52 protein-coding genes, 1 tRNA gene and 1 rRNA gene are annotated in these 56,299 nt (G+C 65.2%); 26 read left to right on the top strand and 28 right to left on the bottom strand.

Going from position 1 to position 56,299, the window contains the following annotated elements:
• Positions 1-361: 361 nt before the first annotated feature.
• From glpQ to CGX12_RS03010, 9 genes are all read right to left on the bottom strand, one after another.
• Positions 362-1,432: a glycerophosphodiester phosphodiesterase gene (gene glpQ, locus CGX12_RS03050; protein ID WP_094038426.1), complete on the bottom strand. Its 1,071-nt coding sequence runs from the start codon at positions 1,430-1,432 to the stop codon at positions 362-364.
• A 171-nt stretch (positions 1,433-1,603) separates the two neighbouring features.
• The gene (locus CGX12_RS03045) at positions 1,604-2,941 is read right to left on the bottom strand and encodes a sigma-54-dependent transcriptional regulator (protein WP_094038425.1); all 1,338 of its coding nucleotides are present in this window, start codon (positions 2,939-2,941) and stop codon (positions 1,604-1,606) included.
• Between the two features lies 1 nt (position 2,942).
• Positions 2,943-4,802 (bottom strand): ATP-binding protein, encoded by a 1,860-nt coding sequence (locus CGX12_RS03040; RefSeq protein ID WP_094038424.1) that lies wholly within the window; start codon positions 4,800-4,802, stop codon positions 2,943-2,945.
• Positions 4,803-4,970: 168 nt separating this feature from the next.
• Positions 4,971-5,972: a TAXI family TRAP transporter solute-binding subunit gene (locus tag CGX12_RS03035; RefSeq protein WP_232513342.1), complete on the bottom strand. Its 1,002-nt coding sequence runs from the start codon at positions 5,970-5,972 to the stop codon at positions 4,971-4,973.
• A gap of 60 nt (positions 5,973-6,032) precedes the next feature.
• On the bottom strand, positions 6,033-6,482 hold the full coding sequence (locus CGX12_RS03030; protein ID WP_094038423.1) for a universal stress protein: 450 nt from the start codon (positions 6,480-6,482) through the stop codon (positions 6,033-6,035).
• 10 nt (positions 6,483-6,492) lie between these two features.
• Positions 6,493-8,700 (bottom strand): TRAP transporter permease, encoded by a 2,208-nt coding sequence (locus tag CGX12_RS03025; RefSeq protein ID WP_094038422.1) that lies wholly within the window; start codon positions 8,698-8,700, stop codon positions 6,493-6,495.
• Between the two features lie 495 nt (positions 8,701-9,195).
• Positions 9,196-9,621, bottom strand: coding sequence for an OsmC family protein (locus CGX12_RS03020; protein WP_094038421.1), 426 nt, complete (start codon positions 9,619-9,621; stop codon positions 9,196-9,198).
• Positions 9,622-9,686: 65 nt separating this feature from the next.
• Positions 9,687-11,054, bottom strand: coding sequence for a sigma-54-dependent transcriptional regulator (locus CGX12_RS03015; protein ID WP_094038420.1), 1,368 nt, complete (start codon positions 11,052-11,054; stop codon positions 9,687-9,689).
• Positions 11,051-13,018 (bottom strand): sensor histidine kinase, encoded by a 1,968-nt coding sequence (locus tag CGX12_RS03010; protein WP_254918191.1) that lies wholly within the window; start codon positions 13,016-13,018, stop codon positions 11,051-11,053. The genes CGX12_RS03015 and CGX12_RS03010 overlap by 4 nt, the downstream gene beginning before the upstream one ends.
• A 110-nt stretch (positions 13,019-13,128) precedes the next feature.
• Here CGX12_RS03010 and CGX12_RS03005 point away from each other — a divergent pair, with 110 nt between their 5' ends.
• The 6 genes from CGX12_RS03005 (at position 13,129) to CGX12_RS02980 (ending at position 19,504) form a co-directional block, all read left to right on the top strand.
• Entirely contained in the window at positions 13,129-13,374 is a 246-nt protein-coding gene (locus CGX12_RS03005; protein WP_094038419.1) for a DUF2960 domain-containing protein, read from the top strand.
• Positions 13,375-13,529: 155 nt separating this feature from the next.
• Entirely contained in the window at positions 13,530-15,365 is a 1,836-nt protein-coding gene (locus tag CGX12_RS03000) for a sensor domain-containing phosphodiesterase (RefSeq protein WP_094038418.1), read from the top strand.
• Positions 15,366-15,643: 278 nt separating this feature from the next.
• Positions 15,644-17,326, top strand: coding sequence for a carbon starvation CstA family protein (locus tag CGX12_RS02995; protein WP_094038417.1), 1,683 nt, complete (start codon positions 15,644-15,646; stop codon positions 17,324-17,326).
• The gene (locus tag CGX12_RS02990) at positions 17,323-17,595 is read left to right on the top strand and encodes a cory-CC-star protein (RefSeq protein ID WP_094038416.1); all 273 of its coding nucleotides are present in this window, start codon (positions 17,323-17,325) and stop codon (positions 17,593-17,595) included. Before CGX12_RS02995 ends, CGX12_RS02990 begins: the two co-directional genes overlap by 4 nt.
• A gap of 211 nt (positions 17,596-17,806) precedes the next feature.
• A complete protein-coding gene (locus CGX12_RS02985; RefSeq protein ID WP_094038415.1) occupies positions 17,807-18,811 on the top strand; it encodes an ArsA family ATPase in 1,005 nt (334 codons plus the stop codon).
• A 114-nt stretch (positions 18,812-18,925) separates the two neighbouring features.
• Positions 18,926-19,504, top strand: coding sequence for a cupin domain-containing protein (locus CGX12_RS02980; RefSeq protein WP_094038414.1), 579 nt, complete (start codon positions 18,926-18,928; stop codon positions 19,502-19,504).
• 16 nt (positions 19,505-19,520) lie between these two features.
• Here CGX12_RS02980 and CGX12_RS02975 read toward each other — a convergent pair whose 3' ends face one another.
• Positions 19,521-20,420, bottom strand: coding sequence for an EamA family transporter (locus CGX12_RS02975; protein ID WP_094038413.1), 900 nt, complete (start codon positions 20,418-20,420; stop codon positions 19,521-19,523).
• Positions 20,421-20,505: 85 nt separating this feature from the next.
• On the opposite strand from CGX12_RS02975, the gene CGX12_RS02970 reads away from it, so the two are divergent.
• A complete protein-coding gene (locus CGX12_RS02970; protein WP_217898106.1) occupies positions 20,506-21,906 on the top strand; it encodes an aminotransferase-like domain-containing protein in 1,401 nt (466 codons plus the stop codon).
• 292 nt (positions 21,907-22,198) lie between these two features.
• Here CGX12_RS02970 and CGX12_RS02965 read toward each other — a convergent pair whose 3' ends face one another.
• From CGX12_RS02965 to CGX12_RS02955, 3 genes are all read right to left on the bottom strand, one after another.
• Positions 22,199-23,701, bottom strand: coding sequence for an aldehyde dehydrogenase (locus CGX12_RS02965; protein ID WP_094038411.1), 1,503 nt, complete (start codon positions 23,699-23,701; stop codon positions 22,199-22,201).
• Between the two features lie 9 nt (positions 23,702-23,710).
• A complete protein-coding gene (locus tag CGX12_RS02960; protein ID WP_094038410.1) occupies positions 23,711-25,072 on the bottom strand; it encodes an aspartate aminotransferase family protein in 1,362 nt (453 codons plus the stop codon).
• 104 nt (positions 25,073-25,176) lie between these two features.
• On the bottom strand, positions 25,177-25,926 hold the full coding sequence (locus CGX12_RS02955; RefSeq protein WP_094038409.1) for a gamma-glutamyl-gamma-aminobutyrate hydrolase family protein: 750 nt from the start codon (positions 25,924-25,926) through the stop codon (positions 25,177-25,179).
• Between the two features lie 275 nt (positions 25,927-26,201).
• Here CGX12_RS02955 and CGX12_RS02950 point away from each other — a divergent pair, with 275 nt between their 5' ends.
• Positions 26,202-27,575: a glutamine synthetase family protein gene (locus CGX12_RS02950; protein WP_094038408.1), complete on the top strand. Its 1,374-nt coding sequence runs from the start codon at positions 26,202-26,204 to the stop codon at positions 27,573-27,575.
• A 238-nt stretch (positions 27,576-27,813) separates the two neighbouring features.
• Complete coding sequence (locus CGX12_RS02945; RefSeq protein ID WP_094038407.1) at positions 27,814-29,781, top strand: Na+/H+ antiporter NhaC family protein; 1,968 nt, start codon at positions 27,814-27,816, stop codon at positions 29,779-29,781.
• Between the two features lie 150 nt (positions 29,782-29,931).
• On the opposite strand, the gene CGX12_RS02940 is transcribed toward CGX12_RS02945, so the two are convergent.
• The 6 genes from CGX12_RS02940 to CGX12_RS02915 form a co-directional block, all read right to left on the bottom strand.
• Positions 29,932-30,348, bottom strand: coding sequence for a CoA-binding protein (locus tag CGX12_RS02940; protein ID WP_094038406.1), 417 nt, complete (start codon positions 30,346-30,348; stop codon positions 29,932-29,934).
• Between the two features lie 159 nt (positions 30,349-30,507).
• On the bottom strand, positions 30,508-31,506 hold the full coding sequence (locus CGX12_RS02935; RefSeq protein WP_094038405.1) for a glutathione S-transferase family protein: 999 nt from the start codon (positions 31,504-31,506) through the stop codon (positions 30,508-30,510).
• A gap of 152 nt (positions 31,507-31,658) precedes the next feature.
• Positions 31,659-32,090: a thioredoxin TrxC gene (gene trxC / locus CGX12_RS02930; protein WP_094038404.1), complete on the bottom strand. Its 432-nt coding sequence runs from the start codon at positions 32,088-32,090 to the stop codon at positions 31,659-31,661.
• Between the two features lie 4 nt (positions 32,091-32,094).
• Positions 32,095-32,511 (bottom strand): META domain-containing protein, encoded by a 417-nt coding sequence (locus CGX12_RS02925; protein WP_094038403.1) that lies wholly within the window; start codon positions 32,509-32,511, stop codon positions 32,095-32,097.
• Positions 32,512-32,521: 10 nt separating this feature from the next.
• Entirely contained in the window at positions 32,522-33,511 is a 990-nt protein-coding gene (locus tag CGX12_RS02920; RefSeq protein ID WP_094038402.1) for a 2-hydroxyacid dehydrogenase, read from the bottom strand.
• A 59-nt stretch (positions 33,512-33,570) separates the two neighbouring features.
• The gene (locus CGX12_RS02915) at positions 33,571-34,428 is read right to left on the bottom strand and encodes a type 2 periplasmic-binding domain-containing protein (protein WP_142995566.1); all 858 of its coding nucleotides are present in this window, start codon (positions 34,426-34,428) and stop codon (positions 33,571-33,573) included.
• Between the two features lie 113 nt (positions 34,429-34,541).
• Between CGX12_RS02915 and CGX12_RS02910 the strand changes: the two genes are divergently transcribed.
• Positions 34,542-35,231 carry an MOSC domain-containing protein gene (locus CGX12_RS02910; protein WP_094038400.1) on the top strand — a complete coding sequence of 230 codons (690 nt, stop codon included), beginning with the start codon at positions 34,542-34,544 and terminating at the stop codon, positions 35,229-35,231.
• A gap of 62 nt (positions 35,232-35,293) precedes the next feature.
• Positions 35,294-35,370, top strand: a tRNA-Pro gene (locus CGX12_RS02905).
• Positions 35,371-35,407: 37 nt separating this feature from the next.
• Here CGX12_RS02905 and CGX12_RS02900 read toward each other — a convergent pair.
• The gene (locus tag CGX12_RS02900; RefSeq protein ID WP_094038399.1) at positions 35,408-35,623 is read right to left on the bottom strand and encodes an RNA-binding S4 domain-containing protein; all 216 of its coding nucleotides are present in this window, start codon (positions 35,621-35,623) and stop codon (positions 35,408-35,410) included.
• A gap of 224 nt (positions 35,624-35,847) precedes the next feature.
• On the opposite strand from CGX12_RS02900, the gene CGX12_RS02895 reads away from it, so the two are divergent.
• Positions 35,848-36,981: an aminotransferase class V-fold PLP-dependent enzyme gene (locus CGX12_RS02895; protein ID WP_094038398.1), complete on the top strand. Its 1,134-nt coding sequence runs from the start codon at positions 35,848-35,850 to the stop codon at positions 36,979-36,981.
• A gap of 45 nt (positions 36,982-37,026) precedes the next feature.
• Here CGX12_RS02895 and CGX12_RS02890 read toward each other — a convergent pair whose 3' ends face one another.
• Positions 37,027-38,715, bottom strand: a complete 1,689-nt coding sequence (locus CGX12_RS02890) for a methyl-accepting chemotaxis protein (protein ID WP_094038397.1) — start codon at positions 38,713-38,715, stop codon at positions 37,027-37,029.
• 374 nt (positions 38,716-39,089) lie between these two features.
• On the opposite strand from CGX12_RS02890, the gene efpL reads away from it, so the two are divergent.
• The 5 genes from efpL (at position 39,090) to rmuC (ending at position 42,680) form a co-directional block, all read left to right on the top strand.
• Positions 39,090-39,659, top strand: coding sequence for an elongation factor P-like protein EfpL (efpL, locus tag CGX12_RS02885; RefSeq protein ID WP_094038396.1), 570 nt, complete (start codon positions 39,090-39,092; stop codon positions 39,657-39,659).
• Positions 39,660-39,713: 54 nt separating this feature from the next.
• The gene (locus tag CGX12_RS02880) at positions 39,714-40,130 is read left to right on the top strand and encodes a DUF4399 domain-containing protein (RefSeq protein WP_094038395.1); all 417 of its coding nucleotides are present in this window, start codon (positions 39,714-39,716) and stop codon (positions 40,128-40,130) included.
• Between the two features lie 66 nt (positions 40,131-40,196).
• Positions 40,197-41,036, top strand: coding sequence for a PfkB family carbohydrate kinase (locus CGX12_RS02875; protein WP_094038394.1), 840 nt, complete (start codon positions 40,197-40,199; stop codon positions 41,034-41,036).
• Positions 41,037-41,094: 58 nt separating this feature from the next.
• On the top strand, positions 41,095-41,331 hold the full coding sequence (locus CGX12_RS02870; RefSeq protein ID WP_094038393.1) for a hypothetical protein: 237 nt from the start codon (positions 41,095-41,097) through the stop codon (positions 41,329-41,331).
• A complete protein-coding gene (gene rmuC / locus CGX12_RS02865) occupies positions 41,331-42,680 on the top strand; it encodes a DNA recombination protein RmuC (protein WP_094038392.1) in 1,350 nt (449 codons plus the stop codon). The genes CGX12_RS02870 and rmuC overlap by 1 nt, the downstream gene beginning before the upstream one ends.
• Here rmuC and CGX12_RS02860 read toward each other — a convergent pair.
• The 5 genes from CGX12_RS02860 to def are packed head-to-tail and all read right to left on the bottom strand — an operon-like array spanning position 42,661 to position 48,283.
• Complete coding sequence (locus tag CGX12_RS02860; RefSeq protein ID WP_094038391.1) at positions 42,661-44,106, bottom strand: TrkH family potassium uptake protein; 1,446 nt, start codon at positions 44,104-44,106, stop codon at positions 42,661-42,663. The genes rmuC and CGX12_RS02860 overlap by 20 nt on opposite strands.
• 9 nt (positions 44,107-44,115) lie before the next feature.
• Positions 44,116-45,492, bottom strand: a complete 1,377-nt coding sequence (gene trkA, locus CGX12_RS02855; protein WP_094038390.1) for a Trk system potassium transporter TrkA — start codon at positions 45,490-45,492, stop codon at positions 44,116-44,118.
• Entirely contained in the window at positions 45,489-46,784 is a 1,296-nt protein-coding gene (gene rsmB, locus CGX12_RS02850; RefSeq protein WP_094038389.1) for a 16S rRNA (cytosine(967)-C(5))-methyltransferase RsmB, read from the bottom strand. The genes trkA and rsmB overlap by 4 nt, the downstream gene beginning before the upstream one ends.
• Before the next feature lie 25 nt (positions 46,785-46,809).
• On the bottom strand, positions 46,810-47,754 hold the full coding sequence (gene fmt / locus CGX12_RS02845) for a methionyl-tRNA formyltransferase (protein WP_094038388.1): 945 nt from the start codon (positions 47,752-47,754) through the stop codon (positions 46,810-46,812).
• Between the two features lie 19 nt (positions 47,755-47,773).
• Positions 47,774-48,283 (bottom strand): peptide deformylase, encoded by a 510-nt coding sequence (gene def / locus CGX12_RS02840; RefSeq protein WP_094038442.1) that lies wholly within the window; start codon positions 48,281-48,283, stop codon positions 47,774-47,776.
• A 124-nt stretch (positions 48,284-48,407) separates the two neighbouring features.
• On the opposite strand from def, the gene CGX12_RS02835 reads away from it, so the two are divergent.
• The 6 genes from CGX12_RS02835 to hemF are packed head-to-tail and all read left to right on the top strand — an operon-like array spanning position 48,408 to position 53,148.
• Positions 48,408-49,475, top strand: a complete 1,068-nt coding sequence (locus CGX12_RS02835) for a LysM peptidoglycan-binding domain-containing protein (RefSeq protein WP_176441986.1) — start codon at positions 48,408-48,410, stop codon at positions 49,473-49,475.
• The gene (gene dprA / locus CGX12_RS02830; protein ID WP_094038386.1) at positions 49,456-50,553 is read left to right on the top strand and encodes a DNA-processing protein DprA; all 1,098 of its coding nucleotides are present in this window, start codon (positions 49,456-49,458) and stop codon (positions 50,551-50,553) included. Before CGX12_RS02835 ends, dprA begins: the two co-directional genes overlap by 20 nt.
• Positions 50,554-50,555: 2 nt before the next feature.
• The gene (locus CGX12_RS02825) at positions 50,556-51,029 is read left to right on the top strand and encodes a DUF494 family protein (RefSeq protein WP_094038385.1); all 474 of its coding nucleotides are present in this window, start codon (positions 50,556-50,558) and stop codon (positions 51,027-51,029) included.
• Between the two features lie 47 nt (positions 51,030-51,076).
• The gene (locus CGX12_RS02820; RefSeq protein WP_094038384.1) at positions 51,077-51,625 is read left to right on the top strand and encodes a DNA topoisomerase family protein; all 549 of its coding nucleotides are present in this window, start codon (positions 51,077-51,079) and stop codon (positions 51,623-51,625) included.
• A gap of 26 nt (positions 51,626-51,651) precedes the next feature.
• Positions 51,652-52,215: an L-threonylcarbamoyladenylate synthase type 1 TsaC gene (tsaC, locus tag CGX12_RS02815; RefSeq protein ID WP_094038383.1), complete on the top strand. Its 564-nt coding sequence runs from the start codon at positions 51,652-51,654 to the stop codon at positions 52,213-52,215.
• Positions 52,216-52,239: 24 nt separating this feature from the next.
• Positions 52,240-53,148 carry an oxygen-dependent coproporphyrinogen oxidase gene (gene hemF, locus CGX12_RS02810; RefSeq protein WP_094038382.1) on the top strand — a complete coding sequence of 303 codons (909 nt, stop codon included), beginning with the start codon at positions 52,240-52,242 and terminating at the stop codon, positions 53,146-53,148.
• Here hemF and hdfR read toward each other — a convergent pair.
• Entirely contained in the window at positions 53,145-54,002 is an 858-nt protein-coding gene (gene hdfR, locus CGX12_RS02805; RefSeq protein ID WP_094038441.1) for an HTH-type transcriptional regulator HdfR, read from the bottom strand. The two genes, hemF and hdfR, sit on opposite strands and share 4 nt — an antisense overlap.
• A 167-nt stretch (positions 54,003-54,169) precedes the next feature.
• Here hdfR and aroE point away from each other — a divergent pair, with 167 nt between their 5' ends.
• Positions 54,170-54,994, top strand: coding sequence for a shikimate dehydrogenase (gene aroE / locus CGX12_RS02800; RefSeq protein WP_094038381.1), 825 nt, complete (start codon positions 54,170-54,172; stop codon positions 54,992-54,994).
• The gene (locus CGX12_RS02795) at positions 54,991-55,251 is read left to right on the top strand and encodes a DUF1488 family protein (protein ID WP_094038380.1); all 261 of its coding nucleotides are present in this window, start codon (positions 54,991-54,993) and stop codon (positions 55,249-55,251) included. The genes aroE and CGX12_RS02795 overlap by 4 nt, the downstream gene beginning before the upstream one ends.
• Before the next feature lie 9 nt (positions 55,252-55,260).
• On the opposite strand, the gene CGX12_RS02790 is transcribed toward CGX12_RS02795, so the two are convergent.
• On the bottom strand, positions 55,261-55,800 hold the full coding sequence (locus tag CGX12_RS02790; RefSeq protein ID WP_094038379.1) for a gamma carbonic anhydrase family protein: 540 nt from the start codon (positions 55,798-55,800) through the stop codon (positions 55,261-55,263).
• A 436-nt stretch (positions 55,801-56,236) separates the two neighbouring features.
• Here CGX12_RS02790 and CGX12_RS02785 point away from each other — a divergent pair.
• Positions 56,237-56,299 (top strand): 16S ribosomal RNA (locus tag CGX12_RS02785); the annotation flags it as partial.

Genomic DNA, 56,299 nt, shown 5'->3' with positions numbered 1-56,299 from the left:
TCGTCTGGTTTGATAACCGGCTTTGGGACAGTCCTGTCCCGCCGGTTTTGTTAAAAAGGGACAGGGTTGTCCCTTGTGGACTGCCCGCTTATCCCTGCGACTCTCGTCGGTGGCAAACGACGTTTGCAGATTGGCACCTGACTGGTGGAGCGCAGGCGGCCCGCCTGCTTTCCCGCGCAGCGGGAACCCCCGGGCTGGCCCGCCACACCACAGGTTCAAAGAGGCTCGAGGCAGAACAGGCATTGCGGGCTGGGCTGTGCCTTCGCCCACCTCGGCGCCATCTTCATGCGGGCGGGCCGCCCGCGCCCCAAGAATCATCCCTGCCTGATTTTTAAACTACATGGCGCTCTGGGTTGGTGTCTTACTCCGCCTGCCGTTCCAAAAAGGCGACGGCCCTGTCGGGGAAGTCGGTAAAGACCCCGTCCACCCTGGCCTGGTTGTAGAAGACGTCGAGCAACTGCTCGAAGTTTTCGGCGTAGGCGGGCAGCCGGCCTTCGTCCAGGCGCAGGGTGTAGGGGTGCACCTCCAGGCCGGCGGCCTGGGCCCGGGCCGCCAGGCCGGTCAGCTCGATGTTGCCGGGGGTGGAGCCGTCGGCCACCACCATCGGCATCCAGGGGCCGACGCCGTCCGCGTGCCGGGCCAGGGTGGCCATGGCGTCGGGCTCGAACATCCAGTCGTAGTCATAGGGGATCCACTGGCCCTGGGCATCCTGCTCGAAGGTTTCGCCCCAGTCGGTATGGGCCAGCAGCATCACCAGCTTGATGTCCATGCCGTATTCCGGCAGCAACTGCTCCTTGATGCGCTTGAGCTCGTTGTAGTCGAAGGTCTGCAGGTAGACCTTGCTGTCCCGCCCGGTGTAGCCGTAGCGCTTGAGCACCTCCAGGGTGGCGCGGGCAATGTCCTTGCCGTGCTGGTGGTGCAGCCAGGGCGCCTTGATCTCCGGGTAGATGCCGATGTCGTAGCCCAGGCTCTTGTTCAGGCCCTGGATCAGCTCGATTTCCTCCTCGAAGGTGGGAATGCGAAAGCTGGACTGCCACAGGGGGAAACGCCCGGGATAGACGGCGCTCTGTTTGCCGGCTTCGTCCTGGTTGAACACTTCGGTGGCCCGCAACTGGCGGATCTCGTCCAGGGTGAAGTCGATGGCGTAGTAGCGGCCGTCTTCCCGGGCGCGGCCGGGGAAGCGTTCGGCCACGTCGCTGACCCGGTCCAGGTAGTGATCGTGCAGTACCACCAGGCGATCATCCTTGGTCATCACCAGGTCCTGCTCCAGGTAATGGGGCTTCATGGCGTAGGCCAGGGCCTTGGCCGCCAGGGTGTGTTCCGGCAGGTAGCCGGAGGCACCCCGGTGGGCCACGACTATCTGTTCGGCCTGCAGCCAGGGGGAGCACAGCAGGGTGGTGGCCAGCAGGCCGCTCAGCAGGGGTTTGGTCATGATGTCAGTCCTTCATCGTTGAAAAGTCCATAGGGTGAATGCCCGTTTGGGCCAACTCCCTATGGCAAAATCGATGCCACGATTTTTTCTTTTTATATTTCATGTTGTTATGAAATCGTGATGACAGGCGAAGAGGACTTTGGGACAGGGTTGTCCCAAAGCCCGGGGGGCTCAGCCGCGGTAGTCCCATTTGTCCAGCTGGTACTTCTTCATTTTGCGGTAGAGGGTCTTGCGGGTCAGGTTGAGGTGCTCGGCGGCCTTGTTGATCTGGCCCTGGTGGCGGCGCAGGCTGTCCATGATAAGCCTCCGTTCGTAGCCTTCGAGCTGCTGTTCGAAGTCGGCGTCGCCGTCGCCGTCGGCGGTCGGTTCGGGCTGGTCCAGGTTCAGCCCTTCGCCGGCCACCCCCAGCACGAAGCGCTCGGCCACGTTGCGCAGCTCGCGCACGTTGCCGGGCCAATCGTGTTGCTCCAGGCGGGCGAGCTGGCTGGGCCTGAGGCCGGGCAGGGGGCGCTGGTATTTGTCCGCCGCCTGCCGGGCGTGGAAGCGGAACAGCTCGGCCAGATCCTCCTTGCGTTCGCGCAGCGGCGGCAGGTGCAGGCAGGCCACGTTGAGCCGGTAGTAGAGGTCGGCGCGAAAGCGGCCCTGCTCGCTGAGTTCGGCCAGATCCGCCTTGCTGGCGGCGATCACCGTGATCCGCACCGGTATGGGGTCGGTGCCGCCGACCCGCTCTATGGTCCGTTCCTGCAGCACCCGCAGCAGGCGGATCTGCGCCGCCAGGGGCATGCTCTCGATCTCGTCCAGGAACAGGGTGCCGCCGTGGGCCACCTCAATTTTGCCGATGTGGCGGCGCTGGGCGCCGGTGAAGGCGCCGGCCTCATGGCCGAACAGCTCGCTCTCCAGCAGGTGTTCGGGCATGGCGCCGCAGTTGATGGCCACGAAGCGCTTGTCCCGCCGCGGGCCGGCGTCGTGCAGGGCACGGGCCGACACGTCCTTGCCGGTACCGGTCTCGCCGTAGATCAGGGTGTCCACCTGGGCGGCGGCCAGCACCCGGAGCTGCTCCCGCAGCCGCTGCATGGGGGCCGACTGGCCGAGCAGGGTGCGGGCCAGGGGATCCTCGCCTTCGGGCTGCGACTGCGGCTGCAGGCTCAGGCGGCGCTGTGCCATGGCGCTGTGCAACCGTTCCAGCAGCGCCTCGGGCTGCAGGGGTTTTTCCAGGAAGTCGTAGGCGCCCTCCTTCATCGCCTGGATCGCCATGGGAATGTCGCCGTGGCCGCTCATCAGGATCACCGGCAGTTCCCTGTCCCTGGCCTGCACCCGTTGCAGCAGCTCGAGGCCGTCCAGCCCCGGCATGCGCACGTCGGTGAGCAGCACCGCCTCGCGCCCCGGGCTCAGCTCGGCCAGGGCCCGGCGGGGATCGGCGAAGGCCCGCACCCGGAAGCCCTCGAGTTCCAGCATTTCGGTCAGGCTGTCCCTGACCATGGCTTCGTCGTCGATCAGCAGTATTTCCATGTTATGCCCTGTTGAAACGCAGGTTGAAGGTGGTGCCCCGGCCGGGGGTGGAGCTCAGGCGGATCTGGCCGCCCAGGTCCTGCATGATGTTGTAGCTGATGGCCAGGCCCAGCCCCAGGCCCTTGCCCGGGGCCTTGGTGGTGTAGTAGGGGTCGAAGATCTGCTCCAGCCGTTCGGGAGGAATGCCGCAGCCGTTGTCCTCCAGGCAGAGCTGCACCTGATCCCGGTACTGCCGCCAGTGGATGCGCACCTCGGGAGACGGCCGCTCCTCCAGCGCGTCGAGGGCGTTGCCGAGCAGGTTGACCAGCACCTGCTCCAGGCGGATGGCCTCGGCCTGCACCAGGGTGTCGGCATCCCCCGCGATGCTCAGGGTCACCCCGCGCCATCTGGGCTGCAGCAGTTCGACCGCCGCTTCCACCACCGCCCCCAGGGCCACCGGCGACAGCCGGCTGTCGGCCTTGCGGGCGAAGCTGCGCAGGTGGCGGGTAATGGTGCCGGCCTTGTCCAGCAACTGGCGCAGCTTGCCGAGGCCCTGCTCGGCCTTGTCCGCTTCATTGCGGGCCAGGTAGCGGCCCACCGAATGCAACTGGGTGCTCATGGCGTTGAGCGGCTGGTTGATCTCGTGGGTGATGGCCACGCTGAGCTGGCCCAGGGCGGCGAGCTTGCCGGCCTGGATCAGCTCTTCCTGGGTCAGGCGCAGCTGGCGCTCGGCATGGAGCCGGTCCTCGATTTCCCGGGCCAGGCGGTGGCGGGCCCGCTCCGCCCGCAGGGCGGTCTGCTGGAAGTGGCGCAGATCCCTGGCCATGTCGGCCACTTCATCCCGGCCCCGGATGCTGACGGGCGTGTCCAGCCGGCCGCTGGCAATGGCCCTCATGTCGCGCTGCAACCGGACGATGCGCGCCAGCACGTTGCGGCTGACATAGAGCCAGGAGATGCCGGCCACCAGCAGCAGGCTGAGCAGGGACAGCAGCAGGGTGGCATGGCTGGTGCGGGCCAGGGTATGGGCCGACTGGGCGATGTCGGCATCGACCTGATGGTTGGCGGCCTCGCTGTAGTGGGCTATCTGGGTGGCGAGCTGGCGCACGTGGCGCTGGCTGTTGGCCACCAGGAACTGCTCCTGGTAGCGCAGATCCAGCTCTTCGTTTTTCAGCCGGAACAGCGGTCCATCCCGGGACACCAGGGTCAGCAGCAGGGCCAGGGACCGGCGTTCGTCGTCGGGCAGAGCCCGATCCAGGCCGTCGAGTTCGCCGGCCATCTGCTCCAGCCGCAGGAAGGTATAGTCCAGCTCGTTGAAGCTGGTGTCGTTGGCGACCTTTTCCGCCAGGGCGGCGAGATAGTTGATGATCTGTAGCATGGTGGCCCGCTCCGGCGAGGGCGAGGCCGCCTGGCGGGCGAGCAGGCTGTCGTTGAGCCGGCGATAGAGCGGATGGATCAGCTGGCGTTGTTGCTGGCTTTCCCAAGCGAGCTGTTCACGGCGGACGACCGTGGTGTCGAGCAGTTCGACGCTGTTGCGGATCTGATCGGTGATCTCGATAAAGTAGCGGTTGTAGTCCGGCAGGTGGCGCATCCAGTCCTCCATGCCGTTCAGCGCCTGATCCAGCCCCTGGCGGGCCCGCTCCCGTTCGGCGCGGGACTCGGCGCTGACCAGTTGCGGCACCATGGCCACCACCTGCCGGCTCTGATCGTTGAGGCGGGAGGCGGCATAGAGCACCCCTATGCTGGTTTCCCGCAGCTGTTGCAGCCGGGTCTCCAGCTCACCGCTGCTGCGCCAGGAGAGCCCCGCCGCCAGCAGGGTGATGGCCGCCAGCAGCAGAAACGCCAGCAGCAGTCGTCCGCCGATGCCAAGCCTGAATGAGTGCACAGCCCACCTTTCCCTGGAAAAATGATTGTTCGATGTTGAATGATTGTTATAGCGTCTGGGCGATGGTCGGACCAATAGCGGGGAGGGCAAAGCGGGAGCTTGCTCACGTCACCATAAAAAACCCCGCCTTGCGGCGGGGCGGAAAAGGCTAACGGAGCCTGAAAAGGATTATTGCTGGGTGCTGCTCAGGGTCTTGCCCTGCTCGGTCCAGAACTTCTTGGCGCCCTCGTGCAGCGGGGTCACGATGCCCAGGATACCGTCTTCCACCGTCATGGCCTCGGCGGCCTGGGTCACGGAGTGCATGAACTTGAGGCCATCTTCGGAGTAGATCTCCTTCAGGCTGTCGTACACCTTGTCTTCGGACAGGTGACGGCCGGCCACCCAGAGGGCGGAGTCCTGGATGGTGACCACGTCGTAGTCCACGCCCGGGTAGGTACCGGCGGGAATGGTCACGGTGGCGTAGTAGGGGTGATCGTTGAACAGGGTGCCCTTCTCGGCGGCCTCGTTCACCTGCAGCAGCCGTACCTTGTTGCTGGAGGCGGCCTGGATCACCGAGGCGTTGGGGAAGCCGGCGAATACCCAGAGGGCGTCGATCTGGCGATCCCCCAGGGCGGAGGCGCCCTGGTTGTAACCGATGTACTGGGGCGTGATCTTGTCCCACAGGCCCACGCCCTCGAAGAAGCGCTGGGCGGAGGCGGCGGCGCCGGAGCCGGCCGGGCCTACGGCCACGTTCTTGCCGGCCAGTTGGGCCACGTCGGTGATGCCGGAGCCGTCCAGCACGATCAGGTGGGCCGGGGCGCCGTACAGGTAGGAGATGGCCTGGGCGTTGCGGTACTGGCGGGTGTCGTTGGTCAGCTTGCCCTGCAGGCCCAGGTACATGTCGCCGGAATAGACGATGCCGAAGTCGGCGTCACGGGAGTTGACCCGACGCAGGTTTTCCACCGAACCGGCGGACGCCATGTTGGACACCTCCACCCCTTCCATGGTGCGCGACAGCCGGGTGGCGATGCCGTTGGAAAAGTACTGGAAGGTGCCGCCGTCGGGGCCGCCGGAGAACGCCAGGCGTTCGGTCTGGGCCTGGGCGGTGGCGCTCAGGCCGAAGGCCGCCACGGCGGCGATGGTCAGGGAGGCCAGCGCCTTGGAGGGTTTGAACAGTTGCTTCAACATCATGGTTGTTTCCTCTTTGTTATGGTTTCTCGGGGTCTTCCTTCGAGAAGGGGGGCGGGCCTCTCAGCCGCGCTCGGGTACGGTTAATACAGGGATCATGGACTTGCGGATCAGCCGCTCGGTGGTGGAACCGACCAGCAGCTGCTCCACCCCGCTGCGGCCATGGGTGCCCATCACGATAAGGTCGGCACCGAGGGCCGAAGCCTGGACCAGGATCTCCTCGGCGGCCGGGCCCATCACCACGTCCGTGGTCAGTTCGCCCTCGAAATCGCCGAAGAAGCGCTGGGCAAAGTCATGCATGTCGGCCACCGCCTGGGTCTTGACCTCCCGGGCAAACTCCTCCATCAGGCCGACGGGAATGCCGCGCCAGTGCCGGTCGTGCAGCTCGGTGATCACGTGCAGCAGGTGCAGGCGGGCACCGTGCAGTCCGGTCAGTTGCCTGGCCAGCTCGGCGGCGTGGGCCGAGCCTGCGGAGAAGTCGGTGGCATATACGATCAGGTTAATCTGGGCCATGCTGGTCTCCTCAACTGGCATTGGAGTGGTTGATCTTGACCGCCGGGGCGGTGCTGCCTTCCCGCTGCAGCCACCACACCAGGGCGATAACGGCCAGGCCGACGGCGTCGGACCACAGGGTGGGCCAGTACAGCAGCAGGGTGCCCACGCCCAGCAGCAGCCATTCATGCAGCCTGGTCCTGCGGCGCAGGTAGCCCATGGAGAAGGCGCCGAAGGCGATGGTGCCCAGGGTGGCGGAGACGAAGGCCACGATGATCTCCATGATGGTGCCGTCGAGCAGTATGGCCGGCACGTAGGCGAACAGCAGCGGCATCACGTACAGCATCTTGGCGAACTTGAACGAGGTCCAGCCGGTCTTCCAGGGATCCGAACCGGCGATGGCGGCGCCCGCGTAGGCGGCCACGCATACCGGCGGGGTGATGTTGGAGTCCTGGGACAGCCAGTAGACGATCATGTGGGCGGCGATGGCGGCCACGCCGAACTCGCCCAGGGCGGGAACCGCCAGCACGGCCACGATCAGGTAGGCGGCGGTCACCGGCACGCCCATGCCCAGCACCAGGGAGGCGATGGCCACCAGCACCAGGGCCAGGAACAGGCTGTCGCCGGCCATGGAGATGATGAGGTCGGAGAACTTGAGGCCCATGCCGGTGAGCGAGATGGTGCCGACGATGACGCCGATCACGCCGATGGTGGCGCCCACAATCAGGGTGTTGCGCGCGCCCACCTGGATGGCTTCCCAGATCTCCCTCGGCCCCATGCGGGTTTCCTTGTTGACCCAGCTTACCGCGATGCAGGACAGGGTGGCCCAGAAGGCGGAGTTGCCGGCGGAGCGGCCGCTCAGCAGCAGCACCGTGATGATCACCAGGGGCAGGGCGTAGTACCAGCCGGCCTTGAACACCGTTTTCCAGTGCGGGATCTCCTCGCCCTGGATGCCCACCAGGCCGTGTTTCTTGGCCTCGAAGTGCACCATGCAGTACACCGCCAGGAAGTAGAGGATGGCGGGCCCGATGGACAGGATCATGATGGTGGAGTAGGGGGTGCCGGTGAGTTCGGCCATCAGGAAGCCGCCCGCGCCCATGATGGGGGGCAGGAACATGCCGCCGATGGAGGCGGCGGGCTCGATGGCGCCGGCCACGTGGGGCTTGAAGCCGGCCCGCTTCATCATGGGGATGGTGAAGGCGCCGGAGGACACGGTGTTGGCGATGGCGGAGCCGGACACCGAGCCGAACAGGGCGGAGGAGATCACCGCCACCTTGGCCGGGCCGCCGGTGGAGCGGCCGGCCAGGGCCAGGGGCAGGTCGATAAAGAACTTGCCGGCGCCGGACTTCTGCAGGAAGGAGCCGAAGAAGATGAACAGGATCACGTAGGTGGCCAGTACGCTGGCCATGACCCCGAACACCCCGTTGGTGGTGAGGAACAGGGCGGTGGCCAGGCGCTCGAAGCGGAAGCCCCGGTGGGCGAACAGCTCCGGCAGGTAGGGCCCGAACAGGGCGAAGGCGATCATGCCCACCCCGATCAGGGTGATGGACCAGCCCAGCACCCGACGGCAGATCTCGAGCGACAGCAGCAGGCCGACGATGCTGATCAGCATGTCCACCTCGTTCTCGGCGCCGGCCCGGTAGTTGAGCGCCTCGAACTGGCTGATCCAGTAGATGACGGTGCCGGCCACCATCAGCGCCAGTATCACATCGCTGGCGGTGGGGCTGTTGTGGTTACGCTTGTTCAGCCACTGATCCAGCGGCAGCAGCACGGCGGCGAAGGGCAGCACCAGCCACAGGCTGTAGTGCAGCTTGTCCAGATCCTGGGAGATGGCCATGGCGAGGCCGTCGTACTCCCAGGTTTCCCGGAACAGGGTGATCTGCTGGTAGAAGGCGGTGGGCGAGTCGTAGATAAAGAAGCAACTGACCAGCACCGACAGCAGCGCCGCGCTGATCAGCGACAGGCCACCGTGGGCGGTGCGGCTGCCGGCGGGGTAGAGCAGGAACACCAGGACGAAGGTGATCAACACATACACGCCCAGGTGGTACTGGGTGCTGAGGGCGGCCACCCCGGCACCGTAGAAATAGATGGCGACCATGGCCGCGGCCAGGCCGGCCACCAGCCAGGCCCAGGGCCCGGTCAGCTTGCGCTCGGTCTTGGCGTCTTTTTCCATCAGCTCCTTGAGCTTCTTGCGCTCTTCGGGGCTGAGGCTGTCGAGCTGTTGTTCGGCGTTTGACATCGTTTACCTCTGTTTTTGCTCCGGCCCTGGCGGACCGGTCGGCTTTCCCTGCCACTGTTCACCTTCTGTAACCGGAAGGTGATCAGGCTGGCGTTGCTGTTAACATGTGGTTTGCAAAAAAGAGACCAACTTTATGTAATTGCCCCGGAATGGTGCTGTGGCGTTACATTTTCACTACAAGAGAGGAGGGAGTGATTAACTTTTGTTCTTTTTTAGAATGAAAATGGGTGGGAATCCGCCATTTATCAAATGGCAGTGGATGGTTTTCCCCCCATGGGGTCGCTCCGGGCAAACTCAGGCCTGGAAAATATTGCCCGGCTCACCAGCAGCGAAAGCCATCAGGTCGAAACATCACGCCTTGGCGTACAGGGAGAGGGCAGGCGCAAGCCGGCCTGGGATTGTTTCGGGGGGATATATCCTGGCGGCTGGCATTGTTGTTCCCGCCGGAAGAAAGGGGGGACATCCATGGGTGGAAATCCACCCATGGGGTCGGTATCAGCCGAGGCGGTGCTCGATCAGGCAGGGATGACAGAGGTTATGGTGCACCGGGCAGCGCCGGCAGACCAGCTCGAGGAAAGCAAGCTTTTGCTCGTCGTCCAGGTCGGCGTCGATGTCGGCCCGGATGTCGATGCGCTTGAAGCCCACCGGATCCTCGCTGGGCTTGCCGGCCAGGGCCGCCGGGTTGAGCACCCCTTCCACCGCTACCTTGATGCCCCTGAAGGCGATGCCCTGCTCCCGGGCCACCATCTTGGCGATGGTGGACACGCAGCCGGCCAGGGAAAACAGGAAGGTATCGAGGGGGTTGGGGCCGGTGTCGCCGGCGGTGGCCTGGTCTATCACCATCTGGTGGTTGCCCACCTGGGCGCTGACCCTCCAGCCGGCGGTCATTTCGGTTTGTACCCGGTAGATTTTGTCCGTCATGGTCACCTCTTTTTATTTTAGTGATTGCTTATATTTAACGGTTCCATGGGTAAAAGCAAGGCCGATCAGCCCAGCTCGGCCTTGTAGTCGTTCTTGTCCAGACCGTGCTTCTTCATCTTGTCGTACAGGGTCTTGCGCGGCAGCTGCAGGCTCTCCAGGGTGTCCTTGATGGAGCCACCATGGCGGGCCAGTTCGGCCTGGATCAGGGTTTTTTCGAAATGGTCGACCCGGGCCGCCAGCCCCAGGGCGGTGGGCTCCTGGTCGAGGATGGGCCTGTCGTCGAAGTCGAAGGTGCAGGCCTCGCCCAGCAGCACGTAGCGCTCCGCCAGGTTACGCAGCTCGCGTACGTTGCCCGGCCAGTCGTGGCTCATCAGGCGGTGGATCCGCTCCGCCGACAGGGGCGGTATCTCCCGTTCGTACAGGGCGGAGGCGAGCAGGGCGAAGTGCTGGAACAGCATGGGGATGTCCTGGGCCCGGGCGCGCAGGGGCGGGATGTCGATGCGCACCACATTCAGCCGGTAATAAAGATCCTCCCGGAATTCCCCGGCCTCCGCCTGGGCCTTGAGATCCGCCTTGGTGGCGGCGATGATGCGCAGATCCAAGGGGATCAGCTTGTTGGAGCCGAGCCGCTCTATGGCCCGTTCTTCCAGTACCCGCAGCAGCTTGACCTGCAGGCTCATGGGCATGCTTTCGATCTCGTCGAGGAAGAGGGTGCCGCCATGGGCGTGCTCGAACTTGCCGATACGCCTTTCCTTGGCGTCGGTAAAGGCGCCCTTCTCATGGCCGAACAGCTCGGACTCGATCAGGGTCTCGGGCATGCCGCCGCAGTTGATGGCCACAAAGTTGCGCTCCCGGCGCGGGCTGTGTTCATGGATATAGCGGGCCAGCAAATCCTTGCCGGTGCCGGTTTCGCCCATCAGCAGCACGTCGGCCGGGGTTTCCGCCACCGCCTGCACCAGCCGGCGCAGTTGCTGGACCGCGGGAGTGTTGCCGATGATGCGCGGGCCGGGCGCGCTCTGGGCCTGCAGCTCCTGGCGCAGCTGGCGGTTCTCCAGGGTCAGGGCGCGCTTTTCCAGGGCCCGGTGCACCACGTCCAGCAGCAGGTCGGCGGAGAAGGGCTTTTCGATAAAGTCGTAGGCGCCGTTGCGGATGGCGCCCACCGCCATGGAGATGTCGCCGAAGCCGGTGATCAGGATCACCGGAATGTCCGCATCCACCGCCTTGACCTGCTGCAGCAGCTCGAGCCCGGTCATGCCCGGCATGTTGATGTCGGTGACCAGCACCCCGGTAAAATCCTGGTCGATCAGGGCCAGCGCCCGTTCGGCACTGGCCAGGGGGACGACCTGGTAGTCTTCCAGCTCCAGGGTCTGGCCGGCGGACAGCCGGACATGGGGATCGTCGTCCACCAGGATGACGGTGTGATCGCTGTTCATCGGGGCTCCTGTTCGTGCGCTCGGGTCCGTTTCAGGGTCAGGGTGAAGAGGGCGCCGCCACCGGGGTGGTTGCGCGCCTCCAGCCGGCCGTCCAGGCTCTGGACGATGCGGTGGGAGATGGACAGCCCCAGCCCCAGGCCGGCGGACTTGGTGGTATAGAAAGGCTCGAAGATGTGCTCCAGGGCGTGCTCCGCCAGGCCGGGGCCATGATCCCGCAGGGTCAGCTGCACCTCCTCGTCGGTGGTGCAGAGGCCCACCTCGATGCGGGGTTCCGCCTGCCCGGCCATGGCCTGCAGGGCGTTGCTGATCAGGTTCACCAGCACCTGCTCCAGCCGGCCGATGTCGCCGCGCACCCAGACTTCGCCGAGATCGTCGGGCCAGTCGATGCGGGCGCCCTGCTGCTCCAGCTGGCTACCCATGATCACCATGACCCCCTGGCGCAGGTGCTGCAGGTTGACGCTCTGCCCGAGATCGCCGTTCTGGCGGGCGAATTCCCGCAGCGGCTGCAGTATGGTGGCCATACGCCCGGCCAGGCCGGCGATTTCCTCCAGGTTGGTGGCCACCGACCCGGCCTTGCCCCGCTCCAGCAGCTTGCGGCCGTTGTCCGCATAGTGGCGGATGGCGGTGAGCGGCTGGCTCAGCTCGTGGTTGATGCCGGCGGAAAGCTGGCCCAGCACCGCCAGCTTGGCGGTCTGGATCAGCTGGTTCTGGGTCTGGTGGTGTTGCTCCATCTCCTGCTGCAGCCGCCGGTTGGCTTCGGTCAGCTCGCGGGTGCGCTGCTCGACCCGCAGTTCCAGGGCCTCGTGGGCCCGTTGCAGTTCGGCCTCGTAGCGTTTCTTCAAGCGGTGCCGGGCCACCAGGAACAGCGCCAGGGCGGCGACCACCAGGTAGAAGGTAAGCCCGACCGCCAGGGTACGGAAAACGCTGGTCTCCAGCGGGCGCAGGCTGGCCAGCACCGCCACCCTCATGCCCGCCTCGGGCAGCAGCCGGCTGACCAGCAGGTAGTGGCCGGTCGGCTGTGGATCCAGGCCATCGGAGCTGGGCGGTTGGTCGATCAGGGTAAGCAGCAGGTCACCCTGGGCGGTGGCCTCCCGCCGTACTATGTCGAGGGGCAGCAACGGCGCGCTGCCGTAGCGCTGGCTGGCGCGGATGCGGGCGACGTCCGCCTCGGACAGCAGGCCGGCCAGCGCCGGTGGCCGGCCTGCCGCCAGCGCCTGCAACTGGCGCAATTCGTGGTTGCCATACTGGCGGCTGGCCAGGATATGCTCGTATCCCGGCAACTGGCCCAGGGTGCGGAAACGCCAGTGGGCGCGGGTGGAGATAAAGATGACCCCGTCCTCGTCCATGACCAGTATGTCCTGCAGCGGGTCGCTCCAGTCTTCTTCCACGTCTTCCAGGTCCACCTTGACCACGGTGACCCCGATGATCTCTTCGCCCTGCATCACCGGGTGGGAGAAGAAGTAGCCCCGCACCCGGGAGGTATTGCCCAGGGCGAAATAGCGGCCGGGGCCCCCTTCCATCGCCTGCTGGAAATAGGGCCGGAAGCTGTAGTCGTTGCCGGTGAAGGGGCGGGGCTGATCCCAGTTGCTGGCGGCCAGGGTGATGCCGTTGGTGGCGATCAGGTAACTGTCGGTGGCGCCCATGGTGTCGTTGACCCAGGCCAGGTAACGGTTGGCCTGGTCGGTTTTGTGCGGGTTGTCCGGATCCTGCAGCAGGGCGATCAACTGCTGCTGGTTGGCCAGCAGCCGGGGCAGGTCCTTGTGGCGGTCGAGCTGGTGCTGCAGGCTCAGGATATAGCGGTTGAGGTTGGCGTCGGCCTGCTCGCGGATCTGGGCCATGGCCTGCAGGCGGGCGGTGCCGTACAGCAGGTAGGCGAGCAGAGCCATGCCCAGCAAGAGCAGCAGTAGCAACAGGTTTCGCCTGCCGGTGCCGGCAGCGGAAAGGGCGGCATAGGTTCGTTTCATTCCCGCCCATTATGCGCCCATGGCGGGCGGATGGGAATCCGTCCCCTGTCCGGGCTTGAGTCGGGGCCGCCATTGAGGCGACAATGGCCTTTTCCCCGGGAACCGCATCCATGGCATTTCGCATCCGTTACCACTACCGCAAGCAACAGAAAGAAATCGGCTACGCCAACGACAAGCACCACAGCCTCTACGACGCCATCGCCGCGGCCGAAGGGGTGGATCTGGCCGAGTTTCGTCGCATGGAAACCCAGTTGGCCAACGTCAGCCGCAACGACAGAAAAACATTGAAGGAATTCCGCGAGGAATACTTCCGCAAGCTCGGCTTCAGCCAGATCACCATTTTCCGCGAAGAATAGGGCCCGCGGGCTTCGGGGGCACAACATCAAACAAAACAAGCTGTTATTAAATAGCCGGAGGGAGTCCTGTTTTTGTGCCGGGACGGAATGCGCGTGGACAGTGCCGAATGGCTTTGCCATTATAGGCGGGGATAAAAACAGTTAACGGACTATCTGTGGATCAAATTCAGACCTTTTTCGGCTATCACCAGGCGCTGATGCAGCTGCAGCATAGCCGGGATTTCAGCGGGCGGGACAAGCGTGGCAAGCTGGAGGCCCTGAGCGCCCTCTGCGGCGAGCTGCTCGGCGTGGACAAGGTCAGCGTCTGGACCACCTGCATCAGCGGCAACAGCCTGAACCGGGTTTTGTCCTACCGCCGGGAAAGCGGGCTCGACAACAGCCCCCGCAACCTGGGCCGGGAGCAACTGGGCGACTATTTCTCCGCCCTGTCCGCCGCCGAAATCATCAGTGTCGAGGACGTCTCCTCGGATCCGCGCACCCTCACCCTGAGCCACTGTGACGGCGATGACGGTGGCGTCGCCTCCCTGCTGGATGCACCCATTTTCGACGGTTGCCGGCTCGGGGGCGTGATCTCCCTGGCCGCCGGGCAGCGGCGCCGCTGGACCCTGGCCGACATCGCCTTCGTGACCGCCATCGCCGGCTGCGTCAGCCTGATCAATTCCCACGAAGCCTGGCTGAACAGTCGCAAAGAGCTCGACTACGTGACCCACCACGATGATTTTACCGGCCTGTTCAACCAGCGCGCCCTGCGCAACCATATCAAGCGGCTGATCGAGCAGAGCAGCAGGGCCCTGCCCGAGCCTTTCGCCCTGCTGTGGATCGACATCGACCGGCTCAATGCCATCAACAACGGCATGGGGCTGCACGTGGGCAACGAAGTGGTCAGCGAGGTGGCGGCCCGGCTGCGGGGCATGCTGCTGCCGGGCAAGGAACTGGTGGCGCGGGTGGGCGGCGACGAGTTCGCCATGATCTACCGCTTTCCCAAGGAAGTGGGCACCATGCACGGGGCGGTGGACGCCATTCTGGAAGCCATCGGCCATCCCATCATGGTGGGCGAACAGAAAGTGCAGGTGAGTGTGAGCATCGGCATCTCCTTCTTCCCCTACGACGGCGACGACATCTCCACCCTGATCCGCCACAGCGAATCCGCCATGTACCACGCCAAGGCCAGCGGCCGGCGCCAGGCCCAGTATTTCAACCAGGACATTTCCGCCTCGGCCAAGGCCCGTTTCCTGCTGGAAAGCCAGTTGGCGGACGCCATCGCCAACAACGGGCTGAGCGTGCTCTATCAGCCGATAGTGGCCAACGACGGCCAGCGCCTGGTGGGGGCCGAAGCCCTGGTCCGCTGGCATCACGAGACCCTGGGCTTTATGTCGCCGGCGGAGTTCCTGCCCCTGGCCTACGAGGCGGGCCTGATCGCCGCCCTGGATCAGTGGGTGCTGGAGCGGGTATGCCGGGATATCCGGGAGTCCTGCCGGCTGGAGGTGGCGTTGCCGCCGGTGGCGGTCAACCTGTCGGCCGATGCCATCATGGATCCCCAACTGTCCGACAAGGTCTGGGGGATGCTCCATCGCTACCAGGTGAAGGGGGAACAGCTGGAGCTGGAAGTGATCGAAGACGCCATCAAGGGGGATTCCAGGGCCTTGCGCCAGACCCTGGAGGAGCTGGTGCGCATGGGCATCAAGCTGTCCATCGACGACTTCGGCACCGGCTATTCCTCGCTGCTGCGGCTCAAGAACCTGCCTTTCACCAAGCTCAAAATCGACCGTTCCTTCACCCGGGATCTGCCTCAGGACGTGGACGACTGCGCCATTACCCTCTCGATCCTCGGCCTGGCCAGGGGCCTGGGGCTGGAAGTGGTGGCCGAGGGGGTGGAAAACCAGGAGCAGGAAGCCTGGCTGCAGGAGCAGGGCTGCGATTACCTGCAGGGGTTCAAGTATCACCAACCGATGAGTATCGAACGGCTCCGTGAGCTGCTGATTCCGGCCTGATAATTTGGTGTGATATCGGCTTGCCTGGGGCTCTTGTGATGCTTTCGCCTGGGCTGTTTGTTTTTTGTGGTTGGTTTTTCTTTTGTTTAACCATTGCGCAGCATTCAATGCGGCCTCTCTCGTCGGGAGGCGGCGTTCACTTTCCCGTCTTTTTGATATTACTCCTTGATTTTGGCCGGCTTTTTGCCTTTGCTAAGGGCTCTGGCCGGCATTCCTGCCCGGCCTGGAGCAACCATAACAACAATAACATTGCATTATTCTGACGGGAGAATGGTGATATGAATGCAATATTCCTGATGCTGGCCGGGCTCGGCGCCATGGCGCTCGGCTACTTCGTCTATTCCAAGTTTATTGCCGAAAAAATCTTCAGGCTGGATCCGGCTTTCCGCACCCCGGCCCACGAGTTCGAGGACGGGGTGGACTATGTGCCTACCAACAAGTTCGTGCTCTGGGGCCACCACTTCACCTCGGTGGCCGGGGCCGCGCCCATTGTCGGCCCGGCCATCGCGGTGATCTGGGGCTGGGTGCCGGCCTTCTTGTGGGTGACGCTCGGCACCATCTTCTTCGCCGGGGTGCACGACGCCGGCGCCATCTGGGCCAGTAACCGCAACAAGGCCAGGTCGGTGGGGGCCCTCACCGGCGACGTGGTGGGCGCCCGCGCCCGCAGCATCTTTATGATCGTCATCTTTCTGGTGTTGCTGATGGTGAACGCCGTGTTCGCGGTGGTCATCGCCGGCCTGCTGACCCAGTTCCAGACCGCGGTGATCCCGGTGTGGGGCGCCATCGTGGTGGCGCTGATCATCGGCCAGTTGATCTACCGTCGCATCATCGGCCTGCTCACGGTGTCGGTGGTGGGGGTGATCGCCCTCTACGCCCTGATCTGGGTCGGGCCTGCCATGCCCCTGGCGCTGCCGGAGCTGTTCCTCGGCCTGACCGACAGGGCCCAGTGGATCATCCTGCTGTTCGTCTATGCCGCCATCGCCTCGTTGCTGCCGGTATGGATGCTGCTGCAGCCCCGGGACTACATCAACGGCCTGCAGCTGTTCGTGGGCCTGGCCCTGCTCTACGGCGCCGTCATCATCTCCGCCCCCGAGGTGGTGGCCCCGGCCTTCAACACCGATGTGCCGGAAGGCACGCCGTCGCTGATCCCGCTGTTGTTCGTCACCATCGCCTGCGGCGCCATCTCCGGTTTTCACGGTCTGGTGTCGTCCGGTACCACCTCCAAGCAGCTCAACAAGGAGCCGGATCTGCGCTTCGTGGGTTACTTCGGCGCCATCGGCGAGGGCTCCCTGGCGCTGGCCGCCATCATCGCCGCCACCGCCGGCTTCGCCACCCTGGCCGACTGGCAGGGCGTGTACGACGCCTTCGGCAAGGGCGGGGTGGCCGCCTTCGTGCAGGGCGGTGCCAATATCCTGAGCAACGGCCTCGGCTTCAATATCGAGCTGTCCCAGACCATCCTCACCGTGATGGCGGTGCTGTTCGCCGGCACCACCATGGACACCGGCCTGCGGCTGCAGCGCTACATCTTCCAGGAGTGGGGCAGCATCTATAACCTCGGCTGGATGCAGAAGGCGGCGCCGGCCACCCTGCTGGCGGTGGGCTCCTGCCTGCTGCTGGCCTTCGGCGCCGGCGGTGACGGCTCCGGCGGCCTGCTGATCTGGCCCCTGTTCGGTACCACCAACCAGTTGCTGGCCGGCCTGACCCTGCTGGTGATCACCGTGATGCTGGCGCGGCTCAAGCGGCCGGTGTACTACACCCTGCTGCCGCTGGTGTTCGTGCTGGTGATGACGGTGCTGGCGCTGCTGATCCAGCTCAAGGGCTTCTACGATCAGGGCAACTGGTTCCTGTTCGGCCTGGATCTGGTGGTGCTGGTGGCGGCCATACTGGTGGCGCTGGAGTGCGGCTCGACCCTGGCCAGGCTGCGCCAGGGTGCGACCGAACGGGTCGAGGACGAGGGGTGAAGGTAAAGCGCATACTGGCCTGGGTCGCCCAGGCCAGCCGGTTTGCGGAAGAGGTCTACAACGCCCCCTACCGGGCGGCTATCGCCCGGGCCAAGCGGGAGGAGGATGATCTCTTCATGCTGCTGGTGTTTTCGGAAATGATGGGAGTACCGAACCCGGCCTCCTATTACACCCTGGAGCTTCAGCCCCTGCTGCTGGAGCGTTTTCACGACTGGCACCAGCGGATGGGGATGGAGCATTCCCCGCTCGATCATTTTCGCTGTTGCTGAGGGAGCAAGCTGCCGACGTCGAGGTCGTCGGCCAAGGGGAGCCGTTCCGCCGACACGCCATAAACCCATCCCTGGGGGCTCGGACATGCCATCCCTGGCATGTCACGGTCGGCGGAGCGGCTCCCATTGTCCTCCCTTATACCATGGGCGTTGCCTGCTTGGACATAACAGCCAAGTCGCGTGCAACAGCCTGGAGTTCCCGGAGAACACTATGCCATTAACCGATAAAAGAGTGCTGCTGGTGGGCGGCAAAGGCGGTGTGGGCAAGACCACGGTGTCGTCCGCCCTGGCGCTGCTGGCCGCCAGCAGGGGCAAGCGCTGCCTGCTGGTGTCCACCGATCCGGCCCACAGCCTGGCCGACGCCTTCGGCCGGGAGATAGGCGACAATATCACCCGGCTGGCGCCCAACCTGGACGGCCTGGAGCTGGATCCGGACCGGGAGGTGGAGCAGCACCTGCAAAAGGTGCTGACCCAGCTCAAGCGTTTTACCCGGCCCGAGATGTACGGCGAGGTGGAGCGCCAGATCCGGCTGACCCGCCAGTCCCCCGGCGCCCAGGAGGCGGCGCTGCTGGAGCGCATCGCCCGGGTGATCGAAGAGGGCATGCAGAGCCACGATCTCATCGTGTTCGATACCGCCCCCACCGGCCATACCCTGCGCCTGCTCAGCCTGCCCGAGGCCATGGCCGCCTGGACCCAGGGGCTGCTGCGCAGCAACAAGCGCTCGGAAAAGCTGGGGGAGGTGCTGGGGCACCTGACACCGAAGGCGGGCCGGGATATCGACAATCCCTTCGAGGATCCGCGCGAGCACGAAACCGCCGGCCTGGACGACAGGAGCAAGGCCATCACCGAGACCCTGCTGGCGCGCCAGCGGCTGTTCCAGCGTACCCGCCGGGTGCTGACGGATGCGGAGCAGAGCGCACTGCTGTTCGTGCTGACCCCGGAGAAGCTGCCGATACTGGAAACCGGGCGGGCGGTGGCGGCGCTCAAGGCGGAAAAGCTGCCCCTGGCCGGGCTGGTGGTCAACCGCATATTGCCGGACGATGCCGACGGCGACTTCCTGGCCCGGCGGCGCGAGCTGGAACAGACCCACCTGGCGGAGATCGCGCGCCTGTTCGCCGATCTGCCCCGCTATCCGCTTTATCTGCAGCCCACCGATATCCAGGGGCTGGCAGGGCTGGGCGAGATGGCGGCACGCCTGGAGCAGGCGGGGCTGTAAGGATCCCGCCGCGAAATTTATTCGGCGGGACGGGCAGTTGGAATCGTTTTACAGCCTCTTCCGGCTTCCTGTAGAATCCGGCTCGCACAATTTTTCCTCTTCTTGCGTGGTGATATGACGACAGCGGATCAAGGTTCAGACGACGCCAACGATGTGGGTGCCCGGCTCAAGGCGGTGCGCCTGCTGCGCAACATCTCCCAGCGGGAGCTGGCCAAACGCACCGGCGTGACCCATTCCAGCCTGTCGTTGATCGAGCAGGGCAAGGTCAGCCCCTCGGTCAGTTCGCTGAAGAAGATCCTCGACGGCATTCCCATCACGGTGGGCGAGTTCTTCACCCTGGACTTGCAGAACACCGATCAGATCTTCTATACCGCCGACGAGCTGCAGGACGTGGGCACCGGCAGCCTGTCGCTCAAGCTGGTGGGCTACAACCGCAAGAACAGGGCCATGTCCTTTATCATCGAAACCTATCCGCCCGGGGTGGATACCGGCCACGACATGATGGCCTACCGGGGCGAGGAAGCCGGGGTGGTGATCGAGGGAGAAATCGAGCTGATCGTCGGCGCCCAGTGCCGGGTGCTGAAGGAAGGGGACAGCTACTATTTCTCCACCACCCAGCCCCACCGCTTCCGCAATGTCAGCGACCAGCCCTGCCGGATCGTCAGCTGCTCCACCCCCGCCAAGCATTTCTGACTGCCGATGAGGGCGCTTAAGACACCGCTTTCTGCTCCTTTACCGTCCTGGCCGCAACGGGCAAGGGCCCCCGGTAGAGCACCAGGCCGACGCCGAGCAGGAAGGCGCTGCACGACAGCCACTGGGCGGCGGACAGCCGCTCGCCGTAGATGAGGTAGCCGCTGGCCAGGGCGAACACCGACACCAGCAGGGTAAGCGGCGCCATCTGGCTCATGGGGTATTTGAGCAGCATCTTGTTCCACACCCAGTAGCCGAACAGGGTGGTGGGGTAGGCCTGGAACAGCACCGAGAGCCAGGCCTCGGCGTTCCACTGCCGGTAGGTGATCTCAAGCACCTCCACCCCGTTGAACAGCACACTCAGGCCGATCAGCGGCAGCGGCGCGAACAGCATGCCCCAGATGTTGAAGGCGAAGGGCGAGCGGGTGCCCGACTGGCGCACCATGACCCCGGCCAGCGGCCAGCAAATCGCGGAGATCAGGATAAAGGCCACGCCCGCCGGGGTCACGTTGCCGTTGGTGTAGAGGATGGACACCACCAGGCCCACCAGCGCCATCCCCATGCCGAACCACATGCGCGGGGAGATGATCTCCTTGTAGAGCAGCACCCCCACCAGCACCGTGGTCAGCACGTCGAGCTGCAGCAGCACCGACGCCATGCCCGACGACAGGCCGAAGGTGATGGCGCACGAGGCCATGCCCCAGATGCCGGTGCCGAACAGCAGGCCGTAGCCCATCAGGTAGCGCCAGGGCACCTTGGGCCGGCGAATAAAGAAAATGATGGGAAAGGTGGCGCAGGCGAAGCGCGCCGCCGCGATCAACAGCGGATCCATCCCGGTGACCCCGAGCTTGATCATCGAAAAGTTGAATCCCCAAATCGCCATCACCGATACGATAAGCAATAAATCCCGACCCTGCATAGCTCCCGTTCCCCCTGTTGATATGTGACGGAGCCAGTGTCGCTTGCGGGCAAAAATCGGTACAGATACAATTTTTGGAAATTTAATGGGTACAGATGAGGTGGGCATGGCGAAATACCGGGAGCTGGCGCAGAAATTCATCGGCGACATCCGGGCGGGCAGGCTCGCCGCCGGCGATCGCCTGCTGTCGCTGCGGCAGTTCGCCCGGCAGCAGGGGGTCAGCCTGTCCACCGCCGTCAGCTGTTACGCCGAGCTGGAGTCCCTCGGCTGGCTGGAGGCAAGGCCCAAGGCGGGCTTTTTCGTCGCGCCGCGCCGCGCCACTACCCAAGGGCCCGAATGGGCGCCGTTCGAAAGCCGGCTCGCCACCCCCGTGGTGCCCTATCGCCACCCCGCCACCCTGAGCGGCCCCCTGGGCACCTCGCGCCTGTCTCTGGAAGAGGCCAGCCGGGCCGCCCTGGAGCGCAGCTTCCGCCGGGCCATGAGGGCGGCCGGCGAACGCCTCGACCGCTATCCGGCGCCGCAGGGGGAGGCGGCGCTGCGCGAGGCCCTGGCCGGCCACTTCGGCCAGTGCGGCTTCGCGATGGATGCGGGCGAGCTGGTGATCGGCCATGGCTGCATGGACGCGGTGAAGACCGCGCTCGAGGTCTGTACCCGGCCCGGCGACGCCGTCGCCATCAGCTCGCCCTGTTACAACGGCCTGCTGGAGGTGCTGGCGCAGCTGTCACTGCGCATCGTGGAAATTCCGTCGCTGGACGACGGCATCGACCTGGCGCAGCTGGAGCACCACCTGCGGCTCGGCACCGTGCAGGCGGGGCTGTTCTGTACCACCCACATGAACCCCCAGGGCATCACCATGTCGGTGGCGCAGAAGCGGCGGCTGGCGCAGCTGGCCAACCGCTACCGGGTGCCGGTGATCGAGGACGATGTCTACCTCGAGCTGGCGCATCACCCGCATGTACCGCTGCCGGCCGCCTACCATGACGAGGGCGGCTTCGTGATCTGGTGCGGCTCCCTGTCCAAGACATTGTCGCCCAGCTATCGCCTGGGCTGGTGCCGGCCGGGCCGCTACTTCCGGCCCTATGTGCAGCGGGCGCTGGGGGTGCCGACCCTGATGCAGCTGGCGCTGGCCGATTTTATCGACAGCGGCGCCTACGCCCGCCATCTCAGGCGCACTCGTGACCGGCTGGCCCGGCACAAGCCGCTGTATCTCGACTACCTGGTCCGCCACCTGCCCGAAGGGTGCCGCATCAGCCAGCCCGACGGCGGCCTGGTGCTGTGGATCCAGGTGCCGGGGCTGGACGGCGACGGCCTCGGCCGGGCGGCGGAACGGGCGGGGCTGGATATCCGCACCGGCTCGCTGTTCACCGCCTCCGACCGCTATCGGGACTGCCTGCGCATCAATATCGGCTTTCCCTTCGAGGAGCCGGTGCAGCGGGAGCTGCAGGCGCTCTGCGGGTTAATCGGCAAGATGAGCGCTCCCGCATAGTGCCTCCGGAGCTTGGCCATTAATCACATCGGGCCGTCTGTTGTGAGCGTAGATAAGAGGCAACAGGGCCACCTCCGCCACCATGGGGCGCGGGCGGCCCGCCCGCTTTCCCGCGCAGCGGGACCCTTCGGATTGGCCCGCCACACCACAGGTTTAAAAAGACTCGAGGCGGAACAGGCAGCGCGGGTTGGACAGTGTCTTCGCCCAACTTCGGTGCCGCCCTCATGCGGGCGAGTCGCCCGCGCCCCAATAAGCATCATGCCGGTCAACGTTTGCACGACCCGGGCCCTGGCTAACCTGCGCTCAGGGCTATCCAGGTGGTCTTCAGTTGGCTGTATTCCGCCAGGGAATGCAGCGACTTGTCCCGGCCGTTGCCCGACTGCTTATAGCCGCCGAAGGGCACCGTCATGTCGCCGCCGGCGTAGTTGTTGACGAACACCTGGCCCGACTCCAGCCGCCGCGCCGTGGTCAGCGCCAGGTCCAGGTTCTGGGTCCACACCGCCGCCGCCAGGCCGTAGGGGGAGTCGTTGGCGATGGCCACCGCCTCGTCCGCGCCGTCGAAGCCGATCACCGCCAGCACCGGGCCGAACACTTCCTCCCGTGCCAGGGCCATGCCGTTGTGCACCTGGTCGAACACAGTGGGCGGAAAATAACAGCCGCCGCCGTCGGTAAGCACCGGCTCGCCGCCCAGGCGCAGCCGGGCGCCCTGGGCCAGGGCCTTGTGCACATGGCCGCAGATGCCGTCGAGCTGGGCGGCATCCACGATGGCGCCCATGGGGCTTTGGGGATCCAGCGGGTGGCCTGGTTGCCAGGCCCGGGCGTGGTGCAGGATGCGTTCGACCAGCTCCTCCTTGATGGTGTTTTCCACCAGCAGCCGGGAGCCGGCGATGCACACCTCGCCCTGGTTGTAGAAGATGGCCTGGGCCGCCTCCCGCGCCACCCGGTCCAGATCGCCGGCGTCGGCGAAGACGATATTGGCGCTCTTGCCGCCGCATTCCATAAAGGTGCGCTTGAGGTTGGACTCGCCTGCATACCGGGTGAGCAGCTTGCCCACCCGGGTGGAACCGGTAAAGGCCAGGGCGTCCACCTCCGGGTGCAGGGCCAGGGCCTTGCCCACGGTGTGGCCGTAGCCCGGCAGCACCTGCAGGATGCCGTCGGGCAGGCCCGCCTCCCGGGCCAGGGCCGCCAGCCGGATGGCACTGAGCGGCGACTTCTCCGAGGGCTTGAGGATCACCGCGTTGCCGGCGGCCAGCGCCGGGGCGATTTTCCAGCAGGCCATCATCAGCGGAAAGTTCCAGGGCACCAGGGCCGCCACCACCCCGAGCGGCTCCCGGGTGACCAGCCCCAGGCTGTCGGGGCCGGTGGGGGCCACCTCGCCGTAGACCTTGTCGATGGCCTCGGCGTTCCAGCGCAGGCAGCGCACGGCGGCGGGCAGATCCACGTTAAGGCTGTTCGAGATGGGTTTGCCCATATCCAGGCTGTCGAGCAGGGCCAGCTCCTCGGCGTGCCGCTCCATCAGCCCGGCCAGCCGCAGCAGCACGGCCTTGCGCCCGGCCGGAGCCAGGGCGGACCAGTCGCCCCGGCGGAAGGCGGCGCGGGCATGGCCCACCGCCAGCTCCGCGTCCTGCTCGTCGCAGCTGGCCACCAGGGCCAGGGGCAGGCCGTTGGCCGGGTTGAGGGTGGCGAAGCGATCGCCGCTTGCCGCCTCGCAGTAGCGGCCGCGGATAAAGGCCCGGCCCTCGGGTTGCAGGCCCTCGCTCAGGGCGCGCCAGTCGGCAAAGGTGTGTGCGCTCATGGGATCACCTCAGTCCATCAGGCCCAGCTGGCGGGCGGTCAGATCCAGGCTCTGGCGGGCCAGGCGCACCAGCTCGTCTATCTGGGCCTCGGTGATCACCAGGGGCGGGGACACCACCATGGTCTCGCCCACCGAGCGCATGACGATGCCGGTCGCGAAGCAGTTGTCCCGGCACTGGGCGCCGATGCCCGGCGCGAAGCGGGCCAGGGTGGTTTTGTCGGCCACCAGCTCCAGGGCGCCGAGCAATCCCAGGCTGCGCACCTCGCCCACCAGGGGGTGATCGGCCAGGGTGGCCCACTGTTTGGCAAAGTAGGGGCCGGTGAGCTCGCGCACCCGCTCGAGGATGCCTTCTTCTTCCATCAGCTCCAGGTTGCGCAGGGCCACGGCGGCGCAGGCCGGATGGCCGGAGTAGGTGAAGCCGTGGTAGAACTCGCCGCCCTGCTCGATCAGCACCTCGGCCACCCGGTCGCCCACCAGTACGCCGCCGATGGGCAGGTAGCCGGAGGACAGCCCCTTGGCGATGGGCATGAGATCGGGCTTGATGTTGAAGTGCTGGCTGCCGAACCACTGGCCCAGCCGGCCGAAGCCGCAGATCACCTCGTCGGCCACCAGCAGGATGCCGTAGTGGTCGCAGATGCGCTGGATCTCGGGCCAGTAGCTGTCGGGGGGGATGATGACGCCGCCCGCGCCCTGCACCGGCTCGGCGATAAAGGCGGCCACCCGCTCCACTCCCAGCTCCTTGATTTTCTGCTCAAGAGACTGAGCCGCCAGCAGGCCGAATTCCTGCGGGCTCATTTCCCGGCCCTCGCCGAACCAGTAGGGCTGGGCGATGTGCGCCACGTCCGGCAGCATGGGGCCGCCCTGCTCGTGCATGGGCGCCATGCCGCCCAGGCTGGCGCCGGCCAGGGTGGAGCCGTGGTAGCCGTTGCGCCGGCCGATGATCACGGTTTTTTGCGGCTGGCCCTTGAGCTGCCAGTAGCGGCGCACCATGCGCACCACGGTGTCGTTGGACTCGGAGCCGGAGCCGGTGAAGAACACGTGGTTGATGTGCCCGGGGGCCAGCTCGGTCAGTTTTTTGGCAAGTTTGATCGCCGGCGGGTGGGCGGTCTTGAAGAAGTTGTTGTAGTAGGGCAGCTCGGTCATCTGGGCGGCGGCGGCCTCCACCAGCTCGCGGCGGCCGTAGCCCAGGTTGACGCACCAGAGCCCGGCCATGGCGTCGAGGATGCGGTTGCCTTCGGAGTCGTGGATGTAGATGCCGTCGGCGCCGGTGATGATGCGGCTGCCGCTGCCCAGCGCCTTGGTGTCGGTGAAGGGGTGCAGGTGGTGGCGGCTGTCGTCCTGGCGCAGGGTATGGGTGTCGTGTTGTTGCATGATGATGTCCTTGTCGTCCGGGCCTGTTCAGGCGTGTTCTGGGTTGTTCGAGTGCTAGCGGGGCGGGCAGTAGCCTGTCCCTCTTGCGGAATAAGACGCCTTTTTCAGGCGAGGATACGTTGCCGGTACCGGGCGCAGGCAGCGCCGAAGGCGGTAAAGATGGCCCGATAGAGCGGATGCTCGTCGCTGCGCCATTCCGGGTGCCACTGCACGCCCAGGGCGAAGGGATGGGCCGGATCGCTGATGGCCTCGATCAGGCCGTCCGGGGCCAGGGCCTCGGCGATCAGGCCCTCGCCCAGCCGGTCGATGCCCTGCTGGTGCAGGGAATTGACCTCGAATTCCGGCGCGCCGCCGAGCCGGGTGAGCAGGCCGTCCGGATTGAGGCGGATGCCGTGGGCGGGCTGGTAGTGCTCGTCCATGTGGTCGGCCGCCGGCTCCCGGTGATCGAGCAGGCCGGGCAGCTCCTGCAACGGCTGGCGCAGGCTGCCGCCGTAGGCCACGTTCATTTCCTGCAGCCCCCGGCAGATGCCGAGCAGGGGCAGTTGCAGGCGGCGGGCGGCGCGGACGAGCGACAGGGCCGAGCCGTCCCGGGCCGGATCGTAGCGGCAGTCGCCGGGCCAGGGGGCCTGGCCGAAATGGCGGGGCTCCACATTGCTGTAGCTGCCGGTGAGGCAGAGGCCGTCGAGCCGGGCCAGGATGGCCGGATCCAGGCCCTCGTCCAGGGCCGGCAGCAGTACCACCTCCACCCCGGCCGAGCGGCGCAGGGCCTCGACGTACTTGTTGACCACCATATGGCAGCCATGCCCCTCAATCTGGCGTTGGCAGGCGCTGACGCCCACCACAGGTTTGTTCATTTTTGTTTCCATCATTTCACCTGATAAAACCTGTTGGTTTATATATTCAACGTATCGCGATGTCTTGCATAAGTGAAATAAGAGCATGACTCCATCGTTTGATCCAGATCTGAGAGCATGCTTTAAGCGGCTTTTCTGCATTTTTTGTGATGTGCTTAACTATTTTTCACAAAATATTAACCTTTGGTCAGGCGGCCGCCTTGTCCTGTTGTGTTCATTATTCTATAACGAGTTATCTTCTGGTGTGGTTATTAAAAAGTAACATGGAGTTCACTATGGGTGACAGGGGCATGCAAGAGGCCCGGGCGTTTCTGGAGCAGAACCCGGATATCAATTCCATCGACCTGATGATCGGCGACATCAACGGGGTGGTGCGCGGCAAACGCATCCCCCGGGACAGCCTGCTCAAGGCCTACGAAGAGGGGGTCTGCCTGCCGGCGTCCCTGTTCGCGCTGGACATCAACGGCAACACCATCGAAGAAACCGGGCTGGGCCTGGATCAGGGGGAGGGGGATCGGCTGTGCTTTCCGGTGCCGGGCACCCTGAGCCGGGTGCCCTGGCAGGACAGGCCCTGCGCCCAGGTGCTGATGAGCATGTTTGAAAACGATGGCCGTCCCTTCGTTTACGATCCCCGCCATGTGCTGCGGCGGGTGCTGGACCGCTTCGCCGAGCTGGGGCTGACCCCGGTGGTGGCGGTGGAAACCGAGTTTTACGTGGTGGACCGGGAGCGGGACGGCCAGCACCAGTTGCAGCCGCCCTTGTCGCCGGTCACCGGCAAGCGGGACAAGCAGTGCCAGGTGTATTCCCTGTCGGATCTGGACGACTACTGCGACTTTATCGAAAGCATCCACCAGTCGGCCCTGACCCAGCAACTGCCGGTGGACACCGCCATCGCCGAGTGCGCCCCGGGCCAGTTCGAGATCAACCTCAAGCACAGGGCCGACGCCATGCAGGCCTGCGACGAGGCGGTGCTGCTCAAGCGCTTGATCAAGGGGGTGGCGGCCCGCCACGGCATGGAGGCCACCTTTATGGCCAAGCCCTACAACCAGGAGGCGGGCAGCGGCACTCATATTCATGTGAGCCTGCTTGACGAGCAGGGCCGCAACCGCTTCGCCAGCGAGAATGACCAGGGCCTGGGCAGCGCGCTGCTGCGCCAGGCGGTGGCCGGGGTACTGGCGCTGATGCCCGAGTCCATGGTGGTGTTCGCCCCCAACGCCAACAGCTACCGCCGTTTCCAGCCAGGCTTCTACGTGCCCATGAGCCAGACCTGGGGCGCCGACAACCGCACCGTGGCGGTGCGCATTCCAGGCGGAAGCGCCGAGGCGCGCCGGCTGGAGCACCGGGTGGCCGGTGCCGACGCCAACCCCTACCTGCTGGTGGCCAGCATACTGGCGGGCATCCACCTCGGCATCAGCCAGCGGCTGAGCCCGCCGGCGCCGGTGACCGGCAACGCCTACGCCAGCCATCCGCCCAGCCTGCCCAACAGCTGGATCCAGGCGCTGGATCAGTGGCAGCGCAACGAGGTGCTGCCGTCCTACCTGGGGGCGGAGTTCTGCCGGGTCTACCACGCCAACCGCTACGGCGAGCGGCAGCTGTTTATGCGCCATGTCAGCTCCCAGGAGTACGACTGGTATCTGCGTTCGGTGTAAGCACCTGTGTACGCGCTTTGCGACGCTCGTCGGTAACGACTCCGCGAAGAGTCAACAGGGCCACCTCCGCCGACACGCCGCAATAGATGACACTCGCCTTTTCCGTCTGCTGCGAACATTCAGTGAATGTTTGCAGCAGGCCGAAATGGCGAGTATCAGGTCCCATGGAGTGTCGGAGGAGTAGTGCCCTTTGGCCGAGTGCAACAGATTTCAAACTGGTTCTAAACGAGGAACAACCATGGAAGGATATCAAAAGTCATTCGGGCCGCTGCTGACCGCTCTGCTGGCCCTGGTGTTGTTGTGGCCGGGCAGCCTTAGGGCCGGGGAGACGGAACCGGAACTGGCGCTGAGCCCGCCGGCCCTGGTGCTGAAGGGGATCCCCTTCGAGGTGACGGTGAGCGGCACCCCGGCGCAGCCCCTGTGGCTGGTGCTGGACGGCCGGCGCCACGCCCTGGTGTTCGACGGCGGCGAGGCGCTGGTGGAGGGCCTGGTCACCGGCGCCGACCACGCCGCCCTGACCCTGGTGGACGCCACCGGCCGGGTGCTGGCCGAGGCACAAAGTCCGGCCATCGCCGCCTGGCTGTCGGTGCTGCCGGCCCTGCTCGCCATTGTGCTGGCGCTGGTGTTCCGCCAGGTGATACTGGCGCTGTTCGTCGCCATCTGCGTCGGCGGCTGGCTGGGTTACGGCCTGGCCGGGGAACGGCTGCTGACCAGCGTGCTCGACTCGGTCAATGTGCATGTGCTGACCGCCGCCAGCGACTCGGAGCACATGTCGGTGGTGCTGTTCTGCCTGCTGATCGGCGGCATGGTGGGCATCATCTCCCGCAACGGCGGCACCGTCGGCATCGCCCGCCACATCACCCGCTTCGTGCGCGGCCGGCGCAGCGCCCAGACCACCACCGGCCTGCTGGGCACCGCCATTTTCTTCGACGACTACGCCAACGCCCTGATCGTCGGCAACACCATGCGCAACATCACCGACAAGCTGCGCATCTCCCGGGAAAAGCTGGCCTATATCGTCGACTCCACCGCCGCGCCGGTGTCGGCCATCCTGCTGGTGACCACCTGGATAGGCTTTCAGGTGGGGCTGATCGACGAGGCGCTGCGTCCCCTGGCCGGGTTCGAGGGCTCCGCCTACGGCGTCTTCCTGGCTGCCATCGGCTACAGCTTCTATCCGATACTGGCGCTGCTGTTTGTGTTTATGATAAGCCTCAGCGGCCGCGACTTCGGGCCCATGCTGAAGGCGGAAATCCGGGCGGTGCAGCGGTGCGGCGGACAGGACGAGGCGCTGACCGACCGGGAAGCCATCGCCGAGGAAGCCAGCATCGACGCCAAGCCGGGCATTCCCCACCGGGCCCTGAACGCCATCATCCCGATGACGGTGCTGGTGCTGACCACCCTGGGCGGCATCTGGTATACCGGCATGAGCGAGCTGGGCTTTCCCGCCGGGGCCAGCCTGCGCGATGTGTTCGGCAACGGCGACTCCTTCACCGCCATGATGTGGGGCTCGTTGCTCAGCACCCTGGTGGCGCTGGTGATGACCCGGGCCCAGGGCCTGCTCAGCATGGACGAGACCGCCCATTACTGGTTCGAGGGAGTCAAGTCCATGCTGCTGCCCATCACCATACTGATGATGGCCTGGGCGCTGTCGTCGGTGAACGAGGCGCTCAGTACCAGCGACTACCTGGTGAGTGTGCTGAGCGACAGCCTGAGTCCGGAGCTGATCCCGGTGAGCGTCTTCCTGCTGTCGGCCTTCACCGCCTTCGCCACCGGCTCCTCCTGGGGGGTGATGGGCATCATGATGCCGCTGGTGGTGCCCCTGGCCTGGGCGGTGCTGCAGCACCACGGCCTGGCGGGGGATCCGGCGGCCATGCACCTGTTCTACGCCGCGGTGGCGGCGGTGCTGGCCGGCGCGGTGTGGGGGGATCATTGCTCGCCCCTGGCCGAGACCACCCTGCTGGCGGCCATGGCGTCGGGCTGTGGCCTGGTGGAGCATGTGCGCACCCAGTTGCCCTACGCCCTGTTCGTGGGGGTGATCAGCACCCTCTGTGCCGTACTGCCGGTGGCCTACGGCCTGCCCTGGTGGCTGGGGCTGGCGATCAGCGCCGGCATCATGGCCCTGGGTCTGCGGCTGCTGGGCCGGCGGGCGGAAGCGCCGGAGCAGGAAACGGACGTGCCCGCCAGGGCGGAGGCGGACGCCCGATAAAAGAAAAAGCAGACTGCTGGCAAACCTTCAGGCTTACCTGGACAGGCAACGTCTATGTCAGAACAGGCGGACAAAGGGAACGGCTTATGCGGTCATGACAACGACGTTGCCATCAAGCTGAAAGGGGCCTATGGCCCCTTTTGACTCAGATTATCCCAGCAACTGCTGGTGTACCTGCTTGATACAGAGATCTTCCACGTATTCCAGCTCGGCCTCGGCGGCGGCTTCGGCGGCCTGCAGGCTGGTGATGCCCTGTTGCAGCCAGAGGCAGAGTGCCTCGTGCTCGATGGCGTCGAGGGCGATGTCGGAGGCGAACTCGCCGCGGCGGAACACGTTGACCAGCTGCACCGGCTGATCCAGATCCTCCAGGCCGGCCACGCAGGTCTGGCCGAGGATGATGGCGCCCGCCAGCTGGTCATTGACCGGATAGACCTGATAGCCCTGTTGCAGCAGATACTCCATCACCTGATAGCTGGCGCGATCCGGGCGGTTCGAGGCACCGACCAGGGCGATGCTGCGGGTGTTGGAAAGAATACGTTTTAAGCGATCTTGCTCAAGCGCGTCCATGGGGCATACCTAGTGGAATAAAAACCTCTTTATACCAGCTTGCCCGCCCGATAATCCATGGCTGCCTGCGCAATTTCGGCAATGGAATGGCTGGCCGGGCGTCGGCCGGTACCTGCCCCCGGCCGGCCTCCCTGCGATGTGCCATCCGGCAACGGCCGGCTACGCCTGCCCGGCCCCGTCAGCCGGCCCGCGTCCGTGGGGCGTCGTCCAGTCCTGTAACGGCCCCACCGACACCACGCCATGGGGGTTGATGGTTGGATGGCTGCGGAAATAGTGGTGGCGGATGTGCGCCATGTCGGTGGTGCCTGCGATATTCGCGGTCTGGTAGAGGTCGCGCAGGTAGCCGTAGAGCGCCGGGTATTCCGCTATCTTGCGCCGGTCGCACTTGAAGTGGGTGTGATAGACGGCGTCGAAGCGGACCAGGGTGGTCCACAGCCGGATATCCGCCTCGGTCAGGCGCTCGCCCAGCAGGTAGCGCCGGCCGGACAGCCGTTGCTCGAGCCGCTCCAGCCCCTCGAACAGGGTGGTCACCGCCTCGTCGTAGGCGGCCTGGCGGGTGGCGAAGCCGGCCTTGTAGACGCCGTTGTTGATCTGGTCGTAGACCCAGGCGTTGAGCTCGTCGATGTCCTTGCGCAGATCCTGCGGATAGTAGTCGCCCGGGATGGCGCCGAGGCCGTCGAAGGCGCTGTTCAGCATGCGGATGATGTCGGCGGACTCGTTGCTGACGATGGTCTGCCGCTGCTTGTCCCACAGCACCGGCACCGTGACCCGGCCGGAGTATCGGGCGTCGGCCTTGAGGTAGAGCTGGTACAGATAGTCGAGGCCGTAGAGGCTGTCGCCGGTGGCGCCCTCGAAGTCGGTGGCGAAGGTCCAGCCGTGCGCCAGCATCACCGGATGCACCACGGACACCGAGATCATCTTCTCCAGCCCTTTCAGGCTGCGCATGATCAGGGTGCGGTGGGCCCAGGGGCAGGCCAGGGACACATAGAGGTGGTAGCGGCCCGCCTCGGCCTGGAAGCCCGCCTGGCCGCCGGGACCCGCCTCGCCGGTGGGCGTGATCCAGTGGCGGAACTGACTCTGGCTGCGTTCGAAGCGCCCTTCGGTGGCCTTGGTGTCGTACCAGACGTCGTGCCATACCCCCTCTACCAGCTTGCCCATTATCCTGCTCCTCTTTGAATGGTGACAGTCCTATTGTGGCCGAGCGGGCGAGGATAACCAGCGGGGATATTAGAGTCTTTTATTCAAAAAAATTGATGCTTTTTGAGGAGCTGGCAACCGGATTCCCTTCCCGATGCCATCTTCGGCTTTACTCAATAAAACTGAGCCAGCCATTGGCGCAACTGACCGGCGGGCAGGGCGCCGGACTGGCGCGCCAGTTCCTTGCCGCCGGAGAAGACAATCAGGGTGGGGATGGAACGGATACCGAAGCGCGCCGCCGCCTGCGGGTGGGCTTCGGTATCCAGCTTGGCCAGGCGCAGCCTGCCCTGCAGCTCGCCGGCGGCGGCCTCGAACACCGGCGCCATCATCTTGCAGGGGCCGCACCAGGGCGCCCAGAAGTCCACCACCAGGGGCAGGGTCTCGTGGGCCAGCAGGCGCTCCAGCCGGGGGCCGTCGAGGGTAAGCGGGCCGGCGGGCAGCAGGGCGGTTTTGCATTTGCCGCACTGGGGCTCCTGTTGCAGCCGGGTTGCCGGCACCCGGTTCTTGGCCCCGCAGGCCGGACAGATCAGGAAGTGCTCGCTCATGGCTTCAGTCCTCGTCGGCCAGGCGATAGCCCAGGACGTAGTCGCCGCCGGTCAGGGTGAGTTGCCGACCCTCGTGGCGGACTGCGGCGCCCTGGGTGAGGGTGGCCAGCACCGCGGTTTCAACCTGCTGGATACTGTCGGACAGGCAGGCCATCTTGGTGCTGGCCAGGGGATCGGCCCTGAGCCGGCCCTGCTCCAGCTTGGCGCTGCCGAAGAAGCGGTTGCAGCCGGCCAGGCCGCTGATGGCCATGTGCTCGCCGATGGCCAGCTCGGAGCCGATGCCGGCCTCGACCGGCTCGCCGTTGACGCTGGCCAGGGCCCAGCGATGATGCTGCAGGCTGGACTCGGTGGTGGCCAGGCCGCCGCCGGCGCAGGCGGCGAGCAGCAGGCTGGCGGTGGTGGCGACGAGAAGGTGTTTCATGCGGTGCTCCTTAGTTGATTTTATTGTCGCAGGGCTCCCCGCGGGAGAGCCGCCGCAGGTTGTCGAGGGTGGTACCGGCGATGGCGGCCAGGGCCTCCCGGGTGAGGAAGGCCTGGTGCCCGGTCATGATGACGTTGGGGTAGGCGGAGAGCAGGTGGAAGGTGTCGTCCCGGATGATCTCGCCGGACTTGTCGGTGAAGAACAGGTTCTCCTCTTCCTCGTACACGTCCAGACCCAGGCTGCCTATCTTGCCGTTGTTGATGGCCTCGATGGCGTCGTTTGCGTCGAGCAGGCCGCCCCGGCTGGTGTTGATGATCATCACCCCGTCCTTCATGCGGGCGAAGCTGTCCCGGTTGAGCAGGTGGTGGTTTTCCTGGAACAGGGGGCAGTGCAGGCTGATGACGTCGGACTCGGCGAACAGCCGTTCCAGGGGCACGTAGCGCACTCCCAGGGCCAGGGCCTCCGGGCTCTCGGTCGGATCGTGCGCCAGCAGCGCCATGCCCAGGCCCTTGAGGATGCGCAGGGTGGCGACCCCTATCTTGCCGGTGCCGATGATGCCGGCGGTTTTGCCGTGCATGTTGAAGCCGACCAGGCCGTTGAGGGAGAAGTTGGCGTCCCGGGTGCGCTGGTAGGCCTTGTGGATATGGCGGTTGAGGGTCAGCATCAGCCCCACCGTGTGCTCGGCCACCGCCTCCGGCGAATAGGCGGGCACCCGCACCACCGTTATGCCCGCTGCCCGGGCCGCGTCCAGGTCCACGTTGTTGTAGCCGGCACAGCGCAGGGCGATATGGCGTACCCCGGCGGCGGCCAGCACCTGGATGACATCGGCGTCGACCTTGTCGTTGACGAAGACACAGACGGCGTCGAAGCCCTGGCCGAGGGCGGCGGTGCTGGCCTCGAGCCTGGCCTCGAACCAGGTGATGTCGAAGCCGTAGCCGGCGTTCTGCTCGGCGAAGGGGTGCTGCATATAGGGCTGGCTGCTGAAAAAGGCGATCTTCACCGGATCGTGCTCCTCGCTGCGGGTTGATATAGGGATACTGTGCGGTCGCCGCCGTTTTTTCAAGGCCGGGCGCCGGGGTGCCAGTAATGGTCCGGCAGCCGGCGGGTCGCTTCGGTCAGATCCGGGTTGGCCAGCTCCAGGCGCAGGCGCTGCTCCGCCTGCAGTTGCCGCAGGCTGTCGCGGATCAGCGGATGGCGTTCGAACAGGGCCATAAAGCTGCCGTCGCTGTAGGCCCGCTCCAGCCCCCGCGTGAGCGCCTCGGCCAGCCGGGGCGCTTCGGGGCTGACGAAGAAATAGACCGCGAAGGGGTAGTGCAGCAGCAACCGGGGCTCCACCATCAGCTGCGGGTAGTCCTGTCCCTGGGCGGCCAGCTCGCCGAAGGCCTCCACCGGGCTGCGCGGATAGTAGTCCACGTGCTGATCCCGGTTGAGCATGTCGAGGATGGTGGTGCGGCGGGCGGCGCTGATATTGAGGCCGGCGCCCTTGAGCACCTCGATGTCGCTCCAGCCGATGCCCTGCACCCCGGTGAAGGCGGCCAGGTCCGCCAGGCTCTGTACCTGGCTGAACTCGGGCTGGCGCGAGCGGTTGATGATCAGCACCCGGAAGCCGGACAGGCCGCGCATCAGAGGCACCCGCACCGGCAGCAGCTTTTGCTCGTATTCGGAGGAGGTGCCCATCCAGGCCAGGTTGACCGGGTTGCCCCGGAACAGCATCTGGGCGATGCGAAACTGGGATTCGTTCAAGGGCACCGGGTTGAGGGTGAAGGGCTCGCCGCTCTTCTCCAGGGCCAGTTCCAGCACCTGGCGGTAGTAGTGGTGGTGGGGCGGTGCCGGGTCCGCTTGCGGAAAGTTGACCACCAGTTTAGCCTGAGTGGGCAGGCCGACGAGGGCCAGCAGCAAGAGCAGCAGTTTGTACATGATGCCCGGTTCCTTGATAAGCATGACGGGGATTAAGGCTATAGACTCAATGTACCCTGATTGCCGGGCTTTGTCTTACCGGCAATGCCTTTTTCGACGCCAGGGAGGCTTTGATGCAAGTGACTATTCTGGCCGGCCGGCCGAAGATGCTGAACGCGCGGATCGAAAGCGCCATCGACAAGCAGCCGGTCGAGCGCCCCCAGCACTGCGGTTTTTCCGGCCTGAGCGACGATGCCCAGGTCTCCACCCGCTATCACGGCGGGCCCGAACGGGCGCTGCACTACTACCCCCGGGAGCACTACGACTTCTGGCGAAGCTGGTTCCAGGGCATGGGCCTGACCCAGGCCCTGCCCCTGCTGGGGCCGGGCGCCTTCGGCGAGAATCTGTCCGGCGTGGGCCTGCTGGAGAGCGAAGCCTGCATCGGCGACATCTGCCGGTTGGGAGGCGCCCTGGTGCAGATCAGCCAGCCCCGCTCGCCCTGCTACAAGCTCAATGCCCGCTTCGGCTACGATTTCTTCTCGGTGCTGGTGCAGGCCAACGGCCGGGCCGGCTGGTTGCTGCGGGTACTGGAGGAAGGGGAGGTGATGCCCCAGTCGGCATTGACCTTGCTGGAGCGTCCCTGCCCGCGGATGCCGGTGAAGCGGGCCGGTGACATAGTGTTCAATCATGCCTTCGACGAGGCCGGTTTACGGGAGTTGGCAGAATTGGATTATTTATCAGCCAGTTGGCGCAAAAAAGCAGCGGATTACCTGGCCGCCGGGCGGGTGGATGACTGGACCGGGCGATTGTTGGGCCCCAAATAAGGTTTTTGCACAAAAAGAGCTTGCAAGGCCTTCGCCGTTTATGTACATTCACGCCCCGTTGACGGCATGTAGCGCAGCCTGGTAGCGCACTTCGTTCGGGACGAAGGGGTCGGAGGTTCGAATCCTCTCATGCCGACCAGATTCCGAAAAAGCCCCGCAGTGATGCGGGGCTTTTTCTATTCCGTCACCACCACTTCCTGGCCGTTGAAGCTGACGCTCTGCCCGGCCGTGACCTTGCAGCGCTTGCGCACTTCCACCTCACCGTTCACCCGTACCAGGCCGTCGTCGATCACGGCTTTCGCCATGGCGCCGGTATCGCACCAGCCCAGCACCTTGAGCAGGTTGTGCAAGGGAATGAAGGGATGACCTTCCAGGCTGAATTGTTCGCTCATTGCTCGGCTTACCTCGTTGAAAACAGGGCGTCTATGGTAGCACCGGCGGCGGCCGTGCGGGCAATGGGCGGATAAACGGATTTTTGTGTACCAGAGCTTTGTTATTTGTGAACAGATTGGGCAGTATTGAGAGGCTTGCTGCGAATAGCTGTTTACCGGCGGCCGTGATCGCCGTGTTTTATCTCGCCGTCTTTCCATTCGTTATCTGAATCATAGAGGTGCCTATGTCCGGACTGTTGCCCCATGTCGACCCCGATGGCCTGCTGGAGTATTCGGTGGTGTACACCGACCGCTCCCTCAACCACATGTCCCAGCGCTTCCAGCAGGTGATGCGTGACATCTCCGCTTCCCTCAAGGGGCTGTACCGGGCCGAGTCGGTGGTGGTGGTGCCGGGCAGCGGCACCTTCGGCATGGAGGCGGTGGCCCGTCAGTTTGCCACCGGCAAGCGCTGCCTGGTGATCCGCAACGGCTGGTTCAGCTATCGCTGGAGCCAGATCTTCGAGGCCGGCGCCATGGTCGCCGACGAGAAGGTGCTCAAGGCCCGGCCGGTGGCGCCCGGTTTCCAGGCGGCCTTCACCCCCGCGCCCATCGAGGAGGTGGTGGCCGCCATCCGGGCGGACAAGCCGGATCTGGTGTTCGCCGCCCATGTGGAAACCGCCGCCGGCATGCTGCTGCCGGACCACTATCTCAAGGCGGTGGCCGAGGCGGTACACGAGGCAGGCGGCCTCTTCGTGCTCGACTGCATCGCCTCCGGCACCCTCTGGGTGGACATGGAGGCCTGCGGGGTGGATGTGCTGCTGAGTGCTCCCCAGAAAGGCTGGAGCAGTTCCCCCTGTTGCGGCCTGGTGATGCTGAGCAAGCTTGCCCGGGAACGCATCGAACATACTCAAAGCACCAGCTTTGCCTGCGACCTGAAGAAATGGCTGCAGATCATGGAGGCCTATGAGCAGGGCGGCCACGCCTACCACGCCACCATGCCCACCGACGCCCTGACCCGCTTCCGGGACACCATCCGGGAGACAGAGGCGCTGGGCTTTGACCTGCTCAAGGCACGCCAGCAGCAACTGGGTGAACGGGTACGCAGCATGCTGGCGGCCCGGGGAATAAAAAGCGTGGCCGCCGACGGCTTCGCCGCCCCCGGGGTGGTGGTGTGCTACACCGAGGACGCCGGCATCAAAAGCGGCAGCAAGTTCGCCGCCGAGGGCCTGCAGATCGCCGCCGGGGTGCCGCTGCAGTGCGACGAGCCGGCGGACTTCCAGACCTTCCGCCTCGGCCTGTTCGGGCTGGACAAGCTGCAGGATGTGGACCGCACCGTCGCTACCCTCGAGCGGGCCCTGGACCAGGTGCTGCGGGGCTGAGGGCCACCGCCGACAATAAAGCCGCCCACGGGCGGCTTGTTGGGTTCAGGCGGCCTGGGCCGTCGAGGAGGTGGGGGCGTACTCCGGACTGGGCTTTTTGGCCGCTTCCCCGCTCAGGGTGAAGTGGGCGATCTGCTGACTCAACTCCTGTGAGGCGGAATACACCGTCTGGCTGGTCAGGGAAATCAGCTCCGTCACCTGCAGCGCCTCGAGGGCCCCTTCGTTGATGTGCAGCAGGTTCTTGTTGATCTCCTCGGCCACGGCGGACTGCTCCTCGGAAGCGGTGGCGATCTGGGCGTTCATGTCGTTGATCCGCTGTACCTCCTGCAGAATATGCTCCAGATCCTGGCCGGCGGCCCGCACCACCTCCATGCTGAGGGAAGCCTGCTCCTGACTGTGGTTCATATGATCCACCACGCTCCTGGCGTGGCTCTGTAACTGCTGGATCATCTGCTGGATTTCGCCGGTCGACTCCTGGGTGCGCTGGGCCAGGGAGCGCACCTCGTCGGCCACCACCGCAAAGCCCCGGCCGGATTCCCCGGCCCGGGCCGCCTCGATGGCGGCGTTGAGGGCCAGCAGGTTGGTCTGTTCGGAGATGGTGCGGATCACCTCCACCACCGAGCCGATCTGCTGGGTCTGGGCCTCCAGCTCGCGCATGGCGGTGTGGGCCTGGTCGACGGAGGCCGCCAACTGGCCCATGGCGTCGATACTGCGCGCCACATCGTCGTGGCCCATGCGGGCCTGGCTGTTGGCGTGGTCGGCGGCACCGGAGGCGTCGTTGGCGTAACGGGCCACCTCGTGCACGGTGGCGTTCATCTCGTTCATGGCGGTGGCCACTTGATCCACCTCTGCAAACTGGGCCTCCATGCCGGCCCGGGTCTGCTGGCTTTTTACGCTCAGGCCCTGGGCCTCGCCATCCAGGGTATGGGCGGCGCTGCGTACTTGCGCCAGCAACCGGCAGAGCTGCTCGCCCATGGCGTCGACCCCGCGGGACAGCTGACCAATCTCGTCCCGGCGGGTGGCGCCGGTACGCACCGCCAGGTTGCCGGCACCGAACTGCCGCACCACCTCCAGCACCCGCTCCACCGAAAAGGTGAGCGAACGGCTGATGACCAGACTGATCGCCAGGGCCAGCACCATCACCAGCACCATCAGCAGCAGGGACTTGCCGGCCTGTTGCCAGAACAGGGCATTGATGTCGCTCAGGTAGACGCCGCTGCCGACCACCCAGCCCCAGGGGGCGAAGCCCTGCACATAGGATACCTTCTGCTGGGGGCGGTCGAACTGGGGACCTATGTAGCTGTATTCCACGAAGCCCGCCTGTTGCTCGCGCACCCGACGTACCATGGCCTGCCAGTGATACTGGCCGTCGGCGTCGGTCACCTGGGTCATGTCCCGGCCTTCTTCCTCGGGCTTCATCGGGTGCAGCACCAGGCGCTGCTGCATATCGTTGATCCACATGTAGCCTTCGCCGCCATAGCGCAGGCTGCCCACCGCCTCCTTGGCCAGGCGGCGGCTTTCCGCCTCGCCCAGCTCCTGGCGGCGTTCATAGTAGTGATTGATCAGTGAAACGGCGGTTTCCACCTGCTCCCGTACTTTTTCCTTGCGGGCATCCAGCAGTTCCTGGCGCAGGCCGGCCATGGCCGAGGCCTGCACCAGCAGTATGCCGATAAAGAGGCTGGCTACCATGGCCAGCAGTTTGTAACGTAGCCGGAGATGATTGAAAAATTGCATGTCTGTCCTCCCAATAGCGGCAGCCCCGGCCATCCGAGGCGTCGGATCCGGACAGGGGGCTTTGACCATGGACGATGCCACCCCGGCACCGGAGCCTTGCAGCGGAGCCCATGGCGGACGGAAGCGTCCCGTGCTTGTGTTGTTTGTAATGAGTTTTGGTGTCGGTTGAAACACTTAGGTTAACAACGAGTCCCATGCTATCAGCCTTATCGCTAAAGAGGTATTGCTAAAGTGGTGGTTTTATTGACGCTTATCATGGCAAGGGCGCCGGGCCGCCCGCTTCTGTCGCCGGGCTCTCAAATCCCGGCTTGGGGGGATGGCGCGCTTCGTCGGCCTTGGCTAAGATGCGCCGTCTGATTTTTCGGAGAGTACCCATGCCAAGGGCAAATGAAGTCAAAAAGGGAATGGTGGTCGAGCTGGACGGCAAGCTGCTGATGGTGCGCGACATCGAGGTGCAGAGCCCGAGCGCCCGGGGTGCCACCACCCTGTACAAGATGCGCTTTACCGATCTCAAGAGCGGCCTCAAGGTGGAGGAGCGCTTCAAGGGTGACGACCTGCTCACCACCGTGGAGCTGCAGCGGCGCACCGTGGTGCTGTCCTACGTGGACGGCGACGACCATATCTTTATGGACACCGAGGATTACAGCCAGTACCCGATCCGCTCCGCCGACATCGCCGAGGAGCTGCAGTTTCTGGACGAAAGCACCCAGGGCATCCAGGTGATGCTGGTGGACGGTCAGGTGATCGGTCTGGAACCGCCTCAGGTGGTGGAGATGGAAATCGTGGACACCACGCCCGAAATCAAGGGTGCCTCGGCTTCGGCCCGTACCAAGCCGGCTACCTTTGCCACCGGCCTCACCATACAGGTGCCGGAATACCTGAAGATAGGCGACAAGGTGCGCATCCATACCACCGAACGGCGCTACATGGGCCGGGCCGACTGAGGACACCGTCCGGGTGCTATGCTTGCAACTGAGTTCACCATCGGAGATGAAGGGATGAAAGCTGCAAGCATACTGGCGGCGGCGGCCGTGCTGGCCGCCGCCAGCGTCAGCGCCACCCCGGCGCCGGAAGGCGCCCGGGTCTATTTCATTACGCCGGCCGACGGCGAGGTGCTGGGGCCGGAATTCACGGTCCGCTTCGGGCTGGAAGGCATGGGCGTGGCCCCGGCCGGGGTGGAGATGGCCAACACCGGCCACCATCACCTGCTGATCAACGCCGATCCCATGCCGGATCTGGCCGCGCCGCTGCCGGCCAGCGATCAGGTGCGGCACTTCGGCGGCGGCCAGACCGAGACCCGGCTCAGCCTGCCGCCGGGGGATTACCGGCTGCAACTGGTGCTGGGGGATCATTTGCACGCTCCCCACCAGCCGCCGGTGATGTCCGAGCCCATTCATATCCGGGTGGAAGGGTAGGGCCGGCCCGACCCTGTTGTTGCCTGGCGCCGCTGCGGCGCCATTTTTTATCGAAGGAGCCCGTCGATGGCGAAGATAGTGCTGCTGGCCAACCTGAACTGCGACCATGTGCTGCTGCTGGACGAGCCGCTGCGCGCCGGCGGCCGGCTGCTGTACCGGGATCAGGGCCGGCGCCTGGGCGGCGGCGCCGCCAACACCGGGGTGGGGCTGCTGTGGGCCGGGCATCAGGTGGCCATCGCCTCCCGGGTCGGACGGGACGACACCGGGGACTGGCTCTGCCAGCAGGCCCGGGAGCTGGGGCTCGACGTCGGGCATGTGGAGCGCTTCGACGGCGAGACCGGCGAACTGCTGGTGCTGGTGGACAGTCAGGGCGAGCGCACCATACTGCGCCAGGCCCGCCGTCCCGCCCTGCCCGGCCAGTTGCCCGACACGCCGGTGGACTGCCTTTACGTCAACCTGGACGGGGCCGAGGTGGCCGGCTACATGGCGCGGATGGCCGAGCACAGCCTGGTGGTCGGCCAGTATCCCAAGGGTGGGCGCTGGCCCAGGCCCTGCCAGGTGCTGATCGCCTCCGCCGCCGACCTGGCCCGGCACAGGGATCTCTGGGCCCATGCCCGCGAGCTGGCCGGGGAGCGGCTGCAGTGGCTGGTGGTAACCCACGGCGAGCAGGGTGCCGAGGCCTTCTCGGCCGAACGGCACCTCCGGGTACCGGCCCGGCCGGTGTCGGTGGTGGACGCCACCGGCGCGGGGGATGCCTTCGCCGGCGGCCTGATCCACGGCCTGGTGTCGGGGCTGGAGATGTCGGCGGCCCTGGCCCAGGCTGGCCAGTGGGCGGCCTATACCCTGTCGTCCAGCACTTCCATTCCCTCCGAGCAACTGAAGGCTTATCTGCGCCGTGCCGGCTGAATTCGGGGCCGGTCGCTGGTAAGCTCTGGGTTCCGTCCCGGTTTTTGGAATCAAGGCATTGGATAACGGCCTCTTTATTTCCTTTCTCAACCTGTGCTGGCGTTGGTCGGTGTTCCTGATGTTTCCACTGCTGGTGCTGCTGTACAGCCAGTTGCTGGGTTTGCCCCTGGCCGAGTTCGACAACGGCGTCAATCACCACAAGTGGCTGATCACCCTGCTTTATCTGCTCTATGTGTTGCTCTGGCTGCGTTTCGACCGGCGGGTCACCGCCCTGCTCGAGCAACGGAGGCGCTGATGGAGGGATGGATCGCGGCTGGCTGGCCCTGGTTGCTCGTCCTGGCGGGCATCGTCGCCGGCTGGGGCCTGACCCGGCTCGGCCTGCATTCCCGGTTGCTGCTGCTGGCCCAGCGCAACGAACAGTTGCAGGCCCGGCTGGACGAGCGCGACCGGGAGCTGCAGGACAGCCGACAGCGGCTGGAACAGCAGCAGCAACTGGTGCTGAAGATGAACGGCCGGCTCAAGGAATACGAGACCCTGTTGCGCCAGGAGCGCCAGTGGGCGGCGGAGAAGCAGGCCCAGTTCGAAGCCAGCGAACAGCGTCTGGCCCAGCAGTTCGAAAACCTGGCCCAGCGCATCTTCGAGCAGAAGACCCATAACTTCCGCGAACTGAACCAGCACAGCCTGGACGGCCTGCTCGGCCCCCTGCGCGAGCAGTTGGAGGGCTTTCGCCGCACCATGCAGGAAAGCCACGCCGACGAGAGCCGCCAGCGCCACAGCCTGAAATTCGAAATCGAGCGGCTGGCCGAGCTCAACCGGCAGATGAGCGCCGACACCGCCGCCCTGACCCGGGCCCTGAAGGGGGACAGCAAGCAGCAGGGCAACTGGGGCGAGGTGGTGCTGGCCCGGGTGCTGTCCGAGTCGGGGCTGCGCGAGGGCCATGAGTACAGTACCCAGCAGAGCCTCACCAACACCGACGGCAAGCGCTACCAGCCGGACGTGGTGGTGCACCTGCCCCAGAACAAGGACATCATCATCGACGCCAAGGTGTCGCTCACCGCCTACGAGCGCTACTTCAACGGCGAGGACGAGGCCGGGCGGGAGCAGGCCCTGCGCGAGCATGTGGCCTCGGTGCGCGGCCATATCCGCGAGCTGGGGCGCAAGGACTACCAGCAACTGCAGGGGGTGCGCACCCTCGACTACGTGCTGATGTTCGTGGCGGTGGAGCCGGCCTTCCTGGTGGCGGTGGAGGCGGAGCCGGGGCTGGTGAAGTACGCCCTGGACCACAACATCCTGCTGGTCAGCCCCACCAACCTGCTGGTGGCCCTGCGCACCATAGAGAACCTGTGGCGGGTGGAGCGGCAGAACCAGAACGCGCGCAAGATCGCCGAATCGGCGGGCAAGATCTACGAAAAACTGCGCCTGTTCACGGAAGACATGGAGGCGGTGGGCCAGTCGCTGCAGCGGGCCGACGACAGCTACCAGAAGGCGATGAAGAAGCTGACCACGGGCCGGGGCAACCTGATCCGCCAGGCCGAGGCGTTCCGCGAGCTGGGGGTGGAGGTGGCCAAGCCCCTGCCCGAGCACCTGCGGGAGGCGGCGGCGGAGGAGACGCCGCCGCCCCTGCTCAACCGCGCCAGAAGCTAGGGAAGAACAGCACCGCCACCGTCAGTATCTCCAGCCGGCCCATCAGCATGCCGACCGCCATCAGCCACTTGGCGGTATCCGGCAGGGTGGCGAAGTTGCCGCTCGGGCCTATCGTTTCGCCGATGCCCGGCCCCACGTTGGCCACGGCGGTCATGGCGGCGGTAATGGCGATCATCGGCTCCAGCCCCATCAGGGCGAGCACCAGCGCCAGCAGCGCCATGGTGGCGAAGTAACCCATGATAAAGGTGACCAGGGAGCGGATGATGTCGTCGTTCACCGGTCGGCCGTTGTATTTCTGGGGAAATACCGCCCGGGGGTGCATCAATTGGTGCAGCTGTTTGCGGAACAGGGCCATGGCCACCTGGAAACGGAACACCTTGAAGCCGCCGGCGGTCGAGCCGGAGCAGGCGCCCGAAACCATCAGGATGGCGAACAGCACCAGGGAGAAGGGCCCCCAGGTACCGAAGTCGTCCAGCCCGTAGCCGGTGGTGGTCACGATGGAGATCAGGTTGAACAGGCTGAGGCGAATGGCATCGGCCAACGGGAAGCGGCCCTGCCACCAGAGATAGAGGCTGAGTGCCAGGGTGGTCGCCAGCACCAGTATCAGGAAGCCCCTCACCTGGGCGTCGCGCAGCAGGGCCAGGTTGCGGTGCTGCAGGCTGGACACCATCAGCAGGAAGGGCAGGCCGCCGATGAACATGAAGACGATGGCCACCCAGTGGGCGGTGGCGGAGAAGTGCCCCATGGAGCCGTCCGAGGTGGAATAACCGCCGGTGCTCAGGGTGGTCATGGCGTGGTTGATGGCCTCGAACAGGGTCATCTCGGTGAGCAGATAGTAGCTCAGCATGCACAGCAGGCTGAGCAGCAGGTACAGCTGGACGATGTGTTTGGCCACGGTGGCGGCGCGGGGGGCGGCCTTGTCGGACCAGTCGGAGGATTCGGTCTGGAACAGCCGCATCCCGCCCACGTTGAGGTAAGGCAATATCGCCACCGCCGCCACGATAAAGCCAAGGCCGCCGAGCCACTGCAGCACGGAGCGCCACAGCAGTATGGGTTTGGACATCCCGTCCAGGCCGCTGAGCACGGTGGAGCCGGTGGTGGTTACGCCGGACATGGCCTCGAAGAAGGCGTCGGTAAAGCTGATATGGGTGATGAACACGAAGGGCAGGGCGGAAAAGACGCAGACGGTGGACCACACCAGGGTGGTCAGCAGAAACATCTCCCGGACCCGAAGACGGATTTCCGCCTTCTGGCCATAAGCCAGCAGGCCGAAGGCGGTGCCATGGGTCAGCAGGGTGGCCAGCAGGAACTCCTGGAAGCCTCCGCCCCTGCTGAACAGGGCCAGCAGGGTAGGCAGCCACATGAACAACGCCAGCTTCGACAACGCCATGCTCAGTACGAAGGCGATGGGGCGAAGGTTGAACATGGACGCTCCTTACAGGAAGAAGGGACTGGGCTGGAACAGCCGCTCCACTTCCGGGATGAATTTCTTGTCCACCAGGAACAGCACCACGTGGTCGTTCTGCTCGATCACCGTCTTGTCGTGGGCGATCAGCACCTCGTCGCCACGTACGATGGCGCCGATGGTGGTGCCCGGCGGCAGCTTGAGTTCGCCCACCTGGCGGCCCACCACCTTGGAGGTACTGCTGTCGCCATGGGCGATGGCCTCGATGGCCTCGGCCGCCCCCCGGCGCAGGGAGTAGACGTTGACGATGTCGGCCCGGCGCACATGGGTGAGCAGGGCCGAGATGGTGGCCTGCTGGGGCGAGATGGCCACGTCGATGGTGCCGCCCTGCACCAGATCCACGTAGGCGCCGCGCTGGATCAGCACCATCACCTTCTTGGCGCCCATCTTCTTGGCGAGCATGGCCGACATGATGTTGGCCTCGTCCTTGTTGGTGACGGCGATGAAGACGTCCACCTGATCGATATGCTCCTCCACCAGCAGCTCCTGATCGGCGGCATCGCCGCAGAAGACGATGGTGTGCTCCAGTATCTCGGACAGCTGTTCCGCGCGCCTGGGGTTGTGCTCGATAAGCTTCACCGAGTAGCGCTTTTCCAGCCGCCGGGCCAGGCCGGCACCGATGTTGCCGCCGCCCACTATCATGATGCGCTTGTAGTCGCTTTCCAGCCGCTGCAGCTCGGACATCACCGCCCGGATATGGCCGCTGGCGGCGACGAAGAACACCTCGTCGTCCGCTTCTATGATGGTGGTGCCCTGGGGCCGGATCGGCCTGTCCTGGCGGAAGATGGCCGCCACCCGGGTGTCGATGTTGGGCATGTGATCGCGCAGGGTGGACAGGGCGTTGCCCACCAGGGGGCCGCCGTAATAGGCCTTGATCGCCACCAGGCCGACCTTGCCCTCGGCGAAGTCCACCACCTGCAGGGCGCCGGGGTACTGGATCAGCCGGTAGATGTACTCGGTCACCAGTTGCTCGGGGGCGATCAGGTTGTCCACCGGCACCGCCTCGTTGAGGAACAGCCGTTCCCGCTCCACCAGGAACTCGGGGGAACGGATCCGCGCCACCTTGTTGGGGGTGTTGAACAGGGAGTAGGCCACCTGGCAGGCGATCATGTTGGTCTCGTCGCTGTTGGTCACCGCCACCAGCATGTCCGCGTCCTGGGCGCCGGCTTCGCGCAGCACCCGGGGATGGGCACCGTGGCCGTTGACCACCCGCAGGTCGTACTTGTCCTGCAGCTCGCGCAGCCGTTCGCCGTCGGTGTCCACTATGGTGATGTCGTTGTTCTCGCCCACCAGGTTTTCCGCCAGGGTACCGCCCACCTGGCCGGCGCCCAGGATAATGATCTTCATGCTTTTTTACTCAGTTTGGCGTAATAGAAGCCGTCCCGGCCCGCTTCGCCCGGCAGCAGCTGCCAGCCCGGCTGCGCCGGGCTGTCGTGCTCGTGCAGCGGCCGATGGAGCGCATCCGGGGTGCGTTGCAGGAAGGCCCGGATCTGCTCGCCGTTCTCGTCCGGCAGTATGGAGCAGGTGGCGTACAGCAGGGTGCCGCCCGGCTTGAGCCGGGCCCAGAGGGCATCGAGGATGCGTCCCTGCAGGGCCGCCAGCTGGGCGATGTCCTCCGGCCGGCGCAGCCACTTGATGTCCGGGTGGCGGCGGATGACGCCGGTGGCGGAGCAGGGCGCGTCCAGCAGGATGCGATCGAACTGTGGCCCCTGCCACCAGTCTTCCGGCCGGGCGGCGTCCCCCTGCAGCACGGTGGCCGCAAGAACGATGCGCTCCAGGTTCTGCCGTACCCGCTGCAGGCGCTCCGCATCCAGGTCCACCGCGACCAGTTGGCCGAGTTCGGGCTGGCGCTCGAGAATATGGGCCGTCTTGCCGCCCGGGGCGGCGCAGGCGTCGAGCACCAGCTCGCCGGGCGCCGCTTCGAGCAGTTGGGCCGCCATCTGGGCGGCGGCATCCTGTACCGAGCAGTGGCCCAGTTCGAAGCCGGGCAGGCTGGTGACGTCCACCGGCCGGGCCAGGCGCAGGGCCGCCTCGGCCAGGGCGTCGGGCTCGGCCTCCAGCCCTGCCTGCAGCAGCAGGCTCAGGTAGTGGCTACGGTCGTGGTGGCGGGCGTTGACCCGGATCCACATGGGCGGGTGCTGGTTGTTGGCTTCGAGGATCTGCTCCCACCGTTCCGGGTAGGCTTGCTGCAGCCGCTTCACCAGCCAGTTGGGGTGGGCCAGGCGCAGCTGGGGCAGGGCATCGACCCTGGCGATCAGCTCGTCCTGCCGGCGCTGCACGTTGCGCAGCACGCCGTTGACCATGCCCCTGAAGGGCTCGGCCTTGAGCAGCTTGCAGGCGTTGACGGTCTCGGCCAGGGCGGCGTGGGCTGGGATCCGGGTGTAGAGCAACTGGTAGATGCCCACCAGCAACAGGGCGTGCACCGGCTGGTATTTGCCCTTGAGCGGCTTTTCCAGCAGTTGCTTGGCGATGGCATCGAGCCGGCTGTACCAGCGCAGGCTGCCGAAGCAGAGCTCCTGCAGCAGCGCCCTGTCCTTGGCGGCGACTTCCTGCTGGAAACGGGGCAGCAGGGTGGACACCGACTGACCCTGGTTGATCACTTGGTGGAGGAGTTGGGCCGCGGCGGCACGGGTTTTCATAAGGATACCGATAAGTTGGGTGGGATCAGGCCAGCGTCGTGCCGGGTTCGAACCAGTCCTTGCGGGCGTTGAGCAGGTCCTGACAGGACATGGCCTTCTTGCCCGGCGGTTGCAGGCTGAGCAGGCGCAGCACGCCGTCGCCGGTGGCCACGTCGATGCCGGCCTTGCCGGCCCTGAGCAGGGTACCGGGTGGCTGCCCTGAGGCATCATCCAGCGCCTGGGCCTGCCAGACCTTGATATTGTGCCCGTCCAGCATGAAATAGCTGACCGGCCAGGGATTGAAGGCGCGCACACAGCGTTCCAGGTGGGCGGCGGGCTGGCGCCAGTCGATCAGTGCCTCTTCCTTGCTGAGCTTGTCCGCGTAGTTGGCCTGGGCGTCGTTCTGGGGCTCGGCCACCGCCTTGCCCGTGGCCAGCAGGGCCAGGGTGTGCAGCAGGGCTTGGGGGCCGATGGCCGCCAGCTTGTCATAGAGGCTGGCGGAGGTGTCGTCCGGGGCGATGGGCAGGCTGGCCTTGTGCAGCATGGCGCCGGTATCCAGTCCCTTGTCCATCTGCATGATGGTGACGCCGGTCTCGGCGTCGCCGGCCCAGATGGCCCGCTGGATGGGGGCGGCGCCCCGCCAGCGCGGCAGCAGGGAGCCGTGCACATTGATGCAGCCCAGGCGCGGGGTATCCAGCACCGCCTGGGGCAGGATCAGCCCGTAGGCCACCACCACCATGATGTCGGCGCCCAGGGCGGCCAGCTCGGCCTGGGCCTGCTCGTTGCGCAGGCTTTCGGGCTGGTGGACGGGGACGCCGGCCTGTTCGGCGAGCCCCTTGACCGGGCTGGGGGTCAGCTTCTTGCCCCGCCCGGCGGGCCGGTCCGGCTGGGTGTAGACGGCGATGACATTGTGCTCCGAGCCGAGCAGGGCCTGCAGGTGGCGGGCGGCGAAGTCCGGGGTGCCGGCGAAGATGATGTTGAGCTTGCTCAAGGGGTGTCCTTTGTCGGGATTAGCGTTGTTCTTGTTTGGCGAGTTTTTCCAGCTTCTGGCGGATGCGCTGGCGCTTGAGCGGCGACAGGTAATCGACGAACAGCTTGCCGATGAGGTGATCCATCTCGTGCTGGATGCAGATAGCCAGCAGATCGTCCGCCTCCAGCTCGAAGGGTTGGCCGCTGACGTCCTGGGCGCGCACCTTCACCCGCTCGGCCCGGGGCACCAGGGCGCGGGCGCCGGGCACCGACAGGCAGCCTTCCTCGATGCCGGTGCTGCCGGACTGCTCGAGGATTTCCGGGTTGATCAGCACCAGCCGTTCATCCCGCTCTTCGGACACGTCGATCACGATCAGCCGCTGGTGGATGTCGACCTGGGTCGCCGCCAGGCCGATGCCTTCCTCGGCGTACATGGTCTCGAACATATCATCTACAATTTGCTGCAGGGCGGGGGTGAACTCGGTGACGGGCTTGGCGACGGTTCGCAGCCGCTCGTCGGGAAAACGCAATACTTCCAATACTTTTGCCATGGTTATCAAGCTTATTCCAGGATGGATACTGTCAGTATTTTAGCCGCGTAACCACACAAAAAACAGCAGGACTTGGCCGGGGGGCAGGGATGTGATGAAACCGCAAGGAAGGCGATGGCCCGGATTGCTGCTGGCATGCTGCCTCGGCGTGCAGGCCCAGCCGCTCGAACTGAACGAGGCCCATCCCGGTCGCTACACCGTCCGCCAGGGCGATACCCTGTGGGACATCTCCGCCCGTTTCCTGAAATCCCCCTGGCTGTGGCCCAGGCTGTGGCAGGCCAATCCGCAGCTTGCCAATCCGCACCTTATCTACCCGGGGGACGAACTGGTCCTGATCTGGGTGGACGGTCAGCCCCGGCTGGTGCGCGCCGAGCCGTTTGGTGTGGTCCGGCTGTCGCCCCGGGTGCGGGAGGAGCCGGCGGTGGCCACCATTCCCCTGGCCGCCATCGCGAATTTTACCGGCAGCCACCGCATCCTGGCACCGGAGCAGCTGGAGCAGGCGCCCTATATCCTGGGGGATCAGCAGGGCAGGATGCTGATGAGCAAAGATGAAAACCTCTATGTTCGCGGCCACTTGAATCCCAATGAAACCTATGGCGTCTATCGTTCGCAGGGGGAGCTGACCGACCGGTCCGGCCGTGCCGGGTTCGGGCAGAAGGCGGCACTGGTGGGAACCGTGCAGGCCCTGGATCAACCCGGGGAGCGACTGGCCCGGGTGAGGGTGAGCAGCCTGCGGCAGGAGATGCGCCAGGGCGACCGCCTGTTGCCGCTGGCCGCCGATGGCGCCATTGCCGCCTTCTATTATCCCCGCCCCGGGCCGGCGATCGATAACGCCCATGTGCTGGCCATGGGCCGGGAGGCGGCCATGGCCGGGCGTCACGACGTGGTTTTCATCAACAAGGGAGGAGACGACGGACTCAGGGCCGGCGATCTTTACGGGGTACTGAAACCCGGGCCCGGGGTGTACGACTATGGAGACAGCGCCCTCAACCGGCTGAGCTATGCGGACACGGCGGGCCGTTACCTGCGCAATACCGGGCCGGCCACCACCTTGCCGGCCGCGCCCATCGCCCGGTTGATGGTGTTCCGGGTGTATCCGCATGTCAGCGCCGCCCTGGTGCTGGACAGCGAGGAGCCGGTGCGTTCCCACTACCCTCTGGCGGCGGTGCAGCATGCCGGCCTGCGACCTTGAACGGCACCCGCTGCTGCCCTGGCTGGCGCTGCGCCACACCACCGGCATAGGCCCGGTCGGTGCCGTCAGGCTCTACCAGAAGCTGGGTGCCGCCTGGTTCAATTCGCCGGCACTCGCCGGCTGTGACCTGAGCGAAGGGCAACGGCGGCAACTGCTCAGTCCCCAATGGCCGGTGCTGGAGCGGCTGCTGGCCTGGCAGGAGGCTGGCCGCCAACGCCATATCCTGGCATGGGACCACCCCGACTACCCCGCGCAGCTCAAGTCGGCGACCGGTGCGCCTATCCTGCTGTTCGTTGACGGCGAACTGGCGGCGTTGCGACGGGAGCAACTGGCGGTGGTGGGCAGCCGCCACCCCTCCTATGTCGGCCGGGAAAACACCAGGACCCTGGTGCCCCTGCTGGTGGAGGCCGGTCTGGCCATCACCTCGGGGCTGGCCATCGGCATCGACGGTCTGAGCCACCAGGCGGCGCTGGACAAGGGGGGCATCACCCTGGCGGTACTGGGGTCGGGGCTGGAGCAATGCTATCCCAGGCGCCATCGCCGCCTGGCCACGGACATCATGGCGCGGGGCGGTGCCCTGCTGTCCGAGTGCTATCCCTGGGAAGGGCCGCTGGCCCATCACTTCCCCCGCCGCAATCGCATCATCAGCGGGCTGAGCCTGGGGGTGCTGGTGATGGAGGCGGCGGAGCGCAGCGGCTCGCTGATCACCGCCCGCTTTGCACTGGAGCAGGGGAGGGAAGTGTTCGCCATTCCCGGCGCCTGGCAGAATCCCCAGGCCGGGGGCTGCAACCGGCTGATCCAGCAGGGAGCCAAGCTGGTCTGTGATGTCCGGGATATCCTCGAGGAACTGGCGGCCTTTTCCGAGGCGGCGATAAAAATTCATCCGCCGGTCACGGAGGAATTATTGCCTTATCCGGACTTGTTGGATAACGTAGGTTTAGAGGCAACGGCAGTGGACTTGATCGCGTCCCGTTGTCAACAGCCGGTGCAGGAGGTACTTACCCGGTTGGTCGAGCTGGAATTGGCTGGCTGGGTGGAATCCGTACCCGGGGGTTATGTCAGAGCGAGGAGGGGCTGATCATGTTCGATGTACTGATGTACTTGTTCGAAACCTACATCCATGCGGATGTGGACACCATGGTGGATCAGGACGAACTCGCCGACGAGTTGACCCAGGCGGGTTTTCACAAGGAAGAGATCCTCAAGGCCCTGGCCTGGCTGGAGCGCCTGGCCGAGCTGCAGGAGGCGGAAGAAACACCGATCTGGGCCCGCTCGGCGCCCGATTCATTCCGCATCTATACCCCGGAAGAGCTCTACAAGATCGACGCCGAAGGCCGCGGTTTCCTGCTGTTCCTCGAGCAGATCAAGGTGCTCAACGCGGAAACCCGCGAGATTGTCATCGACAGGCTGATGGAGCTGGACTCCCCGGTGATCGAACTCGACGATCTCAAGTGGGTGGTGCTGATGGTGCTGTTCAACGTGCCTGGCAGCGAGTCCGCCTACCACCAGCTGGAGGAGCTCATCTTCGAACAGCCCGAGGGGGCGGTTCACTGAGGGCGGCCGCGCTGGTAGAATTCGACCACTGAATTCGGAGGCGCGGCATGTCGAAAATCGATCCCAGTCTGTTCCATACCCACGAGCATGCCCCGCGCTGGGCCGAGGAGCCCTGTCCCCAGTGCGGGGCCAGGCTGGAGCTGCGTCACGGCAAGCACGGCGCCTTTATCGGTTGCACCGCCTACCCCCATTGCGATTACCGGCGTCCTTTCAAGGTGGTCGAACACGACGAGGACGTGGAAAGGGTGCTCGAGGGCAGTCAATGCCCGCTCTGCGACCATCCACTGGCCATCAAGAAGGGACGCTACGGCCTCTTTATCGGCTGCACCCACTACCCGCACTGCCATCATGTGGCCGATCTCAACGATCAGGGTGACGAGGAGCCGCCTTGCCCCGCCTGCGGCGAGGGCCATCTGCAGGCCAGAACCTCCCGTTACGGCAAGCGGTTCTACGGTTGCTCCCGTTATCCGGCCTGCCGTTACGTCATCAACGACAAGCCCAGGGCCGAGGCCTGTCCCGAATGCGGTTTCGGTATCCTGGCCGAACGCAAGGGACAGCTGTATTGCCCCAACAAGGGCTGTAATTATCACCGCTGACCCTTACCAAGGAAGTTTTATTGCCAATGAACCCGCAAGACTTGCTCACCGCCGTTGAGCACCTCAACAAGGGCGCCGTTATCGGCTATGCCACCGAAGCCGTGTTCGGCCTGGGCTGTGATCCGGACAATGGCGAGGCCGTGCGCCGCCTGCTCGAGATCAAGCAACGACCGGAGGAGAAGGGACTGGTGTTGATCGCCGCCGACTTCAGCCAGTTGCGTCCCTACCTGGATCTGGCGGCCCTGCCTCCCGGGCGGCTCGAGGTTATCCTGGACAGCTGGCCCGGTCCCTACACCTGGGTGATCCCGGCCAGGCCGGAGGTGCCGCTGTGGCTGCGTGGCCGGTTCGATTCCCTGGCGGTGCGGGTAACCTCCCACCGGCAGGCCCATGATCTCTGCCTGGCCTTCGGCAAACCGCTGGTGTCCACCAGCGCCAACAAGGCGGGTGACGAGCCGGCAAGAACGGTGGAAGCCCTGTCAAGCCGACTGGGTGGGGAACTGGATTTTATTCTGCCTGGTGTCACCGACGGCCTGGCCAATCCCTCCCTGATCCGGGACGGCATCACGGGCGAGACCCTGCGACCGGCCTGAACCTCAACGAATTAAGGAAGAAAAATGAGCGGTAAACCGGATACTTCGGCCGTCAAGGCGTTTTTGCTGCAACTGCAGGACGAGATCTGTGCGGCGCTGGAGCAGGCGGACGGCAGTGGCCGTTTTGTGGAGGACAGCTGGACCCGGGAAGAGGGCGGCGGTGGCCGCAGCCGGGTGCTGCGCAATGGCGCTGTGTTTGAGCAGGGCGGGGTCAACTTTTCCCATGTGCACGGGGCCGCCATGCCGGCCTCGGCCACCGCCCACCGGCCCGAACTGGCCGGTCGCTCCTTCGAGGCCATGGGGGTCTCCCTGGTGATCCACCCCCACAATCCCCATGTGCCCACCAGCCATGCCAATGTGCGTTTCTTTATCGCCGAGAAGGAAGGAGCGGATCCGGTGTGGTGGTTCGGCGGCGGCTTTGATCTCACGCCCTTCTACCCGGTGGAGGAAGACTGCCGGCACTGGCACCGGGTGGCCCATGAGCTTTGCGTCCCCTTCGGCGAACAGGTCTATCCGGAGTACAAGGCCTGGTGCGATCGCTACTTCTACCTCAAGCACCGCAATGAAACCCGGGGTGTGGGCGGGCTCTTCTTCGACGATCTGAACCACTGGCCCTTCGAGCAGTGTTTCGCCTTTATGCAGGCGGTGGGACGGGGCTACCTCGACGCCTACCTGCCGATAGTGGCCAGGCGCAAGGATACGCCTTATGGCGAACAGGAGCGGCAGTTCCAGTTATATCGGCGCGGTCGCTACGTGGAATTCAACCTGGTGTACGACAGGGGCACCCTGTTCGGCCTGCAGACCGGCGGGCGCACCGAGTCCATCCTGATGTCGATGCCGCCTCTGGCGCGCTGGGAATACAACTGGCAGCCAGCACCCGGCTCGGCCGAAGCCCGGCTGCAGGCGTTCCTGATTCCCCGGGACTGGTTTTAACTGACCGGCTCCGCCTTGGGGCCGAACAGCTCGATGACCCTGTCGATCAGCCCCTGGCGTTCGCTGCCGGGCAGGTAGGCGGCGTAGACTTCCCGGTTGATGGATGGGGCATCGGCCACCACGAACAATTGTTCCTGCTCCTGATAGATCTTGATCATCGAGCTGGGCAGGAAGGCGCTGCCACCGTGGTGCAGCAGGTATTCCAGGGCGATGCGCACCGAGCCGGTGTGCAGCAGCGGCGGCGTGGCGGTGTTGAACAGCTTGGCGTGCTGGGTATTGAAGGCGGTGCCCCAATCGATGCGGATATAGTCCTGGGCCATGGCCCTGGTGGCGTCGAGGTTGGGATAGGTGGACACCAGTTGCAGCTCCATGGTGTGCATGGCAATGTGACGCACGCCCTCGATACGGGCCGGATCGGTCAGAAAGGCCAGATCCAGGGTCCGGCCCAGCAAGGCCCGGGTCATCTGCTCGGGTGTGCGGATATCGGCCCGTAGCGACAGAGCCGGCAGTTCGCAGTAAAGCCGATGCAGTCCCGCCTGCAGGTAGGCATCCCACAGGTTGGCGGTGCCGGCCACCGCCAGTTGCTGGGTCTGGCGTTCGCTCAGGGCGACCTCGTGCTGGGCCCGGGCCCAGGCCAGCAGCATCGACTCGGCATGGGGGATCAGCGCTTCGCCGGAGGAGGTCAGCTGGATGTTGTTGCGCAGCCGGGTGAAGAGGGTGACGCCCAGCTGACTTTCGAGCTGGCGGATCCTGAAGCTGACCGCCGATGGCGTCAGGTAGAGATGTTCTGCCGCCTTGCCGAAATGGCGGGTGCGGGACACTTCCAGGAAGGTCTTTAAGAGTTCAGTATCCAAGGTCAACCATAAAGATTTTGTTCGTTAGCGCAAAATCTATTCATTTTATCGGCCAATGCAACAAAAAAAAGCGTCGAGGCTGGCAATATAATGATTTGCGCGCCCCGATACGGGCGGATTTGACCCCCGTACAGTACCGGCATTATGCCCAAGCATGAGAAGAATTCATGGACAGATACGCAGTAATCGGAAATCCCATCAGCCACAGCCAGTCGCCCTTTATCCACGGCCGCTTCGCCGAGCAGACGGGACAGGATATCAGTTACGAGCGCCTGCTCGCCCCTCTCGATGACTTTGCCGGCACCCTGGACAGTTTCAGGCAGGAAGGGGGCAAAGGCTGCAACATCACGGTTCCGTTCAAGACGGAGGCGTTGGCACTGGCCGGGCAATTAACCGAACGGGCCGAACTGGCCGGGGCGGTGAACACCCTGCAGCTGCTGCCCGATGGCCGCTGGCTGGGAGACAACACTGACGGCGCCGGGCTGGTGCTCGACCTCAAGCGCCTGGCGGTTCCCCTGAGTGGTGCCAGGATACTGCTGCTGGGCGCCGGTGGCGCTGCCCGCGGCGCCCTGGGGCCCCTGTTGGCCGAAGGGCCCGCCGAGCTGGTGGTGGCGAACCGGACCCGGGCCCGGGCCGATGAACTGGCGGCGCGCTTTTCCTCGCTCGGCAATATCGTCAGCGCCCCCCTGGACGCGCCGGGCCGCGCTTTCGATGTGATCATCAACAGCACTTCCGCCAGCCTGCAGGGTGAGCGACTGACGCTGGAAGCCGGTGTTTGCCATTCCGAGACCCGGGTCTACGATATGATGTATGGCCGGGACGAAACGGTGTTTATGGGCTGGGCCCGGGCGCAGGGGCTGAGATACCGCTACGATGGGCTGGGCATGCTGGTCGGTCAGGCCGCCGAAAGTTTCTACCTCTGGCGCGGAGTGCGGCCGGAGATAATGCCGGTGTTGACCGCGTTGAGAGCCAAGCTGGAGTCCGCAACATGAATCAGGACATTATCGTCGGCGACGATCTCTGCTGGCAGCCGCAGGAACAGCGGCTGACCTTCAGTACCCAATGGCAGGGGCGGATGATCCCCTGTTTTATCAGCCTGCACCGGCTGGAGCACATGTCCGGGCAGAGCCTGAGCGACGAGGCCAACATCATGCTGGCCTTCGAGGCGGTACGCTTCGATATCGAGGAAAAGGTCAGTGCCCTGGTGGAAGAGGAAGCCTTCGCTCCCGACGGCGCCCTCTATCTTTAGCTCCCGGATTCAGCCTTGCCGCTGCAGGTATTCATCCTTCAGCCGGACATAGTTGTCGGCTGACTCCGGCAGAAAGGCCTTCTCTGCCTCGGTGAGTGGCCGGGCCTGCCGGACCGGCGAGCCTACGTAGAGATAGCCCGGCTCCAGTTTCTTGCCCGGGGGGACCAGGCTGCCGGCACCGATAATGACATCGTCCCCGACCTCGGCCCCATCCAGAATGATGCAGCCCATGCCCACCAGCACCCGGTTGCCGATGGTGCAGGCATGCAGCATGGCCTTGTGTCCTATGGTGACATCCTCGCCGATGAGCAGCGGCAGGCCGTCGGGCCGGGCTGCGCTCTTGCGGGTGACGTGCAGCACGGTGCCATCCTGGATATTGGTGCGGGCGCCGATACGGATATAATTCACATCTCCCCGGGCTGCCACCAGGGGCCAGATACTGGCGTCGTCACCCAGCTCGATATTGCCATAGAGCACGGCGGATTCCTCGACAAAGACGTCTTTACCCAGCCTGGGGCTGATCCCGTTGTAACTTTTCAATGTAGCCATACTGCTTTACTCCCGGTCAGATAGGGGGACTCTGCCGCTATTTTAAAGCTTCCACCGCTAAAAACGAGGTTGGATTGTGCATAACCCTGTGGTTAAGCTGTATTTTTGCTGGGTTAATCAGCGCTTGGTGGCAAAAGTGATGTTTTTCACAAAAAAGCCCTTGCGCAAAAAGCGCGGCTCCCTATAATGCGCCCTCACTGACACGGCGGAACACGCCGGCGGTCACAAGCACTGACAACTTCGGTTGAAACTGCTTGACGAATCAAACGGACGGCGTAGAATACGCAGCCCTGACCCGCTAACGGTCAACGCTCTTTAACAACTTATCAAGCAAACTGTGTGGGCACTCGCAGTGGTTGGGAAACAAAAAAGATATTGTTTTTCAATGATTGTCGAAGTGCACAAACACTTCAGTAATTCATTGAGCATCAAACTTAAATTGAAGAGTTTGATCATGGCTCAGATTGAACGCTGGCGGCAGGCCTAACACATGCAAGTC

It is taken from the genome of Zobellella denitrificans (assembly GCF_002237365.1).
GTDB classification, from domain to species: domain Bacteria; phylum Pseudomonadota; class Gammaproteobacteria; order Enterobacterales; family Aeromonadaceae; genus Oceanimonas; species Oceanimonas denitrificans.
This window is presented reverse-complemented; position numbering and strand designations above follow the sequence as displayed.

Coding starts and splice junctions, on each gene's coding strand:
- hemF (WP_094038382.1), top strand. CDS start 52,240: ATGAGCGGTAAACCGGATACTTCGGCCGTCAAGGCGTTTTTGCTGCAA.
- CGX12_RS02925 (WP_094038403.1), bottom strand. CDS start 32,511: ATGAAACACCTTCTCGTCGCCACCACCGCCAGCCTGCTGCTCGCCGCC.
- CGX12_RS03045 (WP_094038425.1), bottom strand. CDS start 2,941: ATGGAAATACTGCTGATCGACGACGAAGCCATGGTCAGGGACAGCCTG.
- CGX12_RS02820 (WP_094038384.1), top strand. CDS start 51,077: ATGTCGAAAATCGATCCCAGTCTGTTCCATACCCACGAGCATGCCCCG.
- CGX12_RS02790 (WP_094038379.1), bottom strand. CDS start 55,800: ATGGCTACATTGAAAAGTTACAACGGGATCAGCCCCAGGCTGGGTAAA.
- CGX12_RS02970 (WP_217898106.1), top strand. CDS start 20,506: ATGGGTACAGATGAGGTGGGCATGGCGAAATACCGGGAGCTGGCGCAG.
- CGX12_RS03020 (WP_094038421.1), bottom strand. CDS start 9,621: ATGACGGACAAAATCTACCGGGTACAAACCGAAATGACCGCCGGCTGG.
- tsaC (WP_094038383.1), top strand. CDS start 51,652: ATGAACCCGCAAGACTTGCTCACCGCCGTTGAGCACCTCAACAAGGGC.
- dprA (WP_094038386.1), top strand. CDS start 49,456: ATGCCGGCCTGCGACCTTGAACGGCACCCGCTGCTGCCCTGGCTGGCG.
- CGX12_RS02880 (WP_094038395.1), top strand. CDS start 39,714: ATGAAAGCTGCAAGCATACTGGCGGCGGCGGCCGTGCTGGCCGCCGCC.
- CGX12_RS02935 (WP_094038405.1), bottom strand. CDS start 31,506: ATGGGCAAGCTGGTAGAGGGGGTATGGCACGACGTCTGGTACGACACC.
- efpL (WP_094038396.1), top strand. CDS start 39,090: ATGCCAAGGGCAAATGAAGTCAAAAAGGGAATGGTGGTCGAGCTGGAC.
- CGX12_RS03010 (WP_254918191.1), bottom strand. CDS start 13,018: ATGAAACGAACCTATGCCGCCCTTTCCGCTGCCGGCACCGGCAGGCGA.
- CGX12_RS03030 (WP_094038423.1), bottom strand. CDS start 6,482: ATGGCCCAGATTAACCTGATCGTATATGCCACCGACTTCTCCGCAGGC.
- aroE (WP_094038381.1), top strand. CDS start 54,170: ATGGACAGATACGCAGTAATCGGAAATCCCATCAGCCACAGCCAGTCG.
- CGX12_RS03005 (WP_094038419.1), top strand. CDS start 13,129: ATGGCATTTCGCATCCGTTACCACTACCGCAAGCAACAGAAAGAAATC.
- CGX12_RS03025 (WP_094038422.1), bottom strand. CDS start 8,700: ATGTCAAACGCCGAACAACAGCTCGACAGCCTCAGCCCCGAAGAGCGC.
- CGX12_RS02915 (WP_142995566.1), bottom strand. CDS start 34,428: ATGTACAAACTGCTGCTCTTGCTGCTGGCCCTCGTCGGCCTGCCCACT.
- trkA (WP_094038390.1), bottom strand. CDS start 45,492: ATGAAGATCATTATCCTGGGCGCCGGCCAGGTGGGCGGTACCCTGGCG.
- CGX12_RS02965 (WP_094038411.1), bottom strand. CDS start 23,701: ATGAGCGCACACACCTTTGCCGACTGGCGCGCCCTGAGCGAGGGCCTG.
- CGX12_RS02995 (WP_094038417.1), top strand. CDS start 15,644: ATGAATGCAATATTCCTGATGCTGGCCGGGCTCGGCGCCATGGCGCTC.
- CGX12_RS02875 (WP_094038394.1), top strand. CDS start 40,197: ATGGCGAAGATAGTGCTGCTGGCCAACCTGAACTGCGACCATGTGCTG.
- rsmB (WP_094038389.1), bottom strand. CDS start 46,784: ATGAAAACCCGTGCCGCCGCGGCCCAACTCCTCCACCAAGTGATCAAC.
- rmuC (WP_094038392.1), top strand. CDS start 41,331: ATGGAGGGATGGATCGCGGCTGGCTGGCCCTGGTTGCTCGTCCTGGCG.
- CGX12_RS02860 (WP_094038391.1), bottom strand. CDS start 44,106: ATGTTCAACCTTCGCCCCATCGCCTTCGTACTGAGCATGGCGTTGTCG.
- glpQ (WP_094038426.1), bottom strand. CDS start 1,432: ATGACCAAACCCCTGCTGAGCGGCCTGCTGGCCACCACCCTGCTGTGC.
- CGX12_RS02910 (WP_094038400.1), top strand. CDS start 34,542: ATGCAAGTGACTATTCTGGCCGGCCGGCCGAAGATGCTGAACGCGCGG.
- CGX12_RS02940 (WP_094038406.1), bottom strand. CDS start 30,348: ATGGACGCGCTTGAGCAAGATCGCTTAAAACGTATTCTTTCCAACACC.
- CGX12_RS03015 (WP_094038420.1), bottom strand. CDS start 11,054: ATGAACAGCGATCACACCGTCATCCTGGTGGACGACGATCCCCATGTC.
- CGX12_RS03035 (WP_232513342.1), bottom strand. CDS start 5,972: ATGATGTTGAAGCAACTGTTCAAACCCTCCAAGGCGCTGGCCTCCCTG.
- def (WP_094038442.1), bottom strand. CDS start 48,283: ATGGCAAAAGTATTGGAAGTATTGCGTTTTCCCGACGAGCGGCTGCGA.
- CGX12_RS02945 (WP_094038407.1), top strand. CDS start 27,814: ATGGAAGGATATCAAAAGTCATTCGGGCCGCTGCTGACCGCTCTGCTG.
- CGX12_RS02795 (WP_094038380.1), top strand. CDS start 54,991: ATGAATCAGGACATTATCGTCGGCGACGATCTCTGCTGGCAGCCGCAG.
- CGX12_RS02900 (WP_094038399.1), bottom strand. CDS start 35,623: ATGAGCGAACAATTCAGCCTGGAAGGTCATCCCTTCATTCCCTTGCAC.
- CGX12_RS02960 (WP_094038410.1), bottom strand. CDS start 25,072: ATGCAACAACACGACACCCATACCCTGCGCCAGGACGACAGCCGCCAC.
- CGX12_RS02980 (WP_094038414.1), top strand. CDS start 18,926: ATGACGACAGCGGATCAAGGTTCAGACGACGCCAACGATGTGGGTGCC.
- CGX12_RS02890 (WP_094038397.1), bottom strand. CDS start 38,715: ATGCAATTTTTCAATCATCTCCGGCTACGTTACAAACTGCTGGCCATG.
- CGX12_RS02975 (WP_094038413.1), bottom strand. CDS start 20,420: ATGCAGGGTCGGGATTTATTGCTTATCGTATCGGTGATGGCGATTTGG.
- CGX12_RS02985 (WP_094038415.1), top strand. CDS start 17,807: ATGCCATTAACCGATAAAAGAGTGCTGCTGGTGGGCGGCAAAGGCGGT.
- CGX12_RS02950 (WP_094038408.1), top strand. CDS start 26,202: ATGGGTGACAGGGGCATGCAAGAGGCCCGGGCGTTTCTGGAGCAGAAC.
- CGX12_RS02825 (WP_094038385.1), top strand. CDS start 50,556: ATGTTCGATGTACTGATGTACTTGTTCGAAACCTACATCCATGCGGAT.
- CGX12_RS02895 (WP_094038398.1), top strand. CDS start 35,848: ATGTCCGGACTGTTGCCCCATGTCGACCCCGATGGCCTGCTGGAGTAT.
- trxC (WP_094038404.1), bottom strand. CDS start 32,090: ATGAGCGAGCACTTCCTGATCTGTCCGGCCTGCGGGGCCAAGAACCGG.
- CGX12_RS02955 (WP_094038409.1), bottom strand. CDS start 25,926: ATGAACAAACCTGTGGTGGGCGTCAGCGCCTGCCAACGCCAGATTGAG.